General features: G+C 70.4%; 48 protein-coding genes and 2 tRNA genes (2 of these 50 only partly in view). 34 read left to right on the top strand and 16 right to left on the bottom strand.

What is annotated here, in order from left to right:
- The 3 genes in view from EL266_RS02095 to hemQ are tightly spaced (each overlapping or abutting the next) and all read left to right on the top strand, a layout consistent with a single transcriptional unit that may run on beyond the window.
- Positions 1–969: the 3' portion of a glutamyl-tRNA reductase gene (locus EL266_RS02095; RefSeq protein ID WP_051281289.1), read on the top strand. Its footprint begins 288 nt before the window's first position; the window shows 969 of its 1,257 coding nt (coding positions 289–1,257); its start codon lies beyond the left edge, outside the window; it ends in the stop codon at positions 967–969.
- The gene (locus EL266_RS02090) at positions 962–2,290 is read left to right on the top strand and encodes a ferrochelatase (protein WP_034515050.1); all 1,329 of its coding nucleotides are present in this window, start codon (positions 962–964) and stop codon (positions 2,288–2,290) included. Before EL266_RS02095 ends, EL266_RS02090 begins: the two co-directional genes overlap by 8 nt.
- Complete coding sequence (gene hemQ, locus EL266_RS02085; protein ID WP_026427284.1) at positions 2,287–3,069, top strand: hydrogen peroxide-dependent heme synthase; 783 nt, start codon at positions 2,287–2,289, stop codon at positions 3,067–3,069. The genes EL266_RS02090 and hemQ overlap by 4 nt, the downstream gene beginning before the upstream one ends.
- A gap of 186 nt (positions 3,070–3,255) precedes the next feature.
- On the opposite strand, the gene EL266_RS02080 is transcribed toward hemQ, so the two are convergent.
- The 3 genes from EL266_RS02080 to EL266_RS02070 form a co-directional block, all read right to left on the bottom strand.
- Positions 3,256–3,828: a hypothetical protein gene (locus tag EL266_RS02080; RefSeq protein WP_126412078.1), complete on the bottom strand. Its 573-nt coding sequence runs from the start codon at positions 3,826–3,828 to the stop codon at positions 3,256–3,258.
- An 88-nt stretch (positions 3,829–3,916) separates the two neighbouring features.
- Positions 3,917–5,956 carry a DUF6571 family protein gene (locus EL266_RS02075; protein WP_126412076.1) on the bottom strand — a complete coding sequence of 680 codons (2,040 nt, stop codon included), beginning with the start codon at positions 5,954–5,956 and terminating at the stop codon, positions 3,917–3,919.
- A gap of 58 nt (positions 5,957–6,014) precedes the next feature.
- A complete protein-coding gene (locus tag EL266_RS02070) occupies positions 6,015–6,260 on the bottom strand; it encodes a hypothetical protein (protein ID WP_126412074.1) in 246 nt (81 codons plus the stop codon).
- A 404-nt stretch (positions 6,261–6,664) separates the two neighbouring features.
- Here EL266_RS02070 and pulA point away from each other — a divergent pair, with 404 nt between their 5' ends.
- Entirely contained in the window at positions 6,665–9,466 is a 2,802-nt protein-coding gene (pulA, locus tag EL266_RS02065) for a pullulanase-type alpha-1,6-glucosidase (protein ID WP_026427282.1), read from the top strand.
- A 105-nt stretch (positions 9,467–9,571) separates the two neighbouring features.
- Here the strand turns inward: pulA and EL266_RS02060 are convergent, their stop codons facing one another.
- Both EL266_RS02060 and EL266_RS02055 read right to left on the bottom strand, forming a co-directional pair.
- Positions 9,572–10,348 (bottom strand): response regulator transcription factor, encoded by a 777-nt coding sequence (locus EL266_RS02060; RefSeq protein ID WP_026427281.1) that lies wholly within the window; start codon positions 10,346–10,348, stop codon positions 9,572–9,574.
- 1 nt (position 10,349) lies between these two features.
- Complete coding sequence (locus tag EL266_RS02055; RefSeq protein WP_051281288.1) at positions 10,350–11,843, bottom strand: sensor histidine kinase; 1,494 nt, start codon at positions 11,841–11,843, stop codon at positions 10,350–10,352.
- Positions 11,844–12,037: 194 nt separating this feature from the next.
- Here EL266_RS02055 and EL266_RS02050 point away from each other — a divergent pair, with 194 nt between their 5' ends.
- Genes EL266_RS02050 through EL266_RS02040 form a run of 3 tightly spaced genes read left to right on the top strand, consistent with a single transcriptional unit; the run spans position 12,038 to position 14,972 of the window.
- Positions 12,038–13,186, top strand: a complete 1,149-nt coding sequence (locus EL266_RS02050; RefSeq protein ID WP_026427280.1) for an ABC transporter ATP-binding protein — start codon at positions 12,038–12,040, stop codon at positions 13,184–13,186.
- Positions 13,186–14,085: an ABC transporter permease gene (locus EL266_RS02045; RefSeq protein ID WP_126412071.1), complete on the top strand. Its 900-nt coding sequence runs from the start codon at positions 13,186–13,188 to the stop codon at positions 14,083–14,085. Before EL266_RS02050 ends, EL266_RS02045 begins: the two co-directional genes overlap by 1 nt.
- Positions 14,086–14,090: 5 nt before the next feature.
- Complete coding sequence (locus tag EL266_RS02040; RefSeq protein ID WP_026427278.1) at positions 14,091–14,972, top strand: ABC transporter permease; 882 nt, start codon at positions 14,091–14,093, stop codon at positions 14,970–14,972.
- A gap of 226 nt (positions 14,973–15,198) precedes the next feature.
- Here the strand turns inward: EL266_RS02040 and EL266_RS02035 are convergent, their stop codons facing one another.
- On the bottom strand, positions 15,199–15,768 hold the full coding sequence (locus EL266_RS02035) for a DUF4242 domain-containing protein (protein ID WP_232012085.1): 570 nt from the start codon (positions 15,766–15,768) through the stop codon (positions 15,199–15,201).
- Between the two features lie 119 nt (positions 15,769–15,887).
- Positions 15,888–16,904 carry a hypothetical protein gene (locus EL266_RS02030; RefSeq protein ID WP_026427276.1) on the bottom strand — a complete coding sequence of 339 codons (1,017 nt, stop codon included), beginning with the start codon at positions 16,902–16,904 and terminating at the stop codon, positions 15,888–15,890.
- Between the two features lie 377 nt (positions 16,905–17,281).
- Between EL266_RS02030 and EL266_RS02025 the strand changes: the two genes are divergently transcribed.
- The 6 genes from EL266_RS02025 (at position 17,282) to EL266_RS02000 (ending at position 22,836) form a co-directional block, all read left to right on the top strand.
- Positions 17,282–17,938: a TetR/AcrR family transcriptional regulator gene (locus EL266_RS02025; RefSeq protein WP_126412069.1), complete on the top strand. Its 657-nt coding sequence runs from the start codon at positions 17,282–17,284 to the stop codon at positions 17,936–17,938.
- A complete protein-coding gene (locus EL266_RS02020) occupies positions 17,935–18,876 on the top strand; it encodes an ABC transporter ATP-binding protein (RefSeq protein WP_026427275.1) in 942 nt (313 codons plus the stop codon). Before EL266_RS02025 ends, EL266_RS02020 begins: the two co-directional genes overlap by 4 nt.
- Positions 18,873–20,558: a hypothetical protein gene (locus EL266_RS02015; protein WP_026427274.1), complete on the top strand. Its 1,686-nt coding sequence runs from the start codon at positions 18,873–18,875 to the stop codon at positions 20,556–20,558. Before EL266_RS02020 ends, EL266_RS02015 begins: the two co-directional genes overlap by 4 nt.
- 331 nt (positions 20,559–20,889) lie before the next feature.
- Positions 20,890–21,177, top strand: a complete 288-nt coding sequence (locus EL266_RS02010; protein ID WP_034515049.1) for a hypothetical protein — start codon at positions 20,890–20,892, stop codon at positions 21,175–21,177.
- A gap of 5 nt (positions 21,178–21,182) precedes the next feature.
- Complete coding sequence (locus tag EL266_RS02005) at positions 21,183–22,013, top strand: AAA family ATPase (protein WP_051281286.1); 831 nt, start codon at positions 21,183–21,185, stop codon at positions 22,011–22,013.
- A gap of 640 nt (positions 22,014–22,653) precedes the next feature.
- Positions 22,654–22,836 (top strand): PDDEXK family nuclease, encoded by a 183-nt coding sequence (locus EL266_RS02000; protein WP_197719260.1) that lies wholly within the window; start codon positions 22,654–22,656, stop codon positions 22,834–22,836.
- A 106-nt stretch (positions 22,837–22,942) separates the two neighbouring features.
- On the opposite strand, the gene EL266_RS01995 is transcribed toward EL266_RS02000, so the two are convergent.
- Together EL266_RS01995 and EL266_RS01990 are read right to left on the bottom strand one after the other, a co-directional pair.
- Complete coding sequence (locus EL266_RS01995; protein WP_126412067.1) at positions 22,943–23,395, bottom strand: zinc transporter; 453 nt, start codon at positions 23,393–23,395, stop codon at positions 22,943–22,945.
- A gap of 401 nt (positions 23,396–23,796) precedes the next feature.
- Positions 23,797–24,381: a DUF6318 family protein gene (locus EL266_RS01990; RefSeq protein ID WP_126412065.1), complete on the bottom strand. Its 585-nt coding sequence runs from the start codon at positions 24,379–24,381 to the stop codon at positions 23,797–23,799.
- Between the two features lie 814 nt (positions 24,382–25,195).
- Between EL266_RS01990 and EL266_RS01985 the strand changes: the two genes are divergently transcribed.
- The 4 genes from EL266_RS01985 (at position 25,196) to EL266_RS01970 (ending at position 31,951) form a co-directional block, all read left to right on the top strand.
- Positions 25,196–25,831 (top strand): sugar O-acetyltransferase, encoded by a 636-nt coding sequence (locus EL266_RS01985; RefSeq protein ID WP_026428180.1) that lies wholly within the window; start codon positions 25,196–25,198, stop codon positions 25,829–25,831.
- Positions 25,832–27,321: 1,490 nt separating this feature from the next.
- Positions 27,322–28,734, top strand: coding sequence for an amidohydrolase family protein (locus EL266_RS01980; RefSeq protein WP_051281498.1), 1,413 nt, complete (start codon positions 27,322–27,324; stop codon positions 28,732–28,734).
- Between the two features lie 10 nt (positions 28,735–28,744).
- Positions 28,745–30,592, top strand: a complete 1,848-nt coding sequence (locus EL266_RS01975) for a DUF885 family protein (RefSeq protein ID WP_084501212.1) — start codon at positions 28,745–28,747, stop codon at positions 30,590–30,592.
- A gap of 480 nt (positions 30,593–31,072) precedes the next feature.
- A complete protein-coding gene (locus EL266_RS01970; RefSeq protein WP_026428179.1) occupies positions 31,073–31,951 on the top strand; it encodes a glycosyltransferase family 2 protein in 879 nt (292 codons plus the stop codon).
- Between the two features lie 38 nt (positions 31,952–31,989).
- Here the strand turns inward: EL266_RS01970 and EL266_RS01965 are convergent, their stop codons facing one another.
- Together EL266_RS01965 and EL266_RS01960 are read right to left on the bottom strand one after the other, a co-directional pair.
- Complete coding sequence (locus EL266_RS01965; protein ID WP_051281496.1) at positions 31,990–34,161, bottom strand: hypothetical protein; 2,172 nt, start codon at positions 34,159–34,161, stop codon at positions 31,990–31,992.
- A gap of 55 nt (positions 34,162–34,216) precedes the next feature.
- Positions 34,217–35,152, bottom strand: coding sequence for a fructosamine kinase family protein (locus tag EL266_RS01960; protein ID WP_026428178.1), 936 nt, complete (start codon positions 35,150–35,152; stop codon positions 34,217–34,219).
- A 158-nt stretch (positions 35,153–35,310) separates the two neighbouring features.
- On the opposite strand from EL266_RS01960, the gene pheA reads away from it, so the two are divergent.
- Together pheA and EL266_RS01950 are read left to right on the top strand one after the other, a co-directional pair.
- Entirely contained in the window at positions 35,311–36,249 is a 939-nt protein-coding gene (pheA, locus tag EL266_RS01955) for a prephenate dehydratase (RefSeq protein ID WP_026428177.1), read from the top strand.
- A 64-nt stretch (positions 36,250–36,313) separates the two neighbouring features.
- A complete protein-coding gene (locus EL266_RS01950) occupies positions 36,314–37,387 on the top strand; it encodes a diacylglycerol/lipid kinase family protein (RefSeq protein ID WP_026428176.1) in 1,074 nt (357 codons plus the stop codon).
- A gap of 30 nt (positions 37,388–37,417) precedes the next feature.
- Here EL266_RS01950 and EL266_RS01945 read toward each other — a convergent pair whose 3' ends face one another.
- Positions 37,418–38,350, bottom strand: a complete 933-nt coding sequence (locus EL266_RS01945) for a hydrogen peroxide-inducible genes activator (protein ID WP_026428175.1) — start codon at positions 38,348–38,350, stop codon at positions 37,418–37,420.
- A gap of 311 nt (positions 38,351–38,661) precedes the next feature.
- Between EL266_RS01945 and EL266_RS01940 the strand changes: the two genes are divergently transcribed.
- The 7 genes from EL266_RS01940 (at position 38,662) to EL266_RS01910 (ending at position 45,495) form a co-directional block, all read left to right on the top strand.
- Positions 38,662–39,057 (top strand): helix-turn-helix domain-containing protein, encoded by a 396-nt coding sequence (locus EL266_RS01940; RefSeq protein ID WP_126412063.1) that lies wholly within the window; start codon positions 38,662–38,664, stop codon positions 39,055–39,057.
- Positions 39,057–39,530, top strand: a complete 474-nt coding sequence (locus tag EL266_RS01935) for an ImmA/IrrE family metallo-endopeptidase (RefSeq protein ID WP_026428174.1) — start codon at positions 39,057–39,059, stop codon at positions 39,528–39,530. The genes EL266_RS01940 and EL266_RS01935 overlap by 1 nt, the downstream gene beginning before the upstream one ends.
- 102 nt (positions 39,531–39,632) lie before the next feature.
- Positions 39,633–40,748 (top strand): hypothetical protein, encoded by a 1,116-nt coding sequence (locus tag EL266_RS01930; protein ID WP_026428173.1) that lies wholly within the window; start codon positions 39,633–39,635, stop codon positions 40,746–40,748.
- 253 nt (positions 40,749–41,001) lie between these two features.
- A complete protein-coding gene (locus EL266_RS01925) occupies positions 41,002–41,529 on the top strand; it encodes a hypothetical protein (RefSeq protein WP_026428172.1) in 528 nt (175 codons plus the stop codon).
- Positions 41,530–41,589: 60 nt separating this feature from the next.
- Positions 41,590–42,864, top strand: coding sequence for a serine--tRNA ligase (gene serS / locus EL266_RS01920; RefSeq protein ID WP_026428171.1), 1,275 nt, complete (start codon positions 41,590–41,592; stop codon positions 42,862–42,864).
- A 4-nt stretch (positions 42,865–42,868) separates the two neighbouring features.
- Positions 42,869–43,984: an HAD family hydrolase gene (locus tag EL266_RS01915; RefSeq protein WP_084501210.1), complete on the top strand. Its 1,116-nt coding sequence runs from the start codon at positions 42,869–42,871 to the stop codon at positions 43,982–43,984.
- Positions 43,981–45,495 carry an ABC transporter substrate-binding protein gene (locus EL266_RS01910; protein WP_051281494.1) on the top strand — a complete coding sequence of 505 codons (1,515 nt, stop codon included), beginning with the start codon at positions 43,981–43,983 and terminating at the stop codon, positions 45,493–45,495. The genes EL266_RS01915 and EL266_RS01910 overlap by 4 nt, the downstream gene beginning before the upstream one ends.
- Positions 45,496–45,517: 22 nt before the next feature.
- On the opposite strand, the gene EL266_RS01905 is transcribed toward EL266_RS01910, so the two are convergent.
- Genes EL266_RS01905 through EL266_RS01890 form a run of 4 tightly spaced genes read right to left on the bottom strand, consistent with a single transcriptional unit; the run spans position 45,518 to position 51,788 of the window.
- Positions 45,518–48,583 carry an alpha-mannosidase gene (locus tag EL266_RS01905; protein WP_026428169.1) on the bottom strand — a complete coding sequence of 1,022 codons (3,066 nt, stop codon included), beginning with the start codon at positions 48,581–48,583 and terminating at the stop codon, positions 45,518–45,520.
- Between the two features lie 29 nt (positions 48,584–48,612).
- Positions 48,613–49,461 (bottom strand): carbohydrate ABC transporter permease, encoded by an 849-nt coding sequence (locus EL266_RS01900; RefSeq protein WP_034515841.1) that lies wholly within the window; start codon positions 49,459–49,461, stop codon positions 48,613–48,615.
- 1 nt (position 49,462) lies between these two features.
- Positions 49,463–50,398 carry a carbohydrate ABC transporter permease gene (locus tag EL266_RS01895; RefSeq protein WP_026428167.1) on the bottom strand — a complete coding sequence of 312 codons (936 nt, stop codon included), beginning with the start codon at positions 50,396–50,398 and terminating at the stop codon, positions 49,463–49,465.
- Positions 50,391–51,788: an extracellular solute-binding protein gene (locus tag EL266_RS01890; protein ID WP_051281493.1), complete on the bottom strand. Its 1,398-nt coding sequence runs from the start codon at positions 51,786–51,788 to the stop codon at positions 50,391–50,393. The genes EL266_RS01895 and EL266_RS01890 overlap by 8 nt, the downstream gene beginning before the upstream one ends.
- Positions 51,789–52,122: 334 nt before the next feature.
- Between EL266_RS01890 and EL266_RS01885 the strand changes: the two genes are divergently transcribed.
- From EL266_RS01885 to EL266_RS01850, 8 genes are all read left to right on the top strand, one after another.
- A complete protein-coding gene (locus EL266_RS01885; protein WP_026428165.1) occupies positions 52,123–53,343 on the top strand; it encodes an ROK family transcriptional regulator in 1,221 nt (406 codons plus the stop codon).
- Positions 53,344–53,583: 240 nt separating this feature from the next.
- A complete protein-coding gene (locus EL266_RS01880) occupies positions 53,584–53,820 on the top strand; it encodes an addiction module protein (protein ID WP_026428164.1) in 237 nt (78 codons plus the stop codon).
- Positions 53,817–54,134 carry a type II toxin-antitoxin system RelE/ParE family toxin gene (locus tag EL266_RS01875; protein ID WP_026428163.1) on the top strand — a complete coding sequence of 106 codons (318 nt, stop codon included), beginning with the start codon at positions 53,817–53,819 and terminating at the stop codon, positions 54,132–54,134. The genes EL266_RS01880 and EL266_RS01875 overlap by 4 nt, the downstream gene beginning before the upstream one ends.
- A gap of 406 nt (positions 54,135–54,540) precedes the next feature.
- The gene (locus tag EL266_RS01870) at positions 54,541–55,890 is read left to right on the top strand and encodes an AGE family epimerase/isomerase (protein WP_026428162.1); all 1,350 of its coding nucleotides are present in this window, start codon (positions 54,541–54,543) and stop codon (positions 55,888–55,890) included.
- Between the two features lie 133 nt (positions 55,891–56,023).
- Positions 56,024–56,109 (top strand) — tRNA-Ser (locus EL266_RS01865).
- Positions 56,110–56,165: 56 nt separating this feature from the next.
- Positions 56,166–56,252 (top strand) — tRNA-Ser (locus EL266_RS01860).
- Positions 56,253–56,376: 124 nt separating this feature from the next.
- Positions 56,377–56,808, top strand: a complete 432-nt coding sequence (locus tag EL266_RS01855; protein WP_026428161.1) for a VOC family protein — start codon at positions 56,377–56,379, stop codon at positions 56,806–56,808.
- A 232-nt stretch (positions 56,809–57,040) separates the two neighbouring features.
- A protein-coding gene (locus EL266_RS01850) for a hypothetical protein (protein ID WP_126412061.1) crosses the window boundary here: on the top strand, positions 57,041–57,314 show its 5' end (the start). Its footprint extends 1,691 nt past the window's final position; the window shows 274 of its 1,965 coding nt (coding positions 1–274); the start codon lies at positions 57,041–57,043; its stop codon lies off the right edge, out of view.

Below are 57,314 nucleotides of genomic sequence, written 5' to 3'. Positions count from 1 at the left end.
CTGCGCTCCATGGTCATCGGCGAGCGCCAGATCGCCGGCCAGCTGCGCCGCGCCCTGCGCACCGCCACCGCCGAGGCCACCGCCAGCACCGAGCTCATCCGCGCCGTCGAGCACGCCTCCATCGCCTCGCGCCGAGTGGCCGGGGAGACCTCCCTGGCCGGCCGGGGCCGCAGCATCGTCGCCGTGGGCGTGGGCCTGGCCGAGCGGGAGCTGGGCCCCCTGCCCGGCGCCCGCGTCCTCCTGGTGGGCACCGGCTCCTACGCGGGGGCCACGGTCAGCGCCCTGCGCGAGCACGGGGCCACCTCCATCGCCGTCCACTCCGCCTCCAGCCAGCGGGGCCAGGACTTCGCCCGCAGCAGGGGGCTGCGCGCCGTCGCCCCGGAGGCCCTGGCCCAGGCTCTGGCCCAGGCCGACCTCGTCATCACCTGCCGCGGCATGGGAGGGCCGATCCTCAGCGCCGATCGAGTCCGCCAGGCGCTGGAGGCCCGGTCCCGGGATGACGGGACCCGCACCCGACTGGTCATCCTCGACCTGGCCCTGCCCCGCGACGTCGAGGCCGGCGTCGCCGAGCTGCCCGGCGTGGTCTGCCTGGACCTGGATGGCATCCGCCAGGCCGTTCCGGCCGCCGCCGGAGCGGATATCGAGCAGGCCCAGGCCATTGTCGAGGCCGAGGCCGGCGCCTTCGAGCGGGACCTCGCCGGACGCGCCATGGCCCCCCTCATCACCGCCGTGCGCGCCGCGGCGGATCGGGTGGTGGAGGAGGAGGCCGCCCGACTGCGCCCCGCCGGCGAGACGGACTCCGTGAGCCTGGCAGAGGCCGAGCGCGCCCTCCAGCGCCTGGCCGCCCGCCTCCTGCACGTCCCCACGGTCCAGGCCCGCCGGGCCGGGGAGGCCGGTCAGCAGGACGCCTACCGTCAGGCCCTGGCCCTCGTGCTGGGCCCCGATCTGGCGCGGGCCGCCCATGAGTGAGCTGACCATCGAGACCCCGGAGGTGGTGGCCCTGCCTGAGGCCGCCGCGACCCTGGCCGGGCCCCTGGCCCCCTACGACGCCGTCCTCGTCCTGTCCTACGGGGGGCCTGAGGGGCCCGACGACGTCCTGCCCTTCATGCGCAACGCCACCGCCGGACGGGGCGTGCCCGACTCCCGGCTCATGGAGGTCTCCACCCACTACCAGCGCTTCGGCGGGGTCTCGCCGATCAACGCCCGCAACGCCGAGCTGCTGGCGGCCCTGCGCGCCGAGCTGGCCCGCCGCGGCTGCCACCTGCCCGTGGTCATCGGCAACCGCAACTGGCGTCCCTTCGTCAGCCAGGCCCTGCGCGAGCTGGCCGACGCCGGCGCCCGCCGAGTCCTGGCCCTGACCACCGCCGCCTACGGCTCGTACTCGGGCTGCCGCCAGTACCGCGAGGACGTGGCCGGGGCCATCGCCCGCATCGAGGCGGGCACCGATGGCGCCACCGGCGATGAGGAGGCCGACGCCGCCGCCAGGGTCGGCGGAGCGGGCGGGGCGCCCCTGGAGGGCGTCCTCAGCGTGGACAAGGCCCGGCCCTACTACAACACCCCCGGCATGCTCCAGGCCAATGTCGAGGCCATCCTCGCCGCCTACGGCAGGCTCGCCGATCAGGGGGTGGATGCCCAGGGGGTCCGGCTCGTGCTGGTCACCCACTCCATCCCCGTCTCCATGGAGGCGGGCTCAGCCGGCTCGGCCGGGTCGGCCGGCCAAGGGGCGGCGGATCCCGGGATGGCCGGGGAGCCCGAGCCGGGGGTCAGCGCCGACCTGTCCACGGAGATCTCCTACGCCGCCCAGCACGAGGCCCTGGCGCGGGTGCTCGTTCCCGAGGTGGCCCGCCGACTGGGACTGGAGTCGCTGGGCCACGACCTCGTCTACTGCTCGCGCTCGGGCCCTCCCCAGGCGCGCTGGCTGGAGCCCGACATCAACGACCACCTCGAGGCCCTGGCCGAGCAGGACTGCCCCGGTGTGGTCGTGGCTCCCATCGGATTCATCTGCGACCACATGGAGGTGGTCTTCGACCTGGACACCGAGGCGGCCCAGACCGCTGAAGAGCTCGGCCTGCCCTATGCGCGGGCCGCCACCGCCGGCACTCACCCGGCCTTCATCGCCTCCCTGGTCGATATCCTGGCCGAGCGGGCGGCCACCGCCCGGGGGGAGATCGTTCGCCCGGAGTCCACTACCGGCGTCGGCCCCTTCCACACGGTCTGCCCGCCCTCATGCTGCCTGCCCGGCGCACGCCCCACCACCCGCACGCAACCACACCCCCAGGAGCAGTCATGACCGAGACCCCGAGCCATCCCGCCGGCCCCCTCCACCGCTTCGAGGACGAGGAGCGCCACCCCCACCGCGACCCGCGCGACGCCACCGACGTCGACCTCGATGCCATCAACGACCAGTATCACTACACCCTCTACGCGGTCTTCCGCCTGGCCTCCCCCCTGCCCGCCGCCGAGCCCGCCCGGGAGCGGCTCATCGATGAGTCCGCCCAGTTCATCGAGGACAGCGGGGTGACGACCCGCGGCTGGTACGACATCGGCGGGCTTCGCGCCGACGCCGACCTGCTCGTGTGGTGGCTCGACGACGACCCCGAGGTCCTCCAGGACGCCTACCACCGCCTGCGCGCCAGCGCGCTGGGCCGCCAGCTCGAGCCGGTGTGGTCCTGCATGGGCCTGCACACCCCCGCCGAGTTCAACCGCAACCATGTGCCGGCCTGCCTGGCCGGGGTGGCGCCGCGCGACTGGGTCATGGTCTACCCCTTCGTGCGCTCCTACGAGTGGTACCTGCTTGAGCCCGAGGCGCGCTCGCGGATCATGGCCGCTCACGGCCGCCACGGCTTCTCGAAGTTCCCCGATGTCAAGGGATCGACCCTGGCGACCTTCGGGCTGAGCGACTACGAGTGGATCCTGGGCTTCGAGGCCGACACCCTGGATCGCCTTGAGGGCGTCATGCATCACCAGCGCTACACCGAGGCGCGCCTGCACGTGCGCGTGGACACGCCCTTCTACACGGGCCGGCGCGTGTCCCCCCGCCAGTGGGCCGAGCGCCAGCCCCGCACCTGATGCTGCGGCCCACCGCTGCGTGAGGCCGCTGAGGGCCCGCGTTGTCCGTCCTGAACAACTTTGAGCCTCGCTGCCGCTGAGTTTCTGTAGGTAACTATGGGTTGACCTGCGGTGATTCCAGCGAGGGTGTTGGTGTCCGGCGTTAAAGTTGTTCAGGACGGACACGTTGTGCGTGGGAGCCGATGGTTACCCGTCAGTGGACCGTGCTGGGACTCTGGTATGCAGGGATCGGTCGATTGTCTGGACGTAGGCGGGGATGGCCTCGATGAGGCTGTCGAGCAGGGTGGTTAGGTCTTCCCGCTCTGCTCCTCCTCCGGGGCCTGTGCCATCGCCGTACTGGAGCCAGATCGTGATCATGCGGTTATCGGGGTAGATCCAGATTAACGTGCTTCCTCCATCAAAGTTATCCCGCACCCGCAATACTCCCTCTCGGTTGCCTGGAGGCGTGGGGACCGCGGTGCCATCGGTTGCCAGTCTCTTGTCATCCTCAGTCTTGATGGAGCCGTAGTTGATTCCGATCAGGCGCAGGTCGGTGGCGGAACGCATGAGGCACTTGAAGTAGCCTGTTGAGTTGGACTCTGACGGGGCATCAACTCGATGAGAATAACTCTCCGCCTGGAATCCCAGGTCGTCTCGCAGTATTTGACTGGACACGACGCCGCATAGCGTCTCCTCGGTCAACGGCGACGGCGATGCTGAGGGCGTTGGATTGGAGGCCCCGCTGCAGGCCGATAGGCCTGCCGCCAAGAAGATCGCCATGACGCGCTGATGACGCCAGGCGAGCGCGCCGCAGCGAACGACATTGATAAGTGCTCTACGGATCACAATAGACATGCTTGATCGCTCACTAGTTCTTATTGGTGAGGAGCTTACTCGCTTGCTCCCTGCCGTCATCCAAACCTGAATCGATGGAGTCGGAAACTTCTTGAGTTGCAGGGTCACCGGCCTTCTTCTTCCAGGACTGGACCTTTCGAAGGTACGAATCGCTGTAACCGCCAGGGGGAACTTCGATGACACTGCCGTCCGCATTGAGTAGCAGGCCCTGCTTCTGGGCGAGGGCGATGCTCTCATCGGAGAGGAGGCCGTACTGCGCCGCATCGGTGTAGCCCTGTGCTTCAAGAATATCACGAGGTGTTCCAGGACTATCGTCCTTGTTCCTGTCCTCTCCCCAGCCCTCGGTGAGAGCATCGACAACCACAGGCTTGGCGATTGTGGTCCCGACATCCACTGCGAAGGGAGCCAGAACTGCCGCCGACGTGCCCGCGGTTGCTACTGTGACGCCAGTGGCCGCAACCGTGGTGAACACGCTTGCTGCCGTGTCAATAGCGGTCTTGCGTTTCTCGGCGTCCTCCTTGTTATCGGTGAGCCGCGATTCGATGAGTCGCTCGATATACCCCTGAGAGGCTGCGGCGCTCTCATAGTTACCCTTGAGGGTGGTCATGTCTCCTGACTGCATGTCGCGGTCGATATGATCGTGATGATAATCGCCCAGTCCTGTGGCGATAGTGGCTGCAGCGTTCTCGTTATCGATCACGCGGTAGGTGAGATTCGTAATGGCCTGGGGTTTGGTTGGGAGCTTAGCTCCGTCGGTATCCTCGAGGTCTGCCCCCTCGGCGGCCACTGATACCTCCTCTGGGCTGTTGGCGATCACCAGAGAAAGATTCTCCTTCATCTTCTCGGAGAAGTCTTCTTTCTTGACATCGCCTCCGCCGAAATGGCTGATCGTATTTCCCGCCAGCCAGGTCGCTCGCGCGTCCGCATGGATGACATCGCCGGTATCACCAGTCACATTGCGGTAGGAGGAGGCTGCTCCAAGCGCTGCAGTGAATCCATCTAGGCCGGCTTGGTTCCAGTCGCGATGCTTGAGACGGTCCCAGCGCGACTGAGCGGCGTCATTGGGAGTCCAGGTGCCGTTCGCATCCACTGTGCCGCCAGCAGAGGCAAGGTAATCCAGGGCGGCCTTAGGGTTGTTACCCATGGCAGTGAGTGCTCCGCCGAGGACATCCGCATTGTATCGTGTGAGGTTAATGACATCCTCTCCCTCCATCCCGCCTTGGTTGGGGTCCTGACCCTCAGATCGGGAGGCGATGTCCACCAGGAACCTTGTTCCGAATCGGGTGGGCGTCTCGGAGAGGGCGGCATTAAGGGAGATCTTGCTCGCGAGTGACATGGTGGAGCCGTCCTGGGGATAGACGTCCTTCGCCAGACTGGCACCGCCCACCTCATCCTGGGAGGCGGCAGCCAGCATGTGCCCGAGTGTGCTGAAGTGAGGGGGCATTACCTCGCCCGAATAACTGTCTCGACTCCGGTTCATGAGCTCCAAGAAGAGCTCTGCCCCAGTCTTGTTGATGTCCTCCTCGGAATAGGGCCTTGTCTCGGCCGCCTTGTCTAGCGCCTGAATATATGCGGCCGAATAGGTTGGCACATCTTGATGCTTAGCCATCTCCGCATAAATCTCGTCGATAGTGCGTCCGTCCTCGGAGCGGCCATTCGGGCTGTTCGTCGCTTGATACAGTGCCGTTGCTTCTGATTTGGCTGCATCGAGCGATTTGGAGTTGTAGGCCCTTACATTCTCCACCGTGTCTTCGCCACCATCGGGAAGATAATAGCTCACCGTATTGCCGTCGCTCATAGTGATTCCCGACTCATTCATCGCTACCGCCTCATCGAGGCGGACTTGGATCTCCCCACTCAACGTGGTCATCGTGGTTGACATCCCCGCGAGTGTTGATCCGTTGGCAACCCGATATCCTACTCCTGCAGGATCATCCTCCGTCCAGTTGATCCACTTGACTTCCCCCACTTCGAAGTCATGGCTCTGCGCGTAGCTGTTGATCGCATCGATGAGGTTCTGCAATAGAGATTTGTCGAGAGAAATGTAGGTCATTTCAATTAGTCTTTCCGTGCTTGATAGAACGTTTGGATGTCTGATGAAATGGCGTGGCCTAGTCGGTGGCTGCGTTGTAGGCGTCCTGGAGCTCGTCAGCTAAAGAAGACCACAGTGCTGACGCGCTGGTTATGACTTCAGTGATCTGTGTGGCATAATCCTCTGCCTTGGGGGACTTCCAGGCGCTGGAGAGGTCTTTGACCAGGGATTCTGTCTTCGCTGCGGCTCCGTCACTTAATCCGAGGCTGTTGCGACTCGTGCTCACTTGCGTCTTCACAGCGGCAATGGATGCCTTCTTTCCCATTTGAAGACTCCTTCGTCTATCGTTCAATTAATGCGCTGATCGCTCGGTGGTGGGCTCGCCCCCTTCGCGATCGATTTAGGTTAGCCTCATCTCATCTCCATGACAAGCGAGGACTCTCTCTTCGTTGGGCGTCGACGGCGGCGAGCTGTCGCGAGCGCCCCCAGAACCTGCTCCGACCTGCCTTGAGGGCACTGAGGGCCCACGTTGTCCGTCCTGAACAACTTTTAGCCTCGCCGCCGCTGAGTTGCCGTAGGTAACTATGGGCTGACCTGCGGTTATCCTAAAGGGGTTGTTGGCGTCCGGCGTTAAAGTTGTTCAGGACGGACAGATCGCCAGGGGTAGCGCCATCGGCGCGGAGCGGGGAGGATGGCAGGTGGCAGCGCGGTCGAGCCGGGAGGGGAGCCATGGCCTTCACGTACACGATGACCCGCACGATCGACAACGCAATGGCCGACCCGCCAGTGGCAGGCTCGGGGGAGCAGCGCGCCTACTGGATCAAGCCCGATCTTCTGGCCTGGCCCCTGTCCCTGCTGCCCATTGGCATGGGTCGCGAGGACGTCGTCGATGAGGCCGGAGCCCCCACGGGCGCCGGCGGGCTGACCCTGGCCCTGGTCACCGCCTCCCAGGGGGGCGCTGCTGTCATCGACGGCGCCCTTCTCGGCGCCGACGACCTGCCGGCCCCCGTCCTGACTCCCCTGAGCATCACCGGGAACCTGCCCGACCACGTCCTGTCCGCACGCCCCAACCTGGAGGGCTTCATCGCCCTGCGCCCCGCGGCCCCCCTCGACGAGGCGGTCGTGCGCCAGGCCCTGACCGGCCAGATCGCCGTCCTCCAGTACGTCGACGGCCCGACCCGCAGCATCGACGCCTACACCGGCGTCCAACTCGCCCCGCTCCTGGACTGCCTGTACGCCTCGACCCGCGCAGAGCTCGGCGTCTCCTTCACCGACGGCGCCCCCCGCTTCGCCCTGTGGGCCCCCACGGCGCGCCGCGTCACCCTCCTGACCTGGCAGACCGGGGAGGCCACGGGCAGCCTCCCCCTGGTCGAGGGCGGGGCGACTCGCACCCCGGCCGTCCCCAGCACCGATGGACGCTGGTGCGTGGCCAATGCGCGGGGCGATATCACCGCGGGCTGCCAGTACCTGTGGGAGGTGGAGGTCTATGTCCCGGCCACCGGCCGGATCGAGACCAACCTCGTCACCGACCCCTACTCGGTGGCCCTGACCGTTGACTCCGAGCGCTCCGTGGCCGTTGACCTGGGGGACCCCGCCCTGGCCCCCTCCGTATGGGCGACGCCTTCCCCGCGCGTGCCCAACAACGCCTCCCGCAGCATCTACGAGCTCCATCTGCGCGACTTCTCCGCCATGGACTCCTCCGTGCCCGCCGAGCTGCGCGGCACCTATCGGGCCTTCACCGTGGCCGACTCCCACGGGATGCGCCACTTGGCAGAGCTGGCCGAGGCGGGCCTGAGCACCGTCCACCTCCTGCCCACCTTCGACATCGCCACCATCCCCGAGCGCCGATCCGACCAGCTCAGCGCGGTCATCCCCGAGGCCGGCCCCGCCTCCGCCGACCAGCAGGCGGCCATTGCGGAAGTGGCCCACCGGGACGCCTACAACTGGGGCTACGACCCCTGGCACTGGATGGCCCCCGAGGGCTCCTACGCCACCGAGGGCCATCAGGACGGCGGCGGGCGCATCATCGAGTTCCGCGAGATGGTCGGCTCGCTGCACGCCGTCGGGCTGCAGGTGGTCCTCGATCAGGTCTACAACCACACTGCCGCCCACGGCCAGGATCCCCTCAGCGTCCTGGACCGGGTGGTGCCCGGCTACTACCACCGGCTCGACGCCGTGGGCCGGGTCATGAACTCCACCTGCTGCTCCAATATCGCCACCGAGAACGCGATGAGCGAGCGCCTCATGATCGACTCGGTGGTGTGGTGGGCCCGCCAGTACCGGGTCGATGGCTTCCGCTTCGACCTCATGGGCCACCATTCGCGCCCCACGATGGAGAAGGTGCGCGCCGCCCTGGACGCCCTGACCGTCCAGGACGATGGCGTCGACGGCTCCTCCCTCTACCTCTACGGCGAGGGCTGGAACTTCGGGGAGGTCGCCTCCAACGCCCTGTTCATCCAGGCCACCCAGGGCCAGTTGGACGGCACTGGCATCGGCGCCTTCAACGACCGCCTGCGCGACGCCGTTCACGGGGGCGGTCCCTTCGATCAGGATCATCGCGCCTACCAGGGCTTCGGGACGGGCCTGCTGACCCAGCCGGGCGGGCTGGACCCGCGCTCCCGCCACGATCAGGCCGCCGACCTGGCCCACCGCACCGACCTCGTGCGCCTGGGCATGGTCGGCAACCTGCGCGACTACCTGCTGCTCTGCGCTGACGGGAGGATGCGCCGTGGCGGCGAGATGGGCTACAACGGGTCGGCGGCCGGCTTTGCCTCGGCCCCGCAGGAGAACGTCAACTATGTTGACGCCCACGACAACGAGACGCTTTTCGACCTGCTGACCTACAAGCTGCCGCGGGGACTGCCGATGCCGGATCGGGTGCGCATGAACACGGTGTGCCTGGCCACGGTGGCACTGGGGCAGTCCCCGTCATTCTGGGCGGCGGGCGCCGAGCTGCTGCGCAGCAAGTCCCTGGACCGTGACTCCTACGATTCGGGTGACCATTTCAATGCCATCGACTTCACGGGGCAGGGCAATGGCTTTGGTCGCGGGCTGCCCCCGGCCTTCCGCAATGAGAGGACCTGGTGGGCGCAGGGCCCGCTCCTGGAGGACTCCTCGCTGAGGCCCGGGCCGCAGGACATCGCCGCGGCCAAGGCGCAGGCGCTGGATCTGCTGCGCCTGCGGGCGTCCTCGCCCCTGCTGTGGCTGGGGGACGCTGGTCTGATCGTGGACAAGGTGCGCTTCCCGGGCGCCGGCCTGGGGGCGCCGGCCGGCTTCATCGCCATGCTCATCGACGACACCCTGGGGCGGGATATCGATCCCGACCTGGACGGGCTGCTCGTCGTCATCAACGCCTCGGGGACGTGGGTGAGCCAGACCCTTGCCGAGCTGGCGGGCCGCGAGTTCCGGCTCTCTTCCATTCAAGAGCGGGGGGCCGACGACGTCGTGCGCGAGTCGGTCTTCGATCCCGGCTCTGGTGCGGTGGGCGTGCCGGCCCGTACGGTCGCGGTCTTCACCGAGGCGAGCCGGTGACCGGTGCGGCGGTGACACCCCGACCCACCAGCGCCCAACCGGGTGGTGCAGCCGCCGGCTGACGACGGCGAGCCGGGCTCGCTCGGGATGCTGCCCAGGAGGCCGTCACGATCCGGTGAGGACCTCGGTGAGGTCGACGGCGCCGGCCCGCAGGGCCAGGAGGACCAGCTGGACCCGGTCACGGCTGCCGGTCTTGGACAGCAGGTGGCTGACATGCGTCTTGACCGTGGCCATGGACAGCCACTCGCGGTCGCAGATCTCCTGATTGGTCAGTCCCAGGGCGATGAGCACCAGGATCTCGCGCTCGCGCTCGGTCAGGGGCTCCAGCGCCCGCCGGGCAGCCGCCTGCTCGGGAGTGGGCTCGACGGCGCCTCCCGCCGATGCCGCTGGCGGGACAGTCGCCGATACTGCGGGTCCGCTGGGCTCATCGGGCCCACCGGGCGCGTCGGGCCTGCCGAGCCCTCCGGAGCGCACCGCCGTCAGCAGGCGGCGCGTGGGCCCTGGTGAGATCACCGAGTCCCCCGCGTGAACGGTGCGCACCGCCTCGATGAGCTCCTGGGGAGGGGTGTTCTTCAGCAGGAAGCCCGCCGCCCCGGCCTCGATGGCGCCCAGGACATAGCCGTCGGTGTCGAAGGTGGTGAGGATGACCACCCGGCAGTCATCGCCGCGGGCCACGATCTCGCGAGTGGTGGACAGGCCGTCGAGGCCCGGCATCTGGATGTCCAGGAGCAGGATGTCCACGGGGTCGGCGCTGAGGCGGCGCAGGGCGTCGTGGCCGTCAACGGACTGCCAGACCGTCTCCATATCCGGTTGCGCGCCCAGCAGCATTGCCAGGCCCGCGGCGAAAAGAGGCTCGTCATCCGTCAGTCCCAGGCGGATCATGTCAGGCTCCGGCGTGCGCGGTGGTCGGGGCGGCCAGGCTCGCGGCGGGGCCGCCGGGCGGGCAGCCGGCGCCAGGCGAGTGCGCTGCGGTGGGCCCGCCGGGGGCGGGGGCCAGGGGCAGGGTGGCGCGCATGAGCCAGCCGCCGTCGGGCTCGGGGCCCGCGACCAGGCCCCCGCCGGCGGCCTCAACCCGCTCGCGCATGGCCACCAGGCCGAATCCCCGGCGCGCGGGACTCGCCGTGGCGGATGGGGTGCGCGAGGCCGGTGCCCCGTTGACCACGGACAGCTCAGCCAGGCCGTCCCGGGCGGTGAGCTCGACGCGCACGGCCGCGCCAGGGGCATGGCGCAGCGCATTGGTCAGCGCCTCCTGGACCGCGCGCAGAAGAACGATGTCAACCAGGTCAGGAATGTCCTCGGCGATGGCCAGGTGCAGGTCCACCCGCTGGCCGGCCCGCCGGGCGCGGCGCACGAGTGCCTCCACGGAGTCCTGACCGGCCTCGGGAGCCGCGTGCGGCGATGCGGCATTCCCCGGAGAATCCCCCTCAGACCCGTGCCGCGGCGCTGCCAGAGGGTGGCCTGGCACCGCCGCGACATCGGCAGCGGGCTGATCGGCCACCGGCCGCGCATCGGCAGCAAGCCCGGCACCGCGTACTAGGCCACCGGCCGTGGTGGGCGCCCCCTGGCCGGGGGCGTCGGCCCGCAGCACATCGACGAGGACGCGCACCTCGTCCACGGAGCGCCGGGCCGTGTCACCGATGACGGCCAGGGCGTCGTCGGCCGCCTGAGCATCGACGGCCAGGACGGCGCGCGCCCCCTCGGCCTGCATGCCGATCACGCTCAGACTGTGCCCCAGGAGGTCGTGAACGTCGCGGGCGATGCGCTGGCGCTCCTCAACCACGGCCAGGCGACGCTCGGTGGCCTGCTGCGCCTCCAGCACTGCCGCCCGCTCCAGGGCCTGCTCCACCCGGTTGCGCCCGTACCTGCGCCACGCGCCGGTGAAGGCTGCCACGGCCATCACCAGCCAGGAGACGGACACCAGGATGAACGAGCGAAGCGGCACCTCGGGCCCCACCAGCTCGACCATCCGCACCGAGGCCGCCGCCGTCCCCAGCGCCGCGGCCCCCAGCATCACCCACCGCCATGGCGGATCGAGGCGCGACTGCGTCGTCTCGACCGCGACCAGCGTGGCGGCCACCGCCAGGAGGGACAACTGGCTGAACGCCGCCAGGTGGCCCATCATCGCCAGCCCGATCGCGATGACCGCCGCCAGCGGTGCCACCCGCCGCCCCGCTATCGCCAGCGCGCACACCACCAGCAGGCCGATGTAGATGGCCCGGGCCGCCTGCGGATCCAGGGATGCCACCGGATCCGGGGAGTTGAGCGCGGAGAGGTAGACCACGAGGACCGCGGCGATGAGGTCGAGCGCACCGGGGCGGCGCCGGGCCCGCATCGGTGCGGGCCCGACCTGACCGTCGATCTGCTGGGTGCCTGCCATGGCCGCAACGGTAGGCCGCCGGGGCCCGATCGGGCGTCATGCCGGGGTATGAGGGCACAGCCTCCCCGCCCAGCGCTCTTCCGACAGGCTCTCGCGCCCCTCATACCCCGGTGTGAGGAGGCGGCCTCCAGCCGCGCCTCATGAGCAGACCGCGGGCTGATGTGCTGGTGCGCACCGGCCGGGAGCCTTGAGCCATGAGCACCTCACACGCACTCCTCACCAGCGGGCCGACGCCGTTCGCACCCTCCGCACCACCGTCATCACCAGCGCCTCTCACTGGGCTCAGGTCCGCCGGGCCGGTGCCAGCGCCCGCCCGCTCCCGCGCGGCCGGCATCCCGCCCGCCGACGACGTCGTCCTGGCCACCCGGGGCCTGACCAAGAGCTTCGGGAGGCGCACTGTGGTGGCCGATCTCGACCTGGTCGTGCCGCGAGGCGCGGTCTACGGCTTCCTGGGCCCCAATGGTTCGGGCAAGTCCACCACCATGAAGATGCTGCTCGGCCTCCTGGCGCCCTCGCGCGGGGAGATGAGCGTCTTCGGCCAGCCCTTCACCGCGGCCACCCGCGCCGGGATCATGGCCCGCACCGGATCCCTCATCGAGAGCCCGCCCGGATACGGCCACCTCACCGGGGCTGAGAACATGAGGATCGTGGCCCGCATGCTGGGCCTGAGTCAGGCCCAGGTGGACCGGGCCCTGGCCCTGGTGCGCCTGAGCGAGCACAAGGACCGGCTCGTGCGCACATACTCCCTGGGCATGAAGCAGCGCCTCGGGGTGGCCATCGCCCTGGCGCGCGAGCCCGAGCTCCTCATCCTGGACGAGCCCACCAACGGACTGGACCCGGCCGGCATCGAGGAGGTGCGCCGCCTTCTGGTGGATCTGGCCGGGGAGGGGGTCACGGTCATGGTCTCCAGCCACCTCCTCGACGAGATCGACCGCATGGCCTCCATCCTGGGCATCCTCTCCGCGGGGCGGATGGTCTTCCAGGGCACGCGCGCCCAGCTCATGGAGCGCTCGGTGCCCGACGTCCTGGTGGTCACCCCGGCGGCGCGCGCCGTCGCGGACCCTCGGATCCTGGCGGGGCTGATTCCCGACGCCGCTCTGGCCGGGCCGGCTGCGCCGGCGGGGCCAGCGGGGCCTGAGGGGCCGGCTGGGCCGGCAGCGCAGCCCGGAGCCCCGGTGCTCACCCGCGAGGGCGTGCGCATCCCGGGCCTGAGCGCCGACGCCGTCGCCGAGCTCATCCGCCGTCTGACCGCCGCCGGGGTGCCCCTGCACGAGGTGCGCCGGGAGAACCAGAGCCTGGAGGATGTCTTCATGGACCTCACCGGCCGGGGAGGTGCGCTGTGATGGCATCGAGCGCATTCCCGGCGGCTCCTGCCCCCGCGGCAGACTTCGCAGCCCCTGCGGCACCGGCGGCCTCCCAGCGCCCCGCCGCGCCGGCTCATGCTGGGCTCGGCGCCCGCCGTCGGGGGTCGATGAGCCCGGCCTGCGCCGTCGGCATTGAGATCGCCAAGATGAGGCGGCTGCGAACCCTGCCGGTGACTCTCGCCTTCGTGGCCGCCACCATCGCGATGGGCAGCATGAGCCTGTTCTCAGAATCCGGGAGGGCCGACCTCAGCGATCCGGCGGCGATGCCCTGGGCGAGCCTTCTGCTCAACCTGGGCCTCGTCAGCGCGCTGACCGGGCCGATCCTCATGTCCGTGCTGGCCAGCAGGCAGACCGACATCGAGCACTCCGGATCCGGGTGGAACCTCGCCTCGACCTTGGGACTGACCCCGGGGGCGCTGTGCCGCGTCAAGCTCGCCGCGCTCAGCGCGGTGATCATCCCGGCGATCCTCCTCCAGGTCGCGGGACTGATGGCCGTGGCCCGCCTCATGGGACTGTCCGTGCCCATGGACGTGGCGCCGTGGGCGGCCTACACCCTGCTGCTCATCGCCGTGAACATCGCCGTCTGCTCCTTCCACATCTGGCTCGCCGCGGTGGTGGACAACCAGATCGTCGTGGTGGGGGTGGGGCTGCTGGGCAGCTTCATCAGCCTGTACATGCTGCTGGCGCCAGGGTGGCTCGCGCGCCTTGTGCCCTGGGGCTACTACGCCGTGATCACTCCGGCGAAGGTCACCTACGACGGTCAGACCGCTGCCTTCACCTACATCGAGATGCCCTGGGGGTGGGCCGTGGGCTTCCTGGCCCTGGCGGGCCTTGCCTTCGCCGCCCTGACCCGCCGACTTGACCGGATCGAGAGGTGATCCCCATGACTGCTCCTGCGACCTTTACCGCTCCCGTCGCGCCAATGCCCGCGCGCGCCTCCGCTGTGAGCACCGCTGGGCCGGGCACCGCCGGCCCCCCGGCGGCGCCGGACCGTCCGGCCGGGCACCGCGCAGACTTCCTCCTGCTGCTGGGCGCGGAGGCCGTCAAGCTCCGGCGCTCGGCCGTGTGGGTGGTGGTCCTCCTCCTGCCGCTTATGGCCGTGGTGACCGGCACCGTCAACTACGCGGCCAACCAGGGCGTGCTGTCAGCGGGATGGGTGTCGATGTCCTCCCAGGTGACCCTGTTCTACTCGATGATCTTCTTCTCCATGGGGGTCTCCCTCCTGGCCTCGACCGTGTGGCGGGTGGAGCATCGCGGCTCGAGCTGGAATGCCATGCGCGCGACGCCGCACAGCCCGGCGGCCGTGGTCCTGGCCAAGACCCTCATCATCCTGGTGCCGACGGCGGCCATGCAGGCCGCCCTGGTGGCGATGACCTGGGTGGCGGGCATGGCTCTGGGCCTGGGGCCGATCCTGCCCGCGAGCCTCCCGGTCTCCGTGGCGCTGGCGATGCTCGCGGCGATGCCGCTGGTTGCGCTCCAGTCCCTGCTGAGCATGCTCATGCGATCCTTCGCCGCCCCGGTGGCGCTGTGCTTCGGCGGCTGCGTGGCGGGTTTCGGGATGCTGGCCGCGGGATCCCCACTGGTCTACGCCATCCCCCAGGGCCTGGTGTCGCGCTGCCTGTCCCTGGGGTCCTCGGCCCTCAGCGATGCCGGGGGCCTGAGCGGCAGCGACGTGGCGCCGGTTCTGGTGGCTGCCGGCCTGCTGGGAGGACTCGCCTGGGGACTGCTGGCCGCCGTGGCGCACCGCACCGGACGGGCGCGCTGAGGACCCTGGCGCAGGGTGTTGAGCCCCGGAACGGCACTGGGCCCACCAGCGCATGCGCGCGGGTGGGCCCAGTCGGGTGGGTGCGGTGGCCCGGTGCCGCGTCGACGCGGCCAGATCGGCTAACCCAGCCAGTTCAACCACTCAGTGCGTCAGGTCGCTCGGCCAGGTGGCCAGGTGGCCGAGCGACCCGTGGCGAACGCGCCGGCGGCCCAGGGCCAGCCGATTCTCAGTCGGCCAGCTTGTGCAGGCGGTCGATCGGGGTGGAGACCACCTCGCGGGCGCGCACCACGGTCTCCTCGTCGGGGGCGTCGTAGAAGCACAGGCACTTGACGGTGTCCTCGCGCACGTAGGTGCGCAGGAAACTGACCTCGGGGACCTGGGCGTACTTGGGAGAGTTCGCCTTCTTGCGGGTCAGGTAGGTCTCCATATCGATCTCGGCGGGAATATCCCACTCCACCAGGTAGTCGGCCGAGGCGCTCAGACCGCGGATGTCCTCGATCTCGGCGCCCACGAGGCGCACCTCGTCGGGGCCGGTGATCTCGGCGGCGCCGGCGGACTCCAGGCCCTGGCGGACAGCGGTCTCCAGGGCGGCGGGATCGCCGTCGTGCTCGACGACGGTGAAGACCCGCCCGTTGCCCGTGGTGACCTGCGACTCCAGGACCGCGGCGGAGGCGGAGGCAGCGGCCTCGACGACGGCGGTGATGATGGCCTGGGCGGCCGAGCGCTCGTGGGTGGAGGGGACGATCTCGAAGAGGTAGAGGGCCATAGGTGTGGTCTCCTTGAAACTGACGGACATGACCCGATTTATCCTGACAGCCCCCAGCCGCCCTGCCAAGGGGGCCTCGTATGTCGGACGCCCTGGCAGGGCAGCTGGGCGGTTGGGCGGCTGGGCAGGCGCTCGTCAGCCGATCGTCGTCAGCCGACGGTGAAGAGGATCCGCGTCGTGCGATGCGACGTCTTTCCTGTGATGACCAGGGCGTGGCGCCCGGGCGAGATGTCCGCGGGCAGGGTGGCGCTCAGTGTGAAGGGGTCGTCGGTCTCAATAAATGTATTTGCCCCCATGTCTTCCTGCCCGCCGATGCGGGTTGCCGAGTCATCCAGGGTGATGTCCACGGCCTCTCCACTCAAGAGGCCCGTTCCCGAGATGGTCAGGTCCTGGCCGGCCTTGAGAGAGGTGGCACCGCCCTCGATGGAGGCGTGGACGGGTACCTTGGCCGAGCAGGCGTCGGCGACCTCCTGGGGGTAGGTGAACGTGGCGTCGGCGCGCGTGTCACGGCCGTCGAGATTGACGCTGCCGTTGACCAGGACCTCGAAGTAGATGTCGTCGTTTCCGAAACTGGTGCTGGGCGCGCCCGTGATGGTCCAGGTGATGACGGTGGTGCCATCGGCCTGGGTGTCCCAGATGGTGCTCTGCAGCTCACTCTTGTCATCCCAGGTCCGGAGCTCGAAGGTGTAGGCGCCGGTGGTGGTCACCGGCACTGAGACCGTGCACCCGTCTCGGGTGATCTCCCCGATGGAGGCGCCGATGTTCTCGGGCGGGGGCGGCAGGACCCGGATCGACATGGGGGCGTAGGTGATCGTCTTGCTAGTTGAGGTGCAGGAGACGTCGTAGGTGTAGGTGCCCGGAGTCGTAGGGGCCTTGACGCTCTCCATCCATGACTCTCCGCCCTGGGCGGTGGCCACGGTGGTTCCGTCGAGGGCGATGATGACCTTGTCGGTACCGCTGCAGGTGCCCCACTGGTCGCTGAACGTGATGGTGCCTCCCACGGCGATGACGGTGGTATCGACGGTGACCGTGGGTGCGTCAGTCGCCTCGGCGGCGGGTGTCTCGGCTGGGGGTGTCTCGGCTGCGGCGGGGGCGGCGCCGATGAGCGCCAGGAGGACCGCTGCGATGCCGGCGATGAGTGTGCGTGTTCGGGTAGCGGGTGTCATTCCAAGCTCCTTCAGCCATTGAATGAGGAAGGGAACAAGAGCCGGTGGTGAACACGAACGATCATACGGATGAAAGAGCGTGGAACGATAGGTTTTTGGTGAATTTATCAGACCATTCTCATGGTTTGTTCGGCACTGATCCGGCTGTTGGGCGGGGGGTGTTGGGTGCGCCGCTGCGCGATGCGCCGGGAATGTGGGCTTGCGTCAGGCGCCCCTGCGTCAGGGGCGGTGGGATGACGCGAATCGGCGCCTGTGACGTAAAGGCGCGCCGTCGGGGCCGCCCGCCGCCGGCTTCCTTCGGGAGTGGGTGCAGGTGTGGACGATGCAGCTGAGGGGGCCAGTTGCGCCACATTGAACGTTCGTATAGCATACTGGTCATGCGTACAGTACCGCCGTTGGGACTCACCGCGGCCTCCAGGATTCTCAATGCCGCCATGCTCCGCTTCGCCAAGGAGGGGTTCGGGGCGGGGCTGCGGGCCATCGCCGCCGATGCGGGGGTGACCGCCGGGCTGATCACCCATCACTTCGGCTCCAAGGAGGGGCTGCGCCAGGCCTGCGACGCCGAGGTCCTGCGACTGACCGTCGAGGTCAAGACCAACTCCTCGGCCCTGGGCGGGCCGGTCGACCTGTTGAGCCAGATGGCCCGCACTGAGCAGTACGTGCCCGCCACGGCCTATGCGATGCGCGCCCTGAGCGACGGCGGGCCCCTGGCCAAGCAGTTGCTGGACTCCTTCGTCGCCGACGCCGTGGAGTACATGGCGCAGGCGGTTGATGACGGCTACATCAGCGCCACCACCGATGAGGAGGCGCGCTCCCGCTACCTCATGTACTCCGGATTCGGCGCACTCCTGCTCTTCGCCCGCTACGAGGCCAGCGACCCCACCGATATCGAGGCCGTCACCCACGAATTCATGGAGCGCTACGGGCCCGTCACCGCAGAGCTCTACACCCAGCCCCTGTTCACCGACACCCAGGCCTTCGCCGCCTATCTCCAGGCGGCGAGCAACAGCGCTCCGCGCAAGGAGGACTCATGACAGCCGACTGCCACCCCATCATCGACATCACGGGCCTGACCAAGACCTTCGGGCGCGGGCGCCGTGCCGCCCGCGCACTGGACGGCCTGGATATGAGCGTTGCCGCCGGTGAGGTCGCCGGATTCCTGGGCCCCAACGGGGCGGGCAAGACCACCACGCTGCGCATCCTGCTGGGCATGCTGCGGGCCGACGGCGGGACCGCCCGGCTCTTCGGCTCCGACCCCTGGCAGGGGGTCGGCCTGCGCGAGCGACTGGCCTACGTCCCCGGGGATGTGGCGCTGTGGCCGGGGCTGACCGGTGCGCAGACGCTGGAGGCACTGGCCTCGCTGCGCCGTCGGCCCGCCTCCGAGGCCCAGGAGGTGGCCGCGCGCCGGGCCGAGCTCATCGAGCGCTTCGACCTCGACCCCTCCAAGAGGGTCAGGGCCTACTCCAAGGGCAACCGGCAGAAGGTCGCCCTCATCGCCGCGCTGAGCGAGCCCGTCGAGCTGCTCGTCCTGGACGAGCCCACCTCCGGACTCGACCCGCTCATGGAGGAGGTGTTCACCCAGTGCGTGGCCGAGGCCGCCGCCAGGGGGACGGCCGTCCTGCTCTCCAGCCACATCCTCTCGGAGGTCGAGAGGCTGTGCAGCACCGTGACCATCGTGCGGGCCGGGCGCACCGTGGAGCAGGGATCCCTGGAGCAGATCCGCGGAATGCTGCGCACCCGCGTGCGCGCCGTCGTCGAATCCGATCCCGAATCGCTGCGTGAGCAAGAGGGGATACACGAGCTGAGCGCGACCGAGGCCGAGCGGGCCTGGGAGGTGGCCTTCACGGTGGAGGCCGAGCGCACCCCGACGGCGATGAGCGCCCTGACGGCCCTGGGCGTGCGCAGCCTGACGGCCAGTCCGCCCAGCCTCGACGAGCTCTTCCTGCGCCACTACGAGGGGGATGAGTCATGAGCCCGCTGACCGCACTGGTTCTCCGTCGCGAGCGCCGCGGCATCCTGGGGTGGGCCCTGGGAGGTGGGGCGCTGGCCCTCTACTCCTCGGCCATGCTCGCCGTCATGTTCTCCACGGCCGCGGAGAGGCAGTCCATGGTGCAGGGCCTTGGCACGCCCGCCGCCGTGGTCTTCACCGGGCCCGGCTTCGGGCTGGATGCCGCCGATCCCTCCCCCGGGGCGCTGTACGCGGCCCAGACCCTGTCCTGGCTGGGGATCGTGGCCGCCATGATGGGCGTGCTCATGGCGGTGGCGCGCACCCGCGGCGATGAGGAGTCCGGCCCCGGCGAGCTGCTGCGGGCGGCGCCGGTCGCCCGCATGGCCGGGGCGCGTGCCGCACTGGCCTGCGTCACCGCCTGCGCCCTGGTCATGGGGGCGCTGACGGTTGTGGGAGCCGTGGCCGGAGGCCTGGAGGTGGCCGGATCGCTCGCCGTGGGACTCGGCCTGGCGCTGGTGGCGCTTATCGGAGGCGGGGTCGGCCTGGTGCTGGGGGCGGTGGCGCCGTCGGCCCGGGCGGCCCGCGGGACGGGCCTGCTGGTGGTGCTGACCTGGTTCCTACTGCGAGGAATGGGGGACGCCGGTGATGCGTCCTGGCTGTCCTGGCTCAGCCCGATCGGCCTGCTGCAGCAGAGCCGGGCGTATGTGGAGCTGCGCTGGGAGCCGCTGGCGCTGCTGGCCGGCGCCGGGGCGGTCCTGGCGGTCGTCGGCCTGGCGCTGCACGCCCGGCGCGAGCTGGGAGAGGGGCTGGTGGCCGGCGGCGCTGGGAGGGACCGGGGCCGCGGACCCGCAGGGGTTGGCGCCCTGGCGGCGCGCACCAGCGCGGCTGCCCGGCGGTGGTGGCTGGTCGGGGGCCTGGCCTTCGGCGGGGTCTATGGCGCCTTCGCTCCCACGATCGAGAGCTCCTTCCAGGAGATGCTGCAGGACAACCCGGCGGCGCAGGCCTTCTTCGGCGAGGAACTGGGGGTGGCGTCCTACCTGGCGCTGATCGTCGGGTACGGCGGAATGGTGGCGGCCGCCGGTGCGATCGCCCTGGCCGCAGGGGCCGTGGGCGAGGAGGAGCGCGGCGCGGCGGCCACCGTGCTGTCGGGGCCGGTGTCCCGACGGCGATGGATGGCGGGCCGGGCGCTGGTGGTCCTGCGCGGCGCCGTGGGCATCATGATCGGGGCCGGAGTGGGGCTGGTGGGCGCGGCGGTGCCGGCACTGATCGCGGCTGATTCGCCGGCGGTGCGTCAGCCCGAGGTGCTGGCCCTGGGGGTGCTGGCGGGGCTGGTGGCCCAGGTGCCGGTGGCCCTGGCTGCTGGGGCGCTGGTGCTGGCCGTGCATGCGGCCAGGCCCAGGCTGGCCCGGCCCGTGGGGTGGGGCGCGTTCACGGCGGCTGTGACGCTTCAGGTGATGGGGCCGGCGGTGATGGCCCCGCAGTGGCTGCTCAATCTCTCGCCCTTCGCGCATGCGCCCATGCTGCCGCTGCCCAGCGCGGGCACGGATGCCGCGGGGGCGGATGCTGCCGGGGCTGCGGGGACGCTCTGGGAGCAGGTGGTCGGGCCCGTGGAGGACTGGGCGGGGCCGGGTGCGTGCCTGGTAGTCGCAGCGTTGCTCATGGTGGTGGCGCTGGCGGCAGTGGAGCGGCGGGACCTGGAGGGGTGAGGCGCGGGGCGTCAGCTGACTATGTCCGGGTCAGCGGGATTGCCCGAACGGAAGGTCAGATGTGCTCTTGTCGCAAAAAAATTGCGACAGATGCGATCCAGCCCGCGGGTGAGGAGGTTTCTCATGCTTCGCTACTTGTCAGTGTCCAACTGGAAGTCGGTCTACGAGCAGGTTGAACTCTCCTTGGTGGCGACCAATGAGCGTCGGCACGGGGACCGCCTTGCCCAGGTGGGACGCTCGAGAGTGCTTCCGGTGGCTGCTGTGTACGGTGCGAACGCGGCAGGGAAATCAGTGCTCGTGGCAGGCCTCAAAGTCCTGCAGGAGATCGTGGTTGGAGCGCGCGCCCAAGGATGTCCTTCCCGTGGTGCCGCACATGCTTCACGGGGTGGACGAGCCCACGACCTTCGGGGTGGAGTTCGTGGTTGCCGCTCCTGGTGACACCCCCGGGCGGCGACGCGACTGGGTGTTCTACTACGAGATTACCGCGGATCGGCGGCAGATCCTTTCGGAGACGCTCGTCCGGGTGCGGGGCAGGGATGAGGAGGTGCTCTTCGAGCGTGGGCACGAGACGTGGAGCTCTTCGGTGATTGTGCGGGGAATCGAGCCGCGGAGGCATTGAAGTCGGTGATCGCCCCCAACCGGACGTTCCTTGGTGAACTGGGGGCGGTTGACAGCGCTCCCGGGACGGTGGCTCGAGCATGGGACTGGTTCTCCGAGCAGCTGCGGATCATCGATCCGCGCTCCGAGTATGTCATGCTGCCTGCCAGGATCGCTGAGGACGAGCTCTTCGCCGATGCAATGAATCATGGCTTGACGACGGCCGATACCGGCATCGTGCGGATCGAGCTTGAGGAGGTCTCAGCATCCTCTGTGCTGCCTCCTGGGGCTGTGGACGGCATCAAGGAGCGTCTGGCCGCGGAGGGGGGCACGTTCGTCCTGACCGGGCAGTTGGGGCAGTACGGGCTGGTGTCCTTGACCGAGGATGGCGCTCTGCGGGCGCAGCGACTGGTGATGGTGCATCAGGGCGAGCTGGGCCCGGATGGCACACCAACCGAAGCCTTCAGCCTGCCATTGGAGGAGGAATCGGATGGCACGGCGCGCTTCATGCATCTGTTGCCCATGCTGTTCCAACTCGTTGAGGGCTCGTCTCGAGGAGTGTTCGTGGTCGATGAGCTGGAGAACTCCATGCATCCTCTGCTGACGCAGGAGTTGATTCGATCGTTCCTGGATGGGCTTGGCAAGGAGGATCGCAGGCAACTGGTATTCACCACTCATGAGATCCAGATCATGCGGGCGGGACTGCTGCGCCGAGATGAGCTTTGGCTGGCGGACAAGAAGGCCGGGCGGACTCGGCTGAGCCGTGTCTCGGAGTTCACGCGGGAGGGAGTGCGCAAGGACGCTGACCTCCTGGGTTTCTACGCCTCCGGGCGCCTTGGCGGCGTACCGCGACTGTGAGGCCTGACGATGAGCCGGAGGCGCAAGACGAGACCACGTCAGAATCGAGGAGTTGGGAGACAGGGATTCAGGCCACTTAAGTCCCGAGTAGTGTTCTGTGTGGAGGGGGCCTCCGAGAGAGCTTATCTTCAAGGCCTTATTGAGCACAGATATGACGATGTGATTGTGCCGGTGTTCTGGGGCGGAAAGGGTAAGTCCTCGCTGCGGAACTTGGTTGAAGAAGTGCGGCGCCGGAGTAGGACTGAGGACTGCGGCAAGAGTGTATGGATAGTCTGCGACACCAATCAGAACCAGGTGCATAAGCCAATGGTTGAGGCATGGTTGAAGGATGATCCTGATCTGCACCACACTAAGGGACGCACCCGAACCCGACTACGGCGCAGAGTCTGATGTCTGGCGCCCATGCCAGGTCTGACCGGAGCGCCGAAGGATCGCGCCAGCAGCTGACGCGTCGGGTGCGCTTCGGTAACCGATTCCCGCACAGAGACGGAGGATGTGAGGATTGCCTGCCTGCGCGGCTGCTCTGCAAAGGTCGCGGATGAGATGGTAGACGGCGGGCTGGTGTTGATTGTCTCGATCTCATGCTGGTCTATGGCCTCGTTGTGGTGGGCGCGAGCAAGACGTCCCGTGAAGGCTCATAGTGGAGTGCTGGCTGCCCAAGCTTCGCAGGAATGCCGAGCGCGACCGGGAGACCACGGCCATGCTCCAGGAGGAGAGCTGGCGGGTCCTGCGCATCTGGGAGCACACGGACCCAGCGGAGGCTGTCGAGTTGATCCTGGCGGCGATCGAGGACTCGGTGCAGCGGCGCCCGGGGTCTCGGTAGGTCTGGGGTGGGCGTGTCTCCGCATCGGGTGAACGCAGATGGGCACGATCCGCTCGCGCGCCTGGGACTCGATATGGGGCAGGCGGGAGCAAGCGCGGCACTGGGCTCAATGCTCTCGTTGTTCTTCGGCGTCGTCGGTGAGGTAGGTGATGGTGCGCACCACGTCGTAGGCGGTGGTGGTCTCGGTGGTGGTCAGGGTCCCGGGGATGGGGCGCCAGGCGCTGGCACCGGCGGGCTGGTAGCGGGCCCTCCAGGTCGTGGTCAGCGTGGTGTGGATCTGGGTATGCGTGGTGGTGTAGTCATGCCACACGGTGTGATCGGGCCAGGCCGCCCCCGGATCAGTGGTCGACAAGTACACCCCGTCGCCGAAGTCCCACAGGTAGGAGATCGGCGTGGTCTCGATGGTCACCGCCCGACCCAGGATCTGGGCGGTGTAGGTGCGGGTCGCGGAACTGGTGTAGACGATGAAGGGCTTGGTCGACAGCACCTGGGGGCCCGGGGGCTGACGGGTGATGCCCGACCCGCTCAGGGACAGGGCCGCCAGATCATGAACACTCACCACCACGCGCCCACCCCCACCCGGGGCAGCCTGAGCCGGGGCAGGGGCCGGGCCGGTGGCACGGGCCAGTAGCTCACCGAGCCTGCACGCATCAGCACCCGCGCCCCTGTCATCACAGGAGGACTGCTGAGTCTCCACCACCACAGCCCCACCCCCATCCGAAGGCCCAGAACCCGACTCAGCCGACGGAGCCGAAGCAGCAGGCTCCTCATACACCACCGACTCCTCACCAGTAATGGTGATCTCGTCGCCGCTTCCATCGACGGACATCATGTCGTTTGATTCCTCGGCCGATGCCCGCGGGAAGATAGGCGCCCCTGGCAAGAATGCAACTCCGAGAAACGCCCAGGCGGTAAGAGCTAGAATGAAGGGATAGCGAACGGCGCGACGGTTAAGGTGATTCATTTGGTATTCCCTCCGCCAACGGTCCAGCGCTCGCCATTCCACCTCATGGAAAGATGCAGTACGGTGACCGGCTTGGCGTCGTAAGACTTAGTGGTACCGTCTCCATTGTGCTGCAATCCCGCGGGCTGATCGATAGTCACCTCGACAGCCGCATAATCATAGCCCTCATTCTGCACATAGATGGTCGTATCTGTGATCGTCATTTCCCAGGGGTCGACCCAGCCGCCCTTGGCATGCAGGGTTTCGACCTGGTCGATGACGGCTTGGCAGTATTTGCAGCCTTCTTCGCTCATGGCTTTCCACTCGGTCAGGTCGCCGGTGGCGTAGACGTAGGGGAAAAGCGCGGCGAAGTACTCGGCGGCGGCGCCTCGGCCCTCGGGAGTGTTGTAGGTCGCCAGCTCAGGCATCACCGGCGCCGCAGTGGCCAAAGCCTCCTGCTTAAGCCCCCACTCCTCCACACTCAGCCCCTCAGCAGCAGCACTGGCACTGACCACCGCCGCAGCACTGGCCGCAGCACTGGCGCTGGCACTGGCCGCCGCAGACCGCTGCGCATCCCACGTCGCCTGCTGACTGGCCATCATCTCCGCATGCGAGGCCCCACCCGAGCACCCCGCCACCACCAGCACCAAGGCAGCCACGGCCACAGCACCCGCCAGACCCGGCAGGCCAGCCCGACCAGCACCACGCTCGCCAGGGCGACCAGCACACGCACCAACAACCGACCCAGCAACCCGCACACCCATGAGCGGCCACCCTCCATGCGATCCGAACCAGCACGGGCCTCACCCTCGAGACCAACACCAACACTACCCAAACCACCCCCACCAACGTCAAGACCCAAACCATCCCAACTGCCCGCGACCCTGCTCTGGAGGGTTGGGCTTGCGCGCCCTGGGTTGCCGGGATGACCTCGCGCTCGTCTTGGCGGCGCACGCGTCAGACTCACGAGCGCCGAGTTGCCCGGCGCGAAGGGCAATCGGGCCAGGATTCTCCTGCAGTCAGGCCCACGTGCTCCGGGTTGCGCGGGCGTCACCACCGCTGTGGTGGCTGGCTGCCCGGTCAGGCCCACGTGCGTCGAGCCGCCCAGGCGAGGGCGTCAGCGGTGGTGGTGCTGGAGACGTCAGGCTTGCGTGCGCCGGGTTGCACGGACCACGAACTCCAGGACGCCATCGTCCGGAAAGCCAGGCCCGCATGCGCCGGCCCGCCTGCCGCTCTCGCTAAGCCCGCCCCGGGCTTCCGCGGTCAGGCCCGCATGCGCCGGACTGCCCGGGCCGCGAGCTGGTCCGGGATAGCAGCGCCTGCCAGTCTCGCGCCCCACCAGCACCCACCTGGGAAAACGACCGCGTGGTAGCGTCTCACCCAGCCCGTCCCATCCAAGGAGTCACTGTGGACATCATGGACAATCCCTACGTCTTCGACGATGCCGAAACCCGCCGTCGGCTCAACACCGGTGAGCTCTACACAGACTTCGGCCCCGGTCTGGAAGACCTCGAGGAGGAGCGCAACCGCGGCAAGGAGCTGGTGGAGCGCTACAACGCCACCTCCATCCGAAACCCCGAGCAGCGCGCCGCCATCGCCGCCGAGCTCTTCGCCTCCTTCGGCTCCTCCTGGCTGGAGACTCCGATCTACTGCGCCTACGGCTCCCATACGACCATCGGCGACCACTGCTGGTTCAACACCGGCACCACCCTCATCGACGACGCAGAGATCCGCATCGGCAACGGCGTCCTCTTCGGCCCCCACGTCACCCTGGCCACGGCCGGGCACCCCCTCGATCCCGAGCTGCGGCTGACCGGCGCCCAGTTCTCGGCCGTCATCACCATCGAGGACGGCGCCTGGCTCGGAGCCAATGTCACGGTCCTGCCCGGCGTCACCATCGGCGAGGGCGCGGTTGTCGCGGCCGGTGCCGTCGTCGGCGCCCATGTCCCGCCCCGCACCGTGGTGGCCGGGGTCCCCGCCCGCATCGTCCGTGCCATCATCCCCGATGACCGTGAGGGCTTCCGCCCACCGCGCACCCTGGGTCAGGACTGACCACCCGCCGAATCGCGGTCGCTCGACGGCGCTCTCTCGCGCCTGCGCTGATCGCCGACGTGCCTGGGCGTCGAGAACGGGCTTGTGCCTCATCTCCTGCGCCCGCCCCAGACGGATACGCCCAGGTGCGTGGTCCAGGTCCGTGGGTGGGGGGCTCCTCGTAGTCCGGGCTCAGAATCATCCGGGTGTTCAGCCAGGTCCGTGGGTGGGGGAGCTCCTACAGCCCCGCAGTGAGGCGGACGACAAGGCGTAGTCCAGGTCCGTGGGTGGGGGAGTCGATGCCTTCCTTCTGGCTCAAGGATTTGCAGGCCCCGGGGCTGAATGAAGATGCTCGCCGGCACCGGGAACTCGCGTCTCCACGGTCCCGCAGACTCTGGGCTCGGGCCCGGTGCGCACCACTTCTGAGCGCCTCCGGGCCGCAAGGGCGCCTGCCCGGCAGGTCGGCTCAGCAGGTGGGGGCTGGTCGTGCACATTCATTCATGAGTCACCTCAGTGCGCATGTCCGGGAATCCGCATGATTCCGCGGATCCGTCTCCCGCGCCTCCAGGGCCGCGCCATGATGAATGTGCATGAGCGTCGCCGATGCACATTCATCCTTGCTCGTCGAGGCAGCAGCGAGCCCAGATCGTTGGAATTCCAACGATCCGCCATGCAGGCATGTGGAATGAATGTGCAACCCCGGATCTCGCCACGACCCCAGCAGCACCACCCGCAGACACACCCGCCATGCCATTCCACGAGGCGCTGCTGAGAGGCTGCGCGGATGGATGGTGCCCTGCGCGGCGGCGCGGGAGCGCCGGTTCGCGTCGCGGACGAGGGTCTGCGTACTGGACGAGGGTTCGCGTCATCCGACTGGGGTTAGCACAGGGGTGATTGACGCAAACGCACGTCCGTGACGCAAAGTCACGTCTGCGAGGTCTGACGGTGGGCCTGGGTGCGCGCTTCCCGATGCCGGGCTGCCTCGTCCGGTGCGCTGCCGCCGGGCTGCCTCGTCCGGCCCTGACCCTGGCGGTGGGCCTGGGTGTGCGCTTCCCGATGCCGGGCCGCTTCGTCCGGTGCGCCGCCCGAGGTCGCCTCGCCCGGTCCGGTGCGCCGATGCCGGGCCTCAACGCTCGGTCTGCCCCGGCTCGGCCAGCCCCGGCCCCTGTCAGTTCTTCCGGCGACCCCACTGACCATCCTCTGACTGGCGCGCCCGGGCCTGCCCCACCCCGCCGCCCAGCAGTACCCACAGGCCCCGCGGGGCTCGGCCCGGCCCCGCGCCGCCTCGCCCGGCCCCGCCCCATCTGGGCGCAAGGTCCCAAATGTGCCTTTCACCTGCTGAGACATGCCAGAACTTCTGGTCAGGCCCTAGACCTCGGCAGGAGGACCTGGCAGGCTTATCCGCACACCGGCCTCACTATCCGAACGCCTGACAACGCCCAACTCAACCCAACCGCCGACTGCAACTGTCCTCAGCGAGGCGCACACCTCGCCAGGGGCGTGAAAGGCCGATGATGCCCTCGCAGACACCACCCGCCCCCTCGGAGGACTCCACCTGGGTCACCCCGCCCAGACGGGGCGCCGAGCGTGTCACTGGCGCGGGCCCGGCCATCATCACCGCCGAGCGGATCCTGACCGGCCGTCGTGGGGACGCGGCCGGCACCCTGGAGGTCCTGGCGGACCCGGTCCATGGAGTCGGCGTTCTTCTCGACGGCCCGCGCATCACGGCCGTTGGCCCCCTGCCCGAGCTCCAGGACCAGGCCGGCGCGGCCCTGGAGCGCCTTGAGCGCCTCGACCTGCCCGGCGCCACTCTTATGCCCGGTCTCATCGAGACCCACGCCCACCTGGCCACCTCCGGCACGGATATCGAGTACCCCGAGTACGGGGTCCACGAGGTCGCCCGCCTGACCCTCAACGCCGTGCGCGCCATCCGCGAGCTGGCCAGCGTCGGTATCACCTCCGTCCAGAGCCTGGGCGCGCGCCACTACGTGGACGTCGCCCTGCGCGACGCCATCGACGACGGCTCCCTGCGCGGCCCCCGGCTGCGGGCCAGCGGCCCCCAGATCACCACCACCGGCGGGCACTCCTGGCATGCCGGCGCCGAGGTCGACGGCCTCGATGACATCCGGCGCGCCGTGCGCGACCACCACAAGCGCGGTGTGGACACCGTCAAGTTCATGGCCACCGGTGGCTTCACCACTGCCGCCTCCCTACCCTGGAACGCCCAGTTCACCGCCGAGGAGATGGCGCTCATCGTGGCCGAGACCCACCGCCTGGGCCACCTCAGCGCCGCTCACGCCCACGGCACCCAGGGCATTGAGCGGGCCGTGGACGCCGGCATCGACTACTTGGCGCACGCCTCCTTCATCTCCGCCTCCGGGCGCACCGAGTTCGACCCCGCCTTGGCCGACCGCATCGCCGAGGCGGGCATCTACGTGGACTGCACCATCACCGCCGACGTCCCCGGCATGATCGAGCGCAATCCTGACTTCGCCCCGCCCGCCAGGCAGCTGTGGGAGCGCGGGGTGCGCATCGTCGCGGGCCACGACACCGGCATCCCTCAGGTCGCTCACCGCTCCTATGTGGCCGGGCTCCAGGCTCTGGAGGAGGTGGGACTGCCGCGCGCCGAGGTCATCCTGGCCGCCACCTCCCGCGCCGCCGCCGCCATCGGCCTGGCCGGCATCACCGGGGCCCTGGCCCCCGGCTACGAGGCCGACATCATCGCGGTCGCCTCCGACCCCACCGAGGGCCTGGGCGCCCTGCACACCCTGCGGGCCGTGATCATGCGCGGCCGGGAGTTCGTCCCCGACCCCGTTCAGGGCCTGCCGCGCATCGACGACCCGGACCCCGCGGCCGACCCCGCGATCGTTCTGGCCGCGCACCGAGACAGCATCAGACGCATCAACGAACACCCGAACGTGTGAGGAGAGGACCATGAGCAGAAGCAGCAGGCGAGGCGAATCCGCCGCCCTCGGGGCGAGGGCCGGGCCCGGGCCAGGCAGTGGCCCGGTGACCACCGCGACAGGATCCGGACCGCTGGCCGAGTCCTCGGCACCGGGTGCCGGCGGCCCCGGTGAGGCCCTGCGCGACCTGGCCGATGAGTACATCCGGCTCCTGGCCGCCCACGACCCCGACGCCGCAGCCGCTGCCGGGGTGCCGGGGCAGGCGATCCTGCCGGACTTCTCGCCCGAGGCCCTGGGCGCCCGAGTGGATGTGGAGCGCTCCCTCAGGGCGCGCGCCGACGCCGTGGTCGGCGAGCTCACCCGCAGCGACGCCATTCTGCGCGACCACCTCGTGGAGCGCCTGTCGACCTCGATCGACTTCATCGACTCCGGTGAGGAGGGGGCCCATCTGGACTCCCTGACCTCCCCCTTCCAGCGCATTCGCGACGAGTTGCGCACCCCCTCCCGCACCCCGAAGCCCCAGGGAGCCGGGGAGGCCGACGTCGCCGAGGCCGAGGCCAAGTGGGAAGGGGCGTGGGAGGTGCACCGCCTGCGCCTGGAGGCCCTGCCCTCTGCCCTGGAGGGCCTGGCCGCCTCCCTGGCCGCCTCCGCGCAGATGGGTGTGATCGCACCGCGCAGCCAGGTCGACGTCGTCGCCGGTCAGGCCCGGGATCTGGCCAAGGGCCGGGGCTGGGGCCTGCCCGAGGATCTGCCCTCCTCGCTGCGCGTCGAGCTCCAGGAGGCTGAGGCGGATGCGCGCCGGGCGGCCGCCGACTTCGCCGAGCACCTGCGCGCCAACCTCTCCCAGCGAGCGCCCCGGGGCGAGGGTGTGGGCGCTGAGCGCCACGCGCTGTGGATGAGCCGACTCCTGGGCGCCAGGGTCGACCCTGTGGAGACCTACGCCTGGGCTGAGCAGGAGCTGGCCGACGTCGTCGCCGAGCAGGACGCCATCGCCGTCGATCTGCTGGGGTCAGGGGCCGACGCCGCTGCGCTGGATGAGCATCTGCGCTCCGACCGCTCTCGGGGCCTGGTCCCCGGGCAGTACGAGGCCTGGGCGCAGGATGCCGCTGACCAGGCCTGGGATGCGGTTGTGGGCAGGGTCCTGGACCCGCCCGATGTGCTGGGGCGTCCGGTGGTCCGCCTGGATGCCTCGGGGGAGTCCGCCACCTATGAGGCCCCCGGGGAGGCCGGTGGCGCGCGGCGCCCCGGCACTATGCGCCGCGTCCTGACCCGGGGCGAGGAGATCATGTGGCCCTGGTCGGAGCGCGCCACGGTTCTGCACGCCACGGTCCCCGGTCACCACGCCTACTCCGGCTGGCACGCCTCTGACACCCGCCTGAGCCATTGGCAGCGCCACCTGGGCCGAGTGCCGGGCTGCAATGAGGGCTGGGCCGTCTACGGCGAGGCCCTGGGCGAGGAGCTGGGGCTGCTGGACGCCCCGGAGGATCGCTTCGGCTGGCTGGCGGCGCGCCGCTGGCGCCTGGCCCGGGTGCTGATCGACCTGGGGGTGCACTCCCAGCTGTCGGTGCCCGCAGGGGTCAGGGCGCTGCCGGGCGCGGACCGGTCGTGGAATCGCAGCACCGTGGGCGCCGTGCTGCGGCATCACGCAACGATCCCCGGTGATCTGGTGCGCGCCGAGACTGCCAGGCACCTGGGCGCCCCGGCGCGGGCGCTGTCCGACGCCCTGGGGGAGCGCGCCTGGCTGGCCGGCAGACGGGCCGCTGAGGCTCGCACCGCTGCCGAGGGCCGCTCCTGGGGGACCGCGGAGCTGCGGGCCTTCCACAACAGGAGCATCGCCCTGGGCTCCCTGGGGCTGGACCTGCTGGAGCGCTCCTTGTGAGTCTGGGGCGGTGAGCCTCGTGCGGTGAGCCTGGGCGGGCCGATAGTGCCGACCCGCCCAGGCAGGATCCGTCCGGCCTGTGCAGGTCCGGAACCGGGTCTGCGCTCAGGGAGGTCGGGGTGGTCCGTCCAGTGGCGGGTCGGCGGAACCCGGCGCCGTTGACGGGTCCCTGACCACAGACTGCCACGGCTCATGCGACAGGCGTGTGACGAGCGGCACGTAGGTGATGCGACACGCCGAGAAAAAGTGAATCTGCAAGTTTTGTATGTTTCCCCGGGGACGAAGGTCCCAATGCCGTGCGAGGGCCTGAGATCGCTCCTCATCGGCGATTTTGGGGTCCGTGAGGCACCTTCGACGACTGAAAGAATCCCGGGGTCACGCTGGGAAATCCCCGATAAATGCAAGGTTGCAGATCAGTGACAAGTGCGCCCGTAGCCGATTCGAGACGACCGGACTGCTCGGTCTGGATACCCTGGTGACGTGAGCCCAGCAAAGCGCCCCGATCAGCGCGTCGCCGTCATCATCCCGGCCAAGGACGAGGCGCAGCGCATCGCGGCCACGGTGCGCGCTTGCCGCTCCATCCCCCGGGTCGACCTGGTCGTCGTCGTCGATGACGGGTCCACTGACGGCACCCAGGATCACGCCCGCGCCGCCGGCGCTGTCACCGTGCGCCACTCGGTCTCCCGCGGCAAGGCCTCCGCCATGGAGACCGGCGCCTCCGTGGTGGGCATGCGCGACTACGTTGACGGCCCCGCCCGCCTCCTGCTCTTCATCGACGCCGACCTGGGCGACTCGGCCGCCTCCTGCTCCGAGCTCGTCCCGCCCGTCATCGACGGCGTGGCCGACATGGCCATCGCCGCCCCGCCCCGCCAGGCCGGTGCGGGCGGCCGGGGCCGGGTGGTTCGCGCCGCCCGCGCCGCCATCGCCAGGGCCACCGGCTGGGAGCCGGTCGCCCCCCTGTCCGGCCAGCGATGCCTGAGCCGCGAGGCCTATGAGGCCGCCGTCCCCCTGGCGGAGGGCTGGGGCGTCGAGGTGGGTCTGAGTATCGACGTGCTCGTGGCCGGCTTCGCCGTCATCGAGGTCCCCTGCGACATCACCCACCGCGTCACCGGCAATGATCGCGCCGGAACTCTTCACCGGGCCGCCCAGTACAAGGATGTGGTCCGGGCCATCGCCTACCGCCGCTTCCGGCGCCAGCGCGTGGCCTCCTCGCTCTACGAGTCCGCTGCCGAGCAGCAGAGCCCCTTCCACGCCTACCGGGCGCTGGCCACCGCGGAGACCGACGACGCCGGGCCGGCTGAGTCCGCCCAGCAGACCCCTCAGCACACAGAGGCCGCCCAGGAGGCCCGCCGCTCCTGAGGCGGCGCGTCGACGGCGCTCGCGGTGCCGCGCCCTGGTCACCGGGCGCGCGCGGCCAGCACCGCCGTGAGCGGGGGCAGCGCCCCGGCCAGGATGAAGCCCGCCATCGTGATGCCCGAGTCATTGCTCAGCACGGCCACCACGGTGAGCACGCCCAGGGAGGTCAGCGCCGGGCGCAGCCAGGCGGGGAGCCGGGCCTGGGCGGGGTCGGTGGCATCAGCTCGAGCGAGCCAGGCGTAGGGGCTGCGGCGCTGCCGCCAGGCGACCGCCTCCCTCCTCAGCCACCAGGCCACGGCACCGGTCATGACCAGGACCATGAACAGCGCCGCCAGGGCCAGGACATTGCTCAGGAAGGGGGCGACCAGGGAGAAGGCCTTGCGGCCCAGCGTCGAGCCGGCCTCCCCGCTGAGCACCTGCTCGGCGAAGCGGCCCAGATGCGTGCGGCTCTCAGGGGGCCGCGCCAGGTCGACCGCGGCCAGGGCGCTGACCGCCAGCAGCGTCGCCGCCCCGATCCCCAGCCAGGCCCGCCACCCCAGGCGCACCCGGGCCAGTCCCGCCACCAGGACCGCCAGGGCGGGGACCAGGGTCACCGCGCCGCCCACATCCGCGCCCAGCTGGGGGGCGCCGTCGGCAATGAGGGCGACCACGCTCACGCAGACGACCACCACCAGCGCTTGGCGCCCCCTGCCCAGGGCCTGCCACGTCAGGGCCAGGGCCACGATGAGGCAACTGGCGATCAGGGAGAAGGCCGTGTTGGACACGCCGTAGAACCGGCCCGCCACCACGGCATTCATGCCCAAGGGCCCATTGAAGGCCAGATGCGCGCCCGTGGCGGCGTCGGCCAGCCACAGGAGCGCCGTCAGCCCCGCCAGGATCGGGCCGGCCACCGCTGTCAGCGCCGGGCGGGCTCCCGGTCGCCGGCTCATCTGACGGAGCGCCTGCGCCGCTCCGAGGGCCAGGAGCGCCAGCAGGCCTGCCATGAGCAGCTGCGCCCCGGCGGCGGCGATCGTCAGGCGCCATTCGAACGGGTCGTCCTGCTCTCCGGCCCGCCACCAGGGCAGGGCATTGGCCAGCAGCGCCCCGCCGGGCAGGCTGGCCGCCGCGCAGGCGGCGATGCCGATGATCCTGGCGGACCTGGGATCAGGCCGCGAAGCGCCGCCGGGACTGCCCGGCCCCCGGGTGACACGGGGAGCTCGCAGGGTCGCGGCGGCGCGCACCCCCAGGGCGACGGCGGCGATCACCAGCGCGGCGCCGGCGAGGAACGTGGTCCAGGCGGAGGCGTAGGCGTGATGGGCGTCGTCGGCCAATGTCTCCAGGCGGTCGGCTGAACGCGCGGGCTGGGCCTGCTGCTCACCGGAGGGCAGGTCGAGGGCATGGCCCTGCCACCCGGAGGCCTGGCCGGTCAGGGCCTTGACCAGGGTCGGGGCCAGGTCGGTGAGCTGGATCAGCCCGGGTCGATGCGTCGAGGCCCCCACGAGCAGGTCGCCCTGGCTGCCATGGGAGCTGGTGGTGCCCGCGGGCAGCACCGCCACCTGGGGCTGGGGGCTCTCGTCGTCCGCCACCGAGGCCAGGATGATGCGGGCGCCCAGCGCCTGGGCGCTGCGCAGCGCCTGGGCCAGCGAGGCCAGGCGCATGGTGTCGCCAACGCGATCCGGGGGCACGGTGTCCACCAGGAGCAGGTCCGCGCCGCGCAGATCCAGTGGCTGGCCGTCATATGGCTCGGACTGCCCAGCGCCCGTGGACAGGGCCGGTGAGGCGAGCAAGCCGAGGGTTCGAGCCTTCAGGCCCCCGTCCAGGGCCCGCGCCAGCGCGGTGGGGGAGGGCTCTGAGCTGAAGGCCCACTCCACGCGCTCCCCGGCCCCTATCGTGGCCCAGCCATCGCTCAGGCTGGTGCGGGCGGACACGGTCCGGGTCACCAGGTTGACCGGCTCATTGGCCCGGGCGAAGTCCAGGATCTCTCGGGCATCCTGCGCGGCCTTAGGGTCCTGGTCACGGTCCTCGGCCAGGGTGAGCAGGTCCTCCCAGGACAGGTTCTCCGTTCCCAGGACGACGATCGGCGCATCCCGGGAGAGATCCGAGCGATGCGGCTGGGCCGAGTGGGGCGGCTGGGCCAGTGCCGTCCCGGCGCCGGCCAGCGCCATGCCGATGATCACCAGCAGCACCATGGCGTAGACGACCGCACGGGTCAGCCTGCGCTTGGAAGGTCTCATGAGATCAGCCTACGGGTGGTGCCCGCCGCCACCAGGGGGCGGTGGGCGCCCGCTCCTACACGTAGGAGCGGGCCACGCTGACCGCCTCGGCCCCATAGCCGCCGCCGAAGAGATAGGCGTGAATCATGAGGATGTGCAGGGAGTGCAGGCCCACGCGCTCGCGCCAGCCCTCGGACAGCGGCGAGACCTCGTCATAGGCCGCATAGATCCGCTCCAGATGCCGCTGGCCGAACACGCCCAGCGCCGCCAGGTCAGTCTCGGCATGCGCCCCCTGGGCCATGGGGTCGATCAGCACCCCGACGACGCCGGCCCTGGAGCCGGCGGACTCCGCCGGCCCGCAGCCGGCCCGCTCGGGGGCCCAGTCGGCCGTGGCCTCCACCGGCACCCACAGCACATTGCCGCACCACAGGTCCCCGTGGGTGCGGGAGACCACGGCCGGCGCTGCCGGCGCTGCTGGCTCTGCTGGCCCCGCTGGCCCGGACGGCCCCGTGGCTCCGGCTCGCCCGGGCGCCCCGGCGCGCACGAGCCCCGGCTCCTCGGCATCGAGGCGCCCATCGGCCAGCGCCGAGCACAGGCGCTCGATGATCCGCGCCCCGGAGGCGCTGATCGAGCCGTTGTCCCGGGCCGGGCCCAGGTAGAAGCCGATGCGGTCCTCGGCGTAGAACTCCCCCCAGCGCCGGGGCGCTGAGTCCTGGACCAACTGGATGTTCGAGCGCCCCATCTGGTCGCGACCGTTCCAGCCGGGAGGGGCCGCCCCGTAGACGGGGGCTCCCGCGGCATGCGTGAGGGCCAGCGCCCGGCCAAAGCTCTCCGCGGCCTGGGCCGTGACCCCGGTGGTGGGCAGCCGCGGCTCCTCCAGCCAGCCGGGTCCCGTGGTGGCCGGGACGACATGCGCGCCGCCCGTCTCCATCGCCTCAGCCAGCCACCGCAGCCCCTGGGCCTCCAGCCGGGTGGAGACCGGTCCGTCGTCGTGCTTGCGGAAGGTCGTCATGGCCCCGAGCCTAGCGAGGCGCCCACCGTGACCGCCTTTGACGCCCGGCGCGCCCCCACCTCCTGGCAGCACATGCCGCTGACCTGCGGGAACACGAATGCGCCCGGATGCCTCGAGGCTGAGAAGTGGTCACGGTGGACACGGGCTACGCTGAGTCCATGACGGATGCTCCCCTCTGGTCCTTCCTCGGCCCCGCCGGCACCTTCACCGAGATGGCGCTGCGGCAGGTCGCCCCCCTCAATGTCGAGCTCGACCCCTGCCAGGACGTGCCCACCGCCCTGGACCGGGTCCGCTCGCGGGCCGCTGAGGCCGCCGTGGTCCCCATGGAGAACTCCGTGGAGGGCGGTGTCAACGCCACCCTGGACAACCTCGTGGCCTCCACCCCGCTGGTCATCACCGCGGAGATGGCCGTCCCGATCACCTTCGTCCTGGCCGGCCGCCCCGGCACCCGACTGGAGGACGTCACCGGGATCTCCACCCACCCCCACGCCTGGGCGCAGTGCCGCGGCTGGGTCCACCACAACCTGCCGGAGGCCCGCTATGTGGCCGGCACCTCCACCTCCGCCCCCGCCCAGGCGCTGGCCAACGGCGAGGAGGCCGGTTATCAGGCGGTGCTGTGCAACGCCCTGGCCGCCCAGACCTACGGCTTGGAGGTCATCGCCGGGGGAGTGGCCGACAACCCCGACGCGGTCACGCGTTTCGTCAAGGTGACCCGGCCGGGCCGGGTGGGGGAACCCAGCGGCGCCGACAAGACCACCCTCATGGTCCAGCTCCCCCATAACCACTCCGGCGCCCTGCTCAACATGCTCGAGCAGTTCAGCGCCCGCGGGGTCAACCTCTCGCGCATCGAGTCGCGCCCGGTGGGCGACTCCCTGGGCCGCTACCGCTTCTCCCTGGACATCGAGGGGCATGTGCGTGAGGAGCGCGTCCAGGCGGCCTTCATCGGCCTGCACCGCACCTGCCCGATGGTGCGGTTCCTGGGCTCCTACCCTCGCCTGGACGCCCGTCCCGTGACCGTGCTGGCCGGCACCTCCGACAAGGATTTCGTGGTGGCGCGCTCCTGGGTGGCCGATGTCCTGGAGGGCCGGGCCCTGTGACCGGCCCAGTCCTCCCCATGGAGGCGCCCGGGCGCAGCGCTGCTCCGGCAGATAGCCTTGGAGGATGAGCGGGGCGCAGGATGCCGGCACGCCGGGGAGCCGATCGCGGTCTGCGCGCCCGACGGCCTGCATCGTCATCAACCCCTCCAAGCGCCGAGCCACCGCGACGATGCGCGGGCAGCTCTCCGCAGCGCTGCGCGAGGCCGGCTACACCCCGCACTGGCTGGAGACCACCGCCGCTGAGCCCGGGGCCGGGCAGGCCCGCCTGGCCGTGGCCAGTGGCGCGCGGCTCGTGGTGGCCGCGGGCGGCGACGGCACCGTGCGCTCGGTGGCGGCCGGTCTGGCGGGCACCGGCGTCGAGATGGGGGTGGCCCCCCTGGGAACCGCCAATCTGGCCGCCCGCAACCTGGGCATCCCGCTGGCCGACCCGGCCAGGATCGTCCGCATCGCCGCATCGGGGCAGGCCCGCCCCTGCGATCTGGCCTGGGTCTCGACTCAGGCCGACGACGCCCAGGAGGGCTTCGCCGGCCTGGCCCCTCCGGGCGGCTGGGCTCGCCCCACGCTGGGGGGCGAGCACGCCTGCATGGTGGTGGCCGGCGTCGGCTTCGACGCGGGCCTGGTGGCCTCGACGCGACCGGGCCTCAAGGCGCGCATCGGATGGGGGGCCTATGCCGTCGCCGCCATGGAGAACCTGCGGCATCCGCGCATGGACCTGGTGCTCAGCCTCGATGAGCGCCCGGCCCCGGTGCGAGGAGGCCGGTCAGGGGATCCGCGAGTCAGGGTTGAGAGGCTGACGGCCCGCAGCCTCCTGGTGGCCAACGGGGGGCGCCTGCCGGCCGGCATCACGCTGCTGCCCGGCGCCCGGGTCGACGACGGCCTGCTCGATATCGCCGCCATCGACACCGTGGCCGGGATCGTGGGGTGGAGCTCCCTGGCCCGCCAGGTGCTGCCGCCCTACGCGGCCGCCTACGCCGATCCCGAGCGCGCCACCGGTCGGGTGGTCCAGCGCCGGGGGAGCGGGATCACGGTCCGCCTGGGCGCGCCGGCCCTGGTGGAGGTCGACGGCGATCTGCTGCCGCCCTGCCGGGGCGTGCGGGTGCGCCTGCAGGCGGGGGCCGTGCGGGTCAGGAGGCCATGAGGCCACAGGGCCCCGCCCCTGCCGGGCCGATCAGTCCTCGATGGGCCGCATCGGCAGATCGGCGTCCTTGACCAGGGTCGTGATGATCTCGGCGAGCTGGGCGAAGTCCGCGCCGCGCGAGGAGGAGGTGCGGTGCACCAGGCCGATGCGGCGCACCGGGCCCGGGTCGGCGAAGCGCGCGATGGCGTAGTTCTCCTGCGGGGGCAGCATGCGCAGCGCGCCCTCGGGGATGATCGTGATGCCGGTGCCATGCGCCACCATGCGGATGACGGTGGACAGGGTGGTGGCCACGGCAACCGGCGGGGTGGAGCCATAGCGCTGGCACAGGGCCAGGGTCTGCTCGCGCAGGCAGTTGCCCTCGTCGAGCAGGAGGATGGGCTGGGAGTCGAGCTCCTCGGTGGTCACGTCCTCGCGCCCCGCCCAGGGGTGGTCGGCGGAGACCAGGACGACCAGGGGCTCGTCGAACATGGGGATGGCCGTGGAGCGGTGCAGGTCGACGTCGATGGAGATGACGGCGGCGTCCAGGCGCCCCTGGTTGAGCAGCTCCAGGATGTCGCCGGTGACCATCTCGCGCAGCTCGGGCGTCATCTGGGGCAGGGTGGCGGCCAGGCCGTCGAGGAGGACCGGGGCCAGGTAGGGGGCGAAGGTCGGGATGATCCCCAGGCGCATGGAGCCGGTCAGGGCGGCGCCCTGGTTGGTGACCGCCTCGTTGAAGGACTCGGCGGCCAGGACGGCGTCGCGGGCGTAGGGCAGAAGGGTCTCGCCCAGGGGCGTGACCAGCACCCGGCGGGTGGTGCGCTCAACGAGCTCCCCGCCCACGCGCTTCTCCAGGGCGGTGATGGCCTGGGAGAGGCTGGGCTGGCTGACCCCGAGAGTGGCGGCGGCCTCGCCGAAGTGCTGGTGGTCGCACAGGGCGACGAAGGCTCTGAGCTGGGAGAAGGAGGGAAGGCTGGAGGTGGGCATGAGGGCAATCCTGTGGTTGAGGTCAAGAAGGTACGTGACAAGCGATAGCGAAGGGTTCTGGAGGTTCTCCTTACAGACGAGAACTATAGGCCATCCCCCATCAATCAGATTGCTTTCACAGGTGATATCACGCTCATGTTGTGATGAGCCCAGTCCGAGGGGCCGGGCCCGCCCGGCGAGACGGCGGGATCCGTGCCTCATCCTCGCCCTCGACCGCTCCCAGCCGGTAGCCTGGGGCCATCGCCCGGCCTCATCAGCCGACCTGTGCCAGCCCGATCCCAACACGAGCCCGACACAGTAGGGAGTCCATCGTGAGTATTGCCCAACGGCTCGAAGAGCTGTTCGCGCAGACCGGCGGTCCTCTGCGGCGGCCGGTGACCCTTCAGGAGATCACGGCGCGCATGGAGGAGCGGGGCATCGCGACGATGTCCGTGAGCTATCTGCACCAGCTGCGCACCGGTCAGGCCAAGAACCCCCGGCTGCAGCACCTGCGCGCCCTGGCCGATGCCTTCGGCGTGCCACTGTCCTACTTCACCGACTCCGAGGAGGACGAGCCCGGCCAGGAGCGCCTGACGCCCCAGGAGCGGATGGTGGCCATGCGGGTCCACGGGCTCAGCGATGAGGCCCTGGCGAGCATCCGGGCCATCGTGGAGCTCGCCCGCCGCAGCGAGCAGCTGGACGACCCCGCCCAGGACCGGGAGATGTGATGGCAGTGAGCGCAGCCCAGGACATGGAGGAGCGCCAGGACCTCCAGGATCAGCGGGACGCCCTGAGCAGCATCGACTGGCCCGAGCGCCCCACCGTGCAGAGCCTGGGGGAGGCGATCGGCCGCCTGCGCGGCATGCGCGTGGTCATCGCGCCCATCCCCGAGGGGATTCGGAGCGCCGAGGTCAACGGCCTGACGGTCTCGGTCGGCAGCGCCGCCAAGGTCTACTACGACCCTCGGCTGGCCCCGCTCAACTGCACCCAGACCATCCTCCATGAGCTCGCGCACGTCCTGCACGGGGATGTCTGCGCCGAGCGGAGCGCCGCGAGCTACCGGACAACCTTCGACACCCCGCAGGAGCGGCGTGCCGAGCTCACCGCCACTCGCCTCATGCTCGAGCTCAACCGCAGGATTCGCGGCTCCGACCTGCTCGACTTCCTGTCAGGACGCGCTGCCAGGGCCCACAGGCCGTGAGAATCTGTACGATGTCGGTGTGGGTCGGTGTGGCCCTAGCCGCCGCGAACCCCCGCGCTCGCGGCGCTGATCATCCCTTCTCCTAGAAAGCGCACGAGGCCTATGCCGGGTTCCATCACCTCTCTCATCGTTGTCGGCGTCGCCGTTGCCCTACTCCTCGTGGTCCTGGTGCTGCACAAAGGGCGCGGGCCGCGCACGGTCCTGCTGCGCTGGGCCGCCGCCACCATGCTCATATCGGCGGTTCTGCGGGAAAGCACCAGTGTTCTCGGGGACGTTCCGGTCATCGACCTGATCAAGCGCCTGATCTTCCTGGTCACCATGACCACGGTGATCATCCTCGTCCTGACCTTCCGGCGCACCTCCATCACCCGGCGCGCGGCCCGTCGCTACTGGTGGCTGGCGGGCGCCGTCGGGATCCTGCAGTGCGCGCTGTTCTGGCTCATGCCGCTTCAGTCCGACGGGAGCCTGTACCCCTACACGGAGGCCGGCCGCTCCCCGGCGATCCTCCTCTACTACGGCCTGTTCGACACGACCATCGCGGTCACGGCCATCGCCTGCGGCTACGGCTGCGTCCGGGCGCTGATGCGGGGCCAGCAGCCGCTTCTCGCCCGGATCTCACTCATCCTGGGGATCTGCTCGGTCGTCACCGCCGTGGGCTATGTCGTGGTCGGCTGGCTCGCACTGCTGGAGAGCGTCGGCTCCGACTACGACGCCGTGCACAGGCAGCTGTTCCTGGCGACCATCGCCTTCCTGCTGGGCATGATCGCGGTGGGCGGCATCCGCACCATCGTCGTCGAGGGGCAGTCGGCGCTGGCCACGAGCGTGGGCACCGATATCGTCGAGCCCCTGTGGCGCGAGGTGACCAGGCTCCACCCGGGGGTGATGCTCCCCGCGGATCGGCTCACCCGGCGCGAGCGCCTGGTCCGGCTGGTTGTCGAGACCAATGACGCCCTCCACCTCATCCGCCGCAGCTCCGCCGACGCCCCGGGCGTGCTCACGGGCGAGGATCCCTCCGACCCCGACCAGACGGCCGACCTGCTCATCCACCTGCTCGGTGAGAGCGCGGCGCCCCAGCCCCCGGGGCTGCGCACCCGCCTGCTCATGAGGGTCAGCGCCCTCATGCCCGACGACGAGGTCGCCTCCTCCGTCAAGGAGCTCTACGCCCTGCGGCTGGCCTTCGCCGCCCGCGACCGCCAGCGCGCCCTGCCCGCGCGCTGAGGCGGCGGGTCGGGGCACCGCCCCGTCCCGACAACCGCCCGGCGATGCTGTGAGGGCCAGGCCACCCGGCCTGGCCCTCACAGCATCACCGGGACTCACCGCCGGGGAGTCAGGGCGGGGGACCGGGGAGCGGACAGTTATTCCTTGGGAGTGGAAATATTTATACTCCCGTGACATAGTCGTGCTGGCGGTGGCGGCGACCATGTCGCCGGCCGCCGTCGACCAGAGTGTCTCGAGGACAAGGAATTCACCCATGCCACAGCACTCCGTCCTGACAGGCTCATCCCCTGACTGCCGACGGCAGGCGCAGGCCGCTGTGAGCGCGAGCAGCACCCCGGATCTGGCCCACACCGCCTCCCTCATCGAGGACATCCTCACCGGGGTCAGGGCAACGCCGGCGGATCGCCGGGCGATCGCCGACCACATCACCGGACGGCGGCAGCTCGAAGCCGCCGGGGCACCGCCCCAGGACTCCTGGACGCTGACCACCTCCCTGGCCCAGGCCTGGCAGGCCTACTCCCAGCGGGCGAACCTGTCCGCCGGGGTCCTGCTCCGGGTCCTGGAGGGGGTCTGCGGCATCGTCACCCAGCACCTCGACACCGAGACCGCCATCACGATCCTGCGCGACGCCCGGGAGGAGGCGACCCCTGAGCAGGTCGAGGACCTGGTCCGCTGGCTGGAGCGCGAGGACATCTGGGACCCCGCCGCCACAGCAGCGCAGGTCAGGGCGGCCTGGATCGCCTACCGCGACCAGCACCTCGGGCGCTCCGCAACCGCCTGAGCCGCCCGCCCGGCCCTGTGCCGGCTGAGGGCAGGGGCCGATCTGGATAGACTCGGCCCCATGATCGACCTCCGCGCGCTTCGTGACAACCCCGAGCCCTTCCGCGCCAGCCAGCGCGCCCGCGGCGCCGACGTCGCCCTGGTGGACCGGATCCTGGCCGCGGACGAGTCCCGCCGCGCCTCCCTGGGCGCCTTCGAGTCCCTGCGCGCCGAGCAGAAGACCGTCTCGAAGTCAGTGGGCAAGGCCTCGCCCGAGGAGCGCCCCGCCGTCCTGGCCCGGGCCAAGGAGCTCGCCGAGAGGGTCAAGGCCGCCGAGGCCGCCGCCGCCGAGGCCGCCGCCGCCCTCGATGAGCTGGCCGGCCAGTTCCACAACCTCATCGACGGCGCCCCCACCGGAGGCGAGGAGGACTACGTCGTGCTGCGCCACGAGGGCGGCCAGCCGCGCGACTTCGCCGCCGAGGGCTTCACCCCCGCCGACCACCTGGCCCTGGGCGAGGGACTGGACATCATCGACACCCGGCGCGGCGCCAAGGTCTCCGGCTCGCGCTTCTACTTCCTCAAGGGCTGGGGCATGCGCCTGGAGCTGGCCCTCATGACCGCTGCCCTGGACCGGGCCCTGGACCACGGATTCACCCCCATGACCACCCCCACCCTCGTGACCCCCCAGGTCATGGGCGGCACCGGGTTCCTGGGCGCCCACAGCGATGAGATCTACCACCTGGGCGCCGACGACCTCTACCTGACCGGCACCTCCGAGGTCGCCCTGGCCGGCTACCACGCCGACGAGATCCTCGACCTGTCGGATGGTCCGCGGCGCTACCTGGGCTGGTCCACCTGCTACCGGCGCGAGGCCGGGGCCGCGGGCAAGGACACCCGCGGCATCATCCGCGTCCACCAGTTCAACAAGGCCGAGATGTTCTCCTACTGCCGCCCCGAGGAGGCGACCGAGGAGCACGCCCGCCTCCTGGCCCTGGAGGAGGAGATGCTGGCCCTGGTCGAGCTGCCCTACCGGGTCATCGACACCGCCGCCGGGGACCTGGGATCCTCAGCGGCCCGCAAGTTCGACTGCGAGGCCTGGCTGCCCACTCAGGAGCGCTGGATGGAGGTCACCTCCACCTCCAACTGCACCACCTTCCAGGCCCGCCGCCTGGCCGTGCGCGAGCGCCGCGAGAGCGGCACCTCCCCCGTGGCCACCCTCAACGGAACCCTGGCCACCACCCGGTGGATGGTCGCCATCCTGGAGAACCACCAGCTCCCGGACGGCTCGGTGCGCGTCCCGGAGGGGCTGCGGCCCTACCTGGGCGGCCTGGAGGCCATCACGGCGGCCGGGGCCTGAGGCCATGGCCGTGCCCACCGCCGACGGCGGCCTCGCCACCAGCCTGCCGGAGGGCGCAGAGCCCGGGGCTGAGAATGCTGAGAATCCCGCGCGGCCCGCGCGGCAGACCGCGGTGCCCGCCGTCGACGATCCCATCCAGCCCTCCGGTCAGCCCCTGGTGCCGCAGCTGGGACTGGGAGGCTCGAGCGAGCACCCCGGCGCCCTGCTGCGCCGTCGGCCCGGGCATGAGGAGTACCACGGCCTGGTCCAGGACCGGATCGCCGACCTCGACGCCCTGGAGGCCGCCGGCGGCGCGCCCCTGGCCCCCGACTCCAGGACCCTGGTGGCGCTGGATGTCGACGGCACCATCCTGGACATGGACGGCTGCGTCTCCGAGCGGGTCATGGCCTCCATCGCCCGCCTGCGCGCCTACGGGGTCCCCGTCGTCATCTCCACCGGCCGCGGCGTCCAGGCCGCCATGCCGGTGGCCCGGCATGTGGGCCTGACCAGCGGCTGGATGATCTGCGCCAACGGCGCCCTGACCGTGAGGCTGGAGCCCGATGCCCCCGGCGGCTACGAGGTCGTCGACCAGCGCACCTTCGACCCCGGCCCGGCCATCGCCGCCCTCCTGGAGGCCATTCCCGACGGGATCGCCGCCGTGGAGGTTCCCGGCGGCGGCTTCAAGGTCTCCCGGCCCTTCCCCGACGGGGAGCTCATCGAGGGCCAGGAGGTGGTCTCCATGGAGGAGCTGTGCTCCCGGCCGGTGACCCGCGTGGTGCTGCGCGCCCCCGGCATGGGCGTCGAGGAGTTCAGCGCCCTGGTCGCCGAATCGGGCCTGCACTCCGTGACCTACGCCATCGGCTGGACAGCCTGGCTGGATGTGGCCCCCCAGGGGGTGACCAAGGCATCCGCCCTGGAGGCCCTCACGGCCCGTCTGGGCCTGGAGCCCGCCCGCGCCCTGGCCGTGGGCGACGGCAGTAATGATGTCGAGATGATCGAGTGGGCCGGGGTGGGCGCCGTCATGGGCAGCGCCCCCCAGTGGGTGCGAGACCGCGGCAACCTCCTGACAGCGCCGGTGTGGTCCGATGGCTGCGCCGCCGTCCTGGATGCACTCGTGGAAAGAGCAAGGCAGATCTCATGACTCCCCTCCCTCCCCCATCCCGGATCCGCGCCCGGAGCGGCCCCCTGGCAGCCGGCCTGGCCCTCATGATGGCCTGCGCCGGCCTGGCCGGCTGCTCCGGGCCCGACTCCCCGGCCGAGGCCTGCACCCCCTACGAGGTCTACGGGACCTTCGACGGCGATCAGGTCACCGTGGTCTCGGCCTTCACCGGCGTGGAGGCCGAGCGCTTCGAGGCCTCGCTGGTGCGCTTCGAGGGATGCACGGGAATTGACGTCGTCCACACCGGCTCCACCTCCCTGGAGGCCGACCTGCTGGCCGCCTCGGGGGCGGACACCGCCACGGCCAGCGGTGCCACGCCGGCGGCGAAGGACCGCCACCAGGCGCTGGCGGATCTGGCGATCATCCCCCAACAGGGGCTCGTGACCGAGATGGTGGACACCGGCGTCGTCCAGCCCCTGCCCGAGGCGGTCAACGCCAACGTGGAGCTGGGCTGGGACCGCCAGTGGGCCCAGGCGGGCACCTACGACTCCGTGCCCTACGCGGCCCCGCTCATGGCCTCGGTGAAGTCCCTGATCTGGTACTCCCCGCAGGCCTTCTCCCAGGCCGGCTACGAGGTCCCCACCACCTGGGCCGAGCTCCAGGCCCTGACCAAGCGGATCCGCGCCGATCACCCCGACGGGGCCGTGGCCCCCTGGTGCCTGGGCGTGGCCGACGGCGAGGCCACCGGCTGGGTCATGACCGACTGGCTGGAGGAGGCCCTCCTGGCCACGCAGGGGCCCGGCACCTATGACGCCTGGTGGGAGCACAAGATCCCGGTGGACGATTCCGCGGCGGTGGGCGCGCTGGAGGAGGTCGAGTCCCTGGTGCTGGCCCCGGGCCATGTGCTGGGTGGACGCGAGGGAGCCCTGGCGATGACCCCCGAGGACGCCGGTGCGGCCCTGGTCGAGGGCCGCTGCCTCATGCTGCACGCCTCCTCCTCCTTCGAGGGCCAGCTGCCGGCGGGCACGGCTGTCGCCGACGCCTCGGGCACGACCACGGCGACCGTTCCCGGAGCGCCCCAGACCACCGCCTCGGCGCAGGAGGGGACCGACCGGACCGGCGCCCTGGCTCCCAGCGGCGCCGCCGTGGACACCTCCAACACGGTGACCGCCTTCACCGTCCCCGATAGCCAGGAGAACTCCGACGCCGTCATGGTGGGAACGGACTATGTGCTGGCCTTCTCCCGGGGGCCGGCCCAGGAGGCGGTCCTGACCTATCTCAGCACGGACCGGTGGGCCCAGGCCCGGGTGGAGCTGGGGGGCGTGGCCACCGCCAACCGCGGAGTGGATGCCTCGACCATTCCCTCGGCGGTGGCGCGCCAGGCCACTGTGACCCTGCAGTCCCGCGAGACCACGATGCGGATCGACGCCTCGGACCGCATGCCCGTCGACGTGGGCACGGGCGCTCTGTGGAAGGGCCTGACCCAGTGGCTCTCCGGCGAGGTGACGGCCAAGGAGGCGCTGGGCCAAGCGGAGTCCGCCTGGCCCAGCTGAGCCCGCCGGCGCGTCCAGGCCCTCAGCGGCGCAGGCGCAGGCTGAGGATCTGGAAGGGCCTGAGCTCGAAGGACACCGAGTCCCCGGCGTCCCCGGCGTCCCCGGCACTCTGCCCGTCTCCGGCCTCCAGCTGCGCCCCGGCGCCCTGATCCGGCCGCTCCAGCAGATCCACCGCCTCGATGCCCTCCACGGGGAAGCCGGCGCTCAGCGTGGCGCGGGTGCGAGCCCCTCGGGACTCGTAGAGGCGCACGATGACATCGCCGCTGCGGTCCTCGGCGAGCTTGACCGCCTCGACGACGACTCCCAGCCCCTCGACCTCCACCAGGGGCTCGACCTCCCGGCCGCCCAGCACGGTGCGCCGGGGGAGGTTGAAGGCGTAGCCCTCCGTGACCGCCTGGCCGATCTCGGCGCCCGGTCGCAGGGCCACGCTCAGGCGGTGGCGGCCCTGGTCGGCCTGGGGGTCGGGGAAGAGCGGGGCGCGCACCAGGGACAGGCGCACCGTCGTCGTCGGCCGGCCCAGGCGGTCCACGCCCCGGGTCACGTCATGGCCGTAGGTCGAGTCATTGAGCACGGCGACGCCGTAGCCCTCCTCGCCCACATGGATCCAGCGGTGGGCGCAGATCTCGTAGCGGGCCGCATCCCAGGAGGTGTTCTGGTGGGTGGGCCGCGAGACATGCCCGAACTGCATCTCGGCGGTGGAGGCATCGGCCTTGAGATCCAGGGGGAAGGCGAGCTTGAGCAGCCTCTGCCGCTCATGCCAGTCGATGTCGAGGTCCAGCACCACCTGCTTGGAGCCCGGCGACAGGCGGATCTCCTGGGCCACGCTGGAGTCCTGGCCCAGCGGCCGGCTCAGGCGCACCACGGCCTGGGCGCCCCGGCGCTCCACCGACAGGTCGCTGACGCCGGTGACATCCTCGACCGTGTTGCGGTACTCCCGGTCGATGTCCCAGGCATCCCACTGGCGGGGCAGGTCCCGGTGCAGCTGGAGCAGCCCTGCGGCCTGGCCCTCGGCCAGGACCTCGCGCCCGGCCTCCAGGTCCACCAGGGAGACGATGAGGCCCGCCCCGTCGATGGTCACCCGCAGCAGGCCGTTGTCCAGCACCGTGGTGCCCTCGTCCTGCTCGATGACCACGCCGTCGCCCTCCCAGGCGGTGGCGGGGCCGATCCCCAAGGAGGGCACGCCGTCGCGCGGGGACGGGGCGGCGTTGAGGCAGAGCTCCTGGGAGCCCTGGCCGACCAGCGCGGCGGCGGAGCTGTCGATGACGGCCTCAAGATCGGCGGCCACCTGGGCGTACTCGGCCTCGGTTCGCTGGTAGACCCAGCCGATGCAGGTGCCGGGCAGGATGTCGTGGAACTGATTGCGCAGCACCGTGCGCCAGCAGTCCTTGAGCAGCTCGTAGGGGTAGTCCGCGCCCTGGCGCACGGCGGCGGTGGCCGCCCACAGCTCGGCCTCGCGCAGCAGGTGCTCGCTGCGCCGATTCCCCTGCTTGGTGCGCAGCTGGGAGGTGTAGGTGCCCCGGTGGAACTCCAGGTACATCTCCCCGCTCCACACCGGCAGCCCGCCCTGGGTCTCCTGATCGGCCTCGGTGCGCTCGAAGAAGGTGTTGGGGCTGGCCTGCTCAACGGTGGGCACCGCCTCCAGGTCGGCGAATCTCCGGGCGGCGGCGAGCATCTCGCGGGTGGGGCCGCCTCCGCCGTCGCCGTAGCCGAAGGGGACGATGGAGGAGGAGGCCACGGCCTTCTCCTTGAAATTGGCCTCGGCGTGGAGCAGGTCGGAGACGCTGAGAGCCGAGTTGTAGGAGTCCACCGGGGGGAAGTGGGTCAGCACCCGGGAGCCATCGATGCCCTCCCAGGTGAAGGTGTGGTGGGGCATGGCGTCGGTGTCGTTCCACGACAGCTTCTGGGACAGGAACCAGCGCGATCCGGCGGCCCTGATGATGCCGGGAAGCGAGCCGGTGTAGCCGAAGGAGTCCGGCAGCCACACATCCAGGGTCTCGACCCCGAACTCCGCCAGGAAGAAGGACTTGCCCTCGATCATCTGGCGGGCCATGGCCTCCGAGCCGGGCATATTGGTGTCCGCCTCCAGCCACATGCCCCCCACGGGGATGAAGCGGCCCTCGGCCACGCGCTGGCGGATGCGCTCGTAGAGCCCGGGATCATGCTCCTTGACCCAGGCGTACTGCTGGGCCGAGGAGCAGGCGAAGACGAAGTCCGGGTCCTCCTCCATGAGGGCCAGCACCGAGGAGAAGGTGCGGATGCACTTGCGCACGGTCTCGCGCACCGGCCACAGCCAGGCCGAGTCGATATGGGCGTGCCCGGTGGCGATGACATGGTGGGCGCTGGCGTGGGCGGGGCTGGCCAGGACCCCGGCCAGCCGGGCGCGGGCCGCGGCCGCGGTCCCGGAGATGTCCAGGGGATCGACCTCGTCAATGGCCCGCTCCAGGGCGAGGTCGATGCGGGCCCGGCGCGTGGAGTCCAGGGGCAGGGCGGCGGCCAGCTGAAGCAGGACGGTCAGGTCCTGGGCCAGCTCCCACACGGTCAGGTCCCGCAGGGCGAGGTCGACCCGGCGCAGCGTGTAGAGGGGCTCGCTTCCCGCCGTCTCCCGGTAGCCGTAGGGCGTGGGGGCGAATCCGAACCCGCCGGCCACATCCGGGTTGGCGGCGGCCTCGATGTAGATGTCGACGGCGTCGGGCTCCCCGGACCATGAGGCGCTCTGGTTGCGCGGGGAGACGGCCTTGATGGCCGAGCCATCCGCCCGGCGCAGCAGACCCTCGGCCTGGAAGCCGGGCTGGGTGGTGGTGAAGCCCAGGTCGACGACGAGCTCGACGGCGCAGCCCTCCCGCTGCCTCCACCCGGCGGGCACCGAGCCGGTGGCGTGCAGCCACGTGGTGGACCACGGCGGGCCCCAGGGGGCGCCCACGGCGATGGGCCGGTAGTCCTGCTGGGCGGCCTGGCTGAAGGGGACCGGCTCCTCAGTGCTCCAGGCGCTCAGCTCCAGGGGCTCGACGGCGGTGTGGATCGCGGGGATGATGCGCTGCTCCAGGGTGCGGGCGGCGCGCTGCTCGGTCAGCTGCGGATTGGTGTGCATGGGGGTCCTTTCCCGCTTCTGGTCCCGCCTCAGCCCTTGACGGCGCCGGCCATGGCGAATCCGCCACCGCTGCGCCGCTGCACAAGGACGTAGAGCAGGAGAACAGGAGCCGAGTAGAAGATGGAGAAGGCGGCGAGTCGGCCGTAGGCGATGGCGCCATGCGTGCCGAAGAAGTTGTAGATGGCCACGGCGGCCGGCTGGTTCTCGGGGGAGAAGAGCAGGACGAAGGGGACGAAGAAGTTCCCCCAGGCCCCGGTGAACACGAAGATGAAGACCACGGCGATCCCCGGCTTCATGAGGGGGACCACGATGTGCCACAGCGCCTGCATGCCCGAGGCGCCGTCCACCCAGGAGGCCTCCTCCAGGGAGACCGGCACGGAGTCCATGAAGTTCTTCATCATCCAGATCGCCATGGGCAGGGCGGCTGCCGCCATGAAGGCCACGGTGCCGGCGATGGAGTCGAGCATGTGCATGGAGACGAACAGGGCGTAGACCGGCACCATCATGGCCGTGATCGGCAGGCAGGTGCCGAACAGGATCGTGTACATGAAGGGCCTGTGGAAGCGCATCTCGAAGCGGGAGAGCGGGTAGGCCGCCAGGATGGCGACCAGCACCGTCAGCCCCGCCGTCCCCAGGGAGATCAGCGCCGAGTTCCACAGCGGGCGGAACGTGTCCTGGACGGTGAGGATCTCGGTGAAGTTCGACGTCGTCCAGGCGCTGGGAAGCTCCACGGCCAGGGTGGCCCTCGGGTTGACGGCGGCCAGGACGATCCAGGCCATGGGAAGCAGGAAGCAGGCTCCGGCCAGGGCCAGGACGAGTGTGGCGGCCGCGCGGGTGGCGCGCCGTCGGGGCGAGGACAGGGACAGCTGCGAGCTCATGTCAGTCCACCTCCGGCTTGAGGACCCTGATGTAGACGATGGAGAAGATCGCGCCCACCACCAGGGTCACGGTGGCGATCGCGGTCCCGTAGCCCACCTGGGAGAACTTGAAGGCCTCCTGGTAGGCCAGCACCGGCAGAGTGGAGCTGGAGGTGCCCGGGCCCCCGCCGGTCATGACCCAGATGAGGGTGAACACGCCCAGGGTCTGGAGGGTGATGAGCATGAGGTTGGTGGCGATCGAGCGGCGGATCATGGGCAGGGTGATCCGCGTGAAGCTCTGCAGGCCAGAGGCGCCGTCGATCTGCGCCGACTCGATGACCTCCGGGGGGACCTCGGCCAGGGCGGCGTGGTAGACCATCATGGAGAAGGCGGTCCCGCGCCAGACATTGGCCAGGATGACGGCGGTCATCGGCATGGTCAGCAGCCAGGACGGCCCCTCCAATCCGACCGCGGCCAGCAGCGAGTTGAGCGTGCCGCTGGGGGAGAAGAAGGCGTAGCAGGCGAAGGCGGCCACGATCTCGGGCAGCACCCAGGCGGTGACGACGATGCCGCCCACGATCGAGGGCCAGGGGCGGGCCGCATGGCGCATGAGCAGGGCCAGGGCCATGCCCAGGACGTTCTGCCCGACGACGGCCGAGGCCCCCACGAAGACCACCGTCAGCAGTATCGAGGACAGGAAGTTCGCGTCGGACAGGAGGGCCGCATAGTTGTCCAGCCCGACGAACTCGGGGTTGGCGGCGCGGTAGCCGGTCAGGGCCGAGTTGGTCAGTGAGCCGTAGAGCGAGTAGATGATGGGCCCGGCCAGGAAGGCCGCCAGCAGTGCGACGGCGGGCAGGAGCGGGAGCATGCGCACCACCGCCCGGCCGGGGCGGGCCGAGATGCCGGATCCGGCACCGCCCGCCCCGGCTCTCGCGCCAGGGGAGTGCTGGTCAGCCATTGGCGGCCTGGACGGCATCCTTGCCCACCAGGGAGATGAGGGCCTCGTCGTAGGTGGCGGCCGCCTGCTCCGGGGTGGCCTGGCCTGAGGCGACGGATTCGCAGGCCACCTGGATGTTGGAGGAGATCTGCGAGTAGTCCGGCGTGGTGGGGCGGAAGTGGGTGTGCTCCACGAGGCTGGAGAAGAACTCGAAACTGGGGTTGTAGCTCAGGTAGGCCTCGTCCTCGGCGACGTCCTTGCGCAGGGTGATCCCGGAGGACTCGGTGGCGTACTTCAGGGCGTTGTCCCGGTTCAGGGCCATGGCGATGAGGTCGAAGGCGGCCTGGGGGTTGGCGCTCTGGGAGCCCACTGCCAGGGTCCAGCCCCCGGACATCGAGGTGAAGCCCGGCTTCTGGCCGGTCTGCGTGGGCATCTTGGCCAGGCCGATGGTCTGCTCCCACTCGGGCCAGGCGTTCTCCTTGCTCATCCAGGTCCCCGGCAGCCAGGAGCCGTCGATGGCGATGGCGACCTTGCCCTGGGGGATGAGCTCGGTGGACATCTTCGAGCCGACCGTGGCGTCCAGGGCCACATCCAGGGAGGGGCCCAGGCCCTCGGAGTAGACCGTCTTCATGAAGGTCAGGGAGTCCACGAAGCCCTTGGAGCCGGTGATCCACTTCTTGGCGGCGTCGTCGTAGAGGGTGCTGGAGGTGCCGTAGAGCAGCATCTCGAAGCCCTGCATGGTGGTGGCCTCCCCGGCGGCCTTGCCCACGAAGATGTTGAGGGGGGTGACATCGGGGGCGGCGGACTTGATGGCCCGCGCGGCCGTGAGGATGTCCTCCCAGGTGGTGGGCTGCCAGTCGGCGGCCAGGCCGGCCTGGGAGAAGATCGTCTTGTTGAAGTAGATGCCCCGGGTGTCGGTGGTCATGGGGATGCCGTAGAGCTTGCCGTCATCGCCCAGGCCGGCCTCCTTGGCGGTGTCGAGGTACTGGGCGTCCCAGTCCGCCCAGGCCTTGGCGTAGTCGTCGATGGCCAGGAGGTAGCCGGCGGCGGCGTCGGAGCGGATCTGGAAGGTGTCCTCGTAGATGACATCGGGGGCGGTGGAGGGCGAGCCGTTCATGAGGGCGAGCTTGGTGAAGTACTGGTCCTGCTCGGCCTCGATGGGGACCAGCTCGATGGTGATGCCCTTGTTGGCGGCCTCGAACTCCGGCTTGACCTTCTCCAGCAGGTCGTGGAGCTGGTGGAAGGAGGAGGTCTTCTGGTAGGCGACCTTGATGGTGTTCTCGGATCGCGATGAGGAGGATCTTGAGCAGCCTGCTGCCAGGGCGGTCGCGGTGATGGCGCCGGCGGTCAGCAGGGTGCGGCGGCTGATGGGCGTGCGCGCCGACCACGGCGCGATTCGGGGTGGGGTCATGGTGGGGCTCCTTCGCTCCTGTGGGATCGCAGACTCCGCGCTGAGTCTGTGAGGTGAATAACTCTAGCAAATAGAAAAAATGGGCTGAGATGCTGGAAGGGCATCGTTATCGAATCGTGACCTGTGTGGGGCTGGGTGGCGCGGGGCTGGGCGAGTGGCGCCGAGGTCGGCCGGCGCCGGGGTCCGCCGTCGCCGGGCCGTCATCGCCCCCAGGGCGCGGGGAGCGATGATCTAGTGTGGTGGTGTTCCCGCGCGGCCGGACCAGGTGGGCCGCATCGATCGGGACCCATCGACCAGAACCACAGGACCCGGCAGGGCCGGGCAAGGAGACGCCATGCGCCGCGGCAGCAACCTCCCCCGGGTCGGCTCCTTCAACCGCGCCGTGGTCCTGGAGGCGATCCGCGGCTCCAGCCGGGGGCTCACTCGCGCCCAGCTGGGCAGGCGCACCCGCCTGGCCCCCCAGACGGTCTCCAACGTGGTCAAGGAGCTGCTCGACACCCAGTTGATCGAGGAGGCCGGAACCCTGACCCGGGGCGGGCGCGGGCGCCCCGGCACGCGGCTCCGCCTCAACCCCTCGGCGCGATTCGCGGTGGGGGTCCACCTGGACCCGGCCTGGCTGGGCATCGTCGCCGTCGACCTGTCCGGGGCGGTGATCGCCGAGGTCTACGAGCCCCTGCCCTCGCCCGACCAGCCCGCTGCCGTCACCCGGCACCTGGCCAGCCGCATCGAGGCGGCGATCGGCCTGACCGGTCTGCCCCGCGAGCGCCTCCTCGGCGTGGGGGTAGCCGCCCCCGGGCCCCTGGATGAGGAGGCCGGCACGGTCAGCCCTCCACTGCTCCCCGGCTGGCACCGCATCCCGCTGCGCGGCGCACTGGCTGAGCTGACCGGTGCCACAGTGCTGCTGGAGAAGGACATCATCGCCGCGGCGACGGCGCACACCTGGCGCGACGCGGCCTCGGGCACTGCCGACTACGCGTTTCTCTACGTGGGCGCGGGGGTGGCCCTGGCCACGGTGCTCGGCTCGGAGGTGGTGCGCGGGGAGGGTGGGAACGCCGGGGAGGCCGGCCATGTCCCGGCCGATCCGGCAGGCCCGCGGTGTCAGTGCGGGGGCGCCTGCCTGGGCGCGGCGGCCGGGGAGCTCGTCATGGTCCGGCTGGCCCGCTCCGCCGGGATCAGCCTGCCGGGGGATCGGGGCCAGGGCCCGCAGATGATCGACGACGCCTTCCAGTGCCTCATCGGGTTGGCCGCTCAGGGCGATGAGCGGGCGGGGGAGATCTTCGCCCAGGCGGGCCGGTCGATCGCCAGGGCGATCATCCCCTGGAGCGAGCTGCTGGATATCCGCACGCTCCTGGTGGGCGGGCCGCACTGGGATCAGATGCGCGCCCTGGTGGAGCCCGCGGCTCAGGAGCTGCTGACGCGGCACGCGGTTCACGCCACCCCCGCCCCGATCCGCATGCTGGCCTCACCGCTGGGGCGGCAGGTGGGCCCGGTGGGCGCTGCCTGCCTGGTGCTCGACGAGGCCTACGCGCCGCGCGCGGACAGCCTGCTCATCTAGAGGGCCGGTTCCCGAGAGCGCCTTCGCCCCTGCCTCATCCCTGCCTCGCCGAGCACCCCGGGCGCCGTGAACGTGCCTCTGCGTACCGGACGAGGGTTTGCGTCATCGAACTGGGGGTAGCACAGGGGCGATTGACGCAAAGTCTCGTCGTCTACGCGAACCCTCGTCGTTGACGCGAACTCACGTCGTCGACGACGGCGCACTGGGCGATCGCCGGCCGGCCGACGTAGGCTTGGAGACATGGCACCGGACACTCAGGCACTGATCCGAGACGTTCTCGCGCTCGATGCCGATCAGCGCGCCGTCGTTGCCAATGCGCTGCTCGAGAGCCTTCATGGCGCAGCCGATACGAGCGAGGTCGATGCAGTGTGGCGGGCCGAGGCCACCCGGCGACTTGCCGAGGTGCGCGCCGGTTCCGTCGAAGTGGTGGATGCTGACGAGCACTACGCCCGGCTGCGGGCCTCACTGACCGCATGACCCTGCCCCAGCTGGAGCATCCCGAAGCCGTCGCCGAGTTCGATGCTGCGGTGCACTGGTATGAGGAGCAGGAGCCTGGAGTGGGCCTCGCGCTCATCGACCGGGCGCAGCGCGCCCGCCATGACATCGCTGATTGGCCGAGCGCCGCACCACCCTTCACAACCGCTGGCGATGGCACTGTCATCCGCAGCAGGGCTGTTCACGGTTACCCGTACCGTATCGTCTACGCCGTGGAGCGGGAGGCGATCCTGATCCTTGCCTACGCTCATGACCGCCGCGAACCCGGCTACTGGCTCCATCGACTTAACGACTGATCAGCGCACTCGTCGAGGCGCCGAGCGGGGTAGCCAGTGGCAGTCGCCAGCGGCCGGGGCGCCGTGAACGTGCCTCTGCGTATCGGACGAGGGTTCGCGTCATCCGACGAGGGTTCGCACAGGGGTGATTGACGCAAAGGCTCGTCGTCTACGCAAACACTCGTCGTCGACGACGACGCACTGGGCGATCGCCGGCCGCCGAGCGAACCCTCGTCGTTGACGCGAACCGGCGCCCGTCACCCGGCCACGCTCGCCGCTCCCCGACGTCGCCCGCCTGCGCTCCCGGCCGGACGTGGCGGTGGACACAGGCACCTCCCCTCCTGATAGCCTTCCGCCGGATGACGACGGCGCACCACCACCTGGCCGGCCGCCGTCCTCAACGCGAGGATCTGGTCGAGGAGGACCAATGGGACTTGGATGGTTCGGCGCCCCTGAGCACAATCGCTGGCTCGCCGCTGAGACGCACGCCCTGCTCCGCTATGCGAGGGCGTCGGCCGTGCCCGCGGGATTCGGATGGATCGGCGCCGACGGCGCAGTGGACCCCAACCATCCCGTGGAGCTGTGGATCACCGGGCGCATGACCTTCTGCTACTCGCTGGGCGCTCTCATGGGCATCCCGGGCTGCCGGCGCTACGCCGACCACGGCGTGCACGCCCTGAGCACCGCCCTGCGCGATCATGACAACGGGGGCTGGCACAGCGCCGTGCACCATGAGGTCGACGAGCAGGGTCGGGGCACTCCGGTGGATCCCCAGGCGCGCAAGGAGGGCTACCAGCACTCCTTCGTGCTGCTGGCCGCCGCCACCGCCACAGCCGCGGACCGGCCCGGCGCCCATGAGCTCCTGCGGGATGCCATGGCCATCCAGGACCGCTACTGGTGGGATGAGCGCTACGGCCTGACCAACGAGTCCTATGCCGCCGACTTCACCGACCCCGAGGACTACCGGGGCATCAACGCCGCCATGCACACGGTTGAGGCCTACCTGGCCACCGCCGACGTCACCGGGGATGTCCGCTGGCTGGAGCGGGCCGTCCAGATCATCGACTTCGCGGTCAACCTCCAGGCCCGAGGCAATGAGTGGCGCCTGCCGGAGCACTACGACACCGCCTGGCGGCCCCGGATGGACTACAACCGCGACGAGCCCGCCCACCCCTTCAGGCCCTTCGGGGCGACGCCGGGTCACGGCCTGGAGTGGTCGCGCCTGACGGTCCAGGCCCGCGGCGCCCTGGTGGCCCGCTCACTGCCCGTGCCCGACTGGATGCTCAGCGCGGCCGAGGAGCTGTTCGACCGTGCGCGCACCGATGGCTGGCGGGTCGACGGCGGCCCGGGCTTCGTCTACACCACGGACTTCTCCGGCAGCCCGGTGGTGCGCGAGCGCATGCACTGGGTGGTGTGCGAGGGCGTGAGCGCGGCGGCCGCCCTGCGGCAGGCGCTGCTCGACGACGGGCGCGGCGAGATCGACGTCGAGCTCTACGAGCACTGCTACCGCTCCTGGCTCGACTACGCCGAGGAGTACCTCATCGAGGCGCCCGGGGTGTGGACCCATGAGCTCGACCCCCAGGGCCGGCCCTCGACCCGCACCTGGGACGGGCACCCCGATATCTACCACGCCCTGCAGATGACGCTGATGCCGCGCCTGCCCGTGTGGCCGGCGATGGGTCAGGCCCTGGCCGAGGGGCGCCTGGACGAGCCCGCCTCCCCGCTGCCGGTCCACGCCCAGCAGCCCCGGCGCCGGGGGTTCTTCTCCCGCGGCTGACCGTCGTCCCTCGGGAAGGGCCGACGGCGTCGTCGCCGGGGTCGCCGGACACCGATGGCCTCCGAGGCATGCCGGCGCCGTCGGGCGGCGGGTGGGCATGCCACCGGCCGGGGGTGGTAGGGTTCGGGGCACTGGAGAGGTGACAGAGCGGCCGAATGTGGCGGTCTTGAAAACCGCTGTGCGCCTGGCGCACCGGGGGTTCGAATCCCTCCCTCTCCGCGGTTTGCCCGCCGGGCCCGTGCCCGGTAGGCTGCCTCCCACGCTCGTGGAGCACTGGAGATGTCGCATAGTGGCCTAGTGCGCCTCCCTGCTAAGGAGGTTGGGGTGGAAGCCCCTCGGGAGTTCGAATCTCCCCATCTCCGCCGAGCCCGCCCCGGACTGCACGCAGTCCGGGGCTGTTGCTGTGGCGGGCCCCTCGACCGCGGCGCTGACGGCGCGCCCGGCAGGATGCGGCAGCCGGTGTGAGGCGTGTGGGACTCTTGACCCATGACAGCGACTCTGCGCCCGTATCTCAACTTCCCCGGCACCACCCGTGAGGCCATGACCTTCTACCACGAGGTCTTCGGCGGCGAGCTGACCGTGGCGAGCTTCGCCGACCTGGGCGCCCTGCCCGCCGACCACCCGGCCGCCGACCAGGTCATGCACTCCGAGCTCAACGGTCCGGTGGTCGTCCTCAGCGCCGCCGATGTGCCTGAGGGGGTCGCTCCTGTGACTCTCAACCGCGGCAACGACGTCAACCTGGCCATCATGGCCGACGACGAGGCGCAGGTCCGGACCTGGTTCGATGCCCTGAGCCAGGGCGCTGACATCGAGATGCCCCTGGGAGTGCAGATCTGGGGCGACATCTACGGCTCGTTGACCGACCGGTTTGGCACGGGCTGGATGTTCAACGTGCGGCAGCACTCTCAGGGGGACTGAGCCGGTCGCACGATCGGATGATCAGATGACGCTGGGGGAGAACACAGCTCACCTCTGCGGGCCGGGCGCGTTCGGCCCTGGCCAGCGTCATTCGGGGGTATGCCTGCCGGCAGCAGTGGGGAGCGCTCACCGTGGCCCACGACGAATCATGCGCCGTAGTGGTTGAAGCGCATAGGCCCACGGGGCAGAATCCAGGATACGTGTCCGCAAACCACGTGCGAAAGGACTCATCATGTCTGACTCCGGCAGTGACACACATCGTCCAAGCGTCCCGCAGGACGATGGACAGCAAGCGGACTTCAACGCGCAGACCGTTTTAATCAACCAGAGCACTCTGGACGCGGCTCGAGCCGAGTCGCAGGCCCAGGATGCTGCCTCGGCGGCTTCGCAGGCCCCGCGGCGCGAGCAGTACGCCGCGCCTGGGACGCCGGGCGCGCATGCCGCCCAGCCCACTGCGGGCGCCCACGCCGCGCCGGGGACCCCCGCCGCGGGAACTCCCGCCCCCG

Source organism: Actinomyces slackii, from assembly GCF_900637295.1.
Classification (GTDB): domain Bacteria; phylum Actinomycetota; class Actinomycetes; order Actinomycetales; family Actinomycetaceae; genus Actinomyces; species Actinomyces slackii.
Note: the sequence above shows the minus strand (reverse complement) of the source record. Positions and strands in the feature narration are given on the sequence as shown.

Coding starts and splice junctions, on each gene's coding strand:
- EL266_RS02090 (WP_034515050.1), top strand. CDS start 962: ATGAGTGAGCTGACCATCGAGACCCCGGAGGTGGTGGCCCTGCCTGAG.
- hemQ (WP_026427284.1), top strand. CDS start 2,287: ATGACCGAGACCCCGAGCCATCCCGCCGGCCCCCTCCACCGCTTCGAG.
- EL266_RS02080 (WP_126412078.1), bottom strand. CDS start 3,828: ATGGCGATCTTCTTGGCGGCAGGCCTATCGGCCTGCAGCGGGGCCTCC.
- EL266_RS02075 (WP_126412076.1), bottom strand. CDS start 5,956: ATGACCTACATTTCTCTCGACAAATCTCTATTGCAGAACCTCATCGAT.
- EL266_RS02070 (WP_126412074.1), bottom strand. CDS start 6,260: ATGGGAAAGAAGGCATCCATTGCCGCTGTGAAGACGCAAGTGAGCACG.
- pulA (WP_026427282.1), top strand. CDS start 6,665: ATGGCCTTCACGTACACGATGACCCGCACGATCGACAACGCAATGGCC.
- EL266_RS02060 (WP_026427281.1), bottom strand. CDS start 10,348: ATGATCCGCCTGGGACTGACGGATGACGAGCCTCTTTTCGCCGCGGGC.
- EL266_RS02055 (WP_051281288.1), bottom strand. CDS start 11,843: ATGGCAGGCACCCAGCAGATCGACGGTCAGGTCGGGCCCGCACCGATG.
- EL266_RS02050 (WP_026427280.1), top strand. CDS start 12,038: ATGAGCACCTCACACGCACTCCTCACCAGCGGGCCGACGCCGTTCGCA.
- EL266_RS02045 (WP_126412071.1), top strand. CDS start 13,186: ATGGCATCGAGCGCATTCCCGGCGGCTCCTGCCCCCGCGGCAGACTTC.
- EL266_RS02040 (WP_026427278.1), top strand. CDS start 14,091: ATGACTGCTCCTGCGACCTTTACCGCTCCCGTCGCGCCAATGCCCGCG.
- EL266_RS02035 (WP_232012085.1), bottom strand. CDS start 15,768: ATGTCCGTCAGTTTCAAGGAGACCACACCTATGGCCCTCTACCTCTTC.
- EL266_RS02030 (WP_026427276.1), bottom strand. CDS start 16,904: ATGACACCCGCTACCCGAACACGCACACTCATCGCCGGCATCGCAGCG.
- EL266_RS02025 (WP_126412069.1), top strand. CDS start 17,282: ATGCGTACAGTACCGCCGTTGGGACTCACCGCGGCCTCCAGGATTCTC.
- EL266_RS02020 (WP_026427275.1), top strand. CDS start 17,935: ATGACAGCCGACTGCCACCCCATCATCGACATCACGGGCCTGACCAAG.
- EL266_RS02015 (WP_026427274.1), top strand. CDS start 18,873: ATGAGCCCGCTGACCGCACTGGTTCTCCGTCGCGAGCGCCGCGGCATC.
- EL266_RS01990 (WP_126412065.1), bottom strand. CDS start 24,381: ATGATGGCCAGTCAGCAGGCGACGTGGGATGCGCAGCGGTCTGCGGCG.
- EL266_RS01985 (WP_026428180.1), top strand. CDS start 25,196: ATGGACAATCCCTACGTCTTCGACGATGCCGAAACCCGCCGTCGGCTC.
- EL266_RS01980 (WP_051281498.1), top strand. CDS start 27,322: ATGATGCCCTCGCAGACACCACCCGCCCCCTCGGAGGACTCCACCTGG.
- EL266_RS01975 (WP_084501212.1), top strand. CDS start 28,745: ATGAGCAGAAGCAGCAGGCGAGGCGAATCCGCCGCCCTCGGGGCGAGG.
- EL266_RS01965 (WP_051281496.1), bottom strand. CDS start 34,161: ATGAGACCTTCCAAGCGCAGGCTGACCCGTGCGGTCGTCTACGCCATG.
- EL266_RS01960 (WP_026428178.1), bottom strand. CDS start 35,152: ATGACGACCTTCCGCAAGCACGACGACGGACCGGTCTCCACCCGGCTG.
- pheA (WP_026428177.1), top strand. CDS start 35,311: ATGACGGATGCTCCCCTCTGGTCCTTCCTCGGCCCCGCCGGCACCTTC.
- EL266_RS01950 (WP_026428176.1), top strand. CDS start 36,314: ATGAGCGGGGCGCAGGATGCCGGCACGCCGGGGAGCCGATCGCGGTCT.
- EL266_RS01945 (WP_026428175.1), bottom strand. CDS start 38,350: ATGCCCACCTCCAGCCTTCCCTCCTTCTCCCAGCTCAGAGCCTTCGTC.
- EL266_RS01935 (WP_026428174.1), top strand. CDS start 39,057: ATGGCAGTGAGCGCAGCCCAGGACATGGAGGAGCGCCAGGACCTCCAG.
- EL266_RS01930 (WP_026428173.1), top strand. CDS start 39,633: ATGCCGGGTTCCATCACCTCTCTCATCGTTGTCGGCGTCGCCGTTGCC.
- EL266_RS01925 (WP_026428172.1), top strand. CDS start 41,002: ATGCCACAGCACTCCGTCCTGACAGGCTCATCCCCTGACTGCCGACGG.
- serS (WP_026428171.1), top strand. CDS start 41,590: ATGATCGACCTCCGCGCGCTTCGTGACAACCCCGAGCCCTTCCGCGCC.
- EL266_RS01915 (WP_084501210.1), top strand. CDS start 42,869: ATGGCCGTGCCCACCGCCGACGGCGGCCTCGCCACCAGCCTGCCGGAG.
- EL266_RS01910 (WP_051281494.1), top strand. CDS start 43,981: ATGACTCCCCTCCCTCCCCCATCCCGGATCCGCGCCCGGAGCGGCCCC.
- EL266_RS01905 (WP_026428169.1), bottom strand. CDS start 48,583: ATGCACACCAATCCGCAGCTGACCGAGCAGCGCGCCGCCCGCACCCTG.
- EL266_RS01900 (WP_034515841.1), bottom strand. CDS start 49,461: ATGAGCTCGCAGCTGTCCCTGTCCTCGCCCCGACGGCGCGCCACCCGC.
- EL266_RS01895 (WP_026428167.1), bottom strand. CDS start 50,398: ATGGCTGACCAGCACTCCCCTGGCGCGAGAGCCGGGGCGGGCGGTGCC.
- EL266_RS01890 (WP_051281493.1), bottom strand. CDS start 51,788: ATGACCCCACCCCGAATCGCGCCGTGGTCGGCGCGCACGCCCATCAGC.
- EL266_RS01885 (WP_026428165.1), top strand. CDS start 52,123: ATGCGCCGCGGCAGCAACCTCCCCCGGGTCGGCTCCTTCAACCGCGCC.
- EL266_RS01880 (WP_026428164.1), top strand. CDS start 53,584: ATGGCACCGGACACTCAGGCACTGATCCGAGACGTTCTCGCGCTCGAT.
- EL266_RS01875 (WP_026428163.1), top strand. CDS start 53,817: ATGACCCTGCCCCAGCTGGAGCATCCCGAAGCCGTCGCCGAGTTCGAT.
- EL266_RS01870 (WP_026428162.1), top strand. CDS start 54,541: ATGGGACTTGGATGGTTCGGCGCCCCTGAGCACAATCGCTGGCTCGCC.
- EL266_RS01855 (WP_026428161.1), top strand. CDS start 56,377: ATGACAGCGACTCTGCGCCCGTATCTCAACTTCCCCGGCACCACCCGT.